This is a genomic window from Mycoplasma sp. SG1, assembly GCF_023612375.1.
Classification (GTDB): domain Bacteria; phylum Bacillota_I; class Bacilli_A; order Mycoplasmatales; family SG1; genus SG1.
In genome coordinates, this window is record NZ_CP076852.1 from 1 (window position 1) to 57,671 (window position 57,671).

The following is a 57,671-nucleotide window of genomic DNA, read 5'->3' on the forward strand; positions in this document are numbered from 1 at the left end:
GAAATTAGTTTTTGTAAATGGCGTAACTCCTAAACGTTTAATAATAATTGTTTCTTTATACCTTAAAATAATTTGTGGAAATGAAGAAATCCCTAACGAAACAATTACTAAAGCGATCGTTCCAGGGGCAACATTTAAAAATGCTAAATTAAGTATTTCATCGTCTGAAGGACCAGGAAATCAAGAAATAATAGAACCGATAATAAATAAAGAAATAAGCGGGAAAATGAAAGCAAAAAATGGTCCTTGAAAACCACGAATAAAGCTTTTCATTAACAGCTTGTAAAGCGCAAAATACTTATTGAGAATAAACATAAATTTATTTTTGTTTTAGTTAATTTTTTTGTTTCGTTTAAAAATTTTTTTAAAAAAAGATAACTCTTTTGAAATTGTATCAGACAATTTACGTTCACTGTCTGCTTTCTCTTTTAATTCACGATTTTTTTTATCTTCAATTTCTGTAATATAAGTAAAGTATTTGTCAATAAAGTTATAAACTGTTTGATACTTCTCTTCTACTTCTTTAACTGTTAAGTCATAAACAATTTTACCATCTTCAATAACCAAAAGACGATCACATAATTCTTCTAACTCTTCCATATTATGTGAAACCATAATTACTGTCCAATTATTTTCAACGATTAAACTTTTAATAAAATTTTTTATTCTTTGTTTTTGTTGAATATCTAGACCTGTACTTAATTCATCTAGAACTAATAATTTAGGATTATGAATAACCGCTAATAAAATATTCAATCGTTGTTGTTGACCACCAGAAAGACGTTTAGCGTATGAATCCATATGTTCCCTTAAATTAAAAGAATCAATTAATTCATTCAAACGATCTTTAATAAATTGGTTTCCTGAATAAACATCACGATAAAAATAAATTAAATCTTTAACTTTTATTCTGTCAGGATAGGTATTATCTTGGAATTGAATTCCTGATAATTGTGAAATCTCTTTTTTAGTATTTCCATAACTTCGGATTATTTTTCCAGATGTTGGATCTTTAATTCCAATAATCATTTCAACTAAAGTTGTTTTTCCTGCTCCATTTTTACCAATAATACCAACTACTTCACCTTTTTTGAGTTTAAAAGAAATATTGTCAACTACTGTCTTATGACCATATTTTTTCGTAAGTTTATCAACTGTTAATAAATATTCTTGAGATTCAATATCTGGATTATTTAAGTTGTTTATTTGTTTCATAATTTTTTCCAAACAGATTATTATTTTTTTAATTGATATTAAATTATAAGAATAAAAGATAAAAAACTTAATTTTATTGTAATAAAATGATTTTATTCTAATTTTTGCTATTATCAAGCATTTCTTTTAATATTTTTGTATTTTTATAAATTATTTGTTCACCAATTTCATAACTAGCAATTTTACTTTGTTCAATGTGGAACTTTATTGGTATGTTTAATTTAATAAAAAGTTCTGGTTTGTCTTTTCATAATTTTTTTAAATTTTTTGCCATTATTTGAATATTAGAAGATGTTTGAACTAACATGTCTTTGTTTATATAATAAGGGTCGCAATAACCAAACCCTAATCCACTTATGACAAATATCGTTGCATAATTTCAATTTATATTTATAGGATTATCACCTCTCCTGTTCATTATTATAAAATTTGAAATTATAGATTTTGAGGAAGTTTTTATACTCATCTCGCAATTATTAACTATTAAATCGATCATGTTTTTTTTATGTCCTGCTAAAATACATTCTAAACCTATTTTTTTAAATAAAACGTAACAAAAAAATTCTACAACTCCGCCAACAATAAATTTATTTTCATTAATTTTACTGTCATAACTTTTATATAAAACTTCAAATAATTGTAAAAACTCATCTACAACTTTTTTATTTTCTGAACTATAAATATAGTCTTTGATTTGTTGAAATATCTTTTGGTGATTTTTGTAATGATTCACTTATTATTACTATTTCTTCGATTAATTTTTCTAATATTTTTACGACAATTGAATTACCAGACAAAGATATTATTTTTTTATCATTGATTTTTTTAGATAATTTTAAATAATCGTCGCTTGAAAAACCCATTAATTTAAGACTTTCAAGGGCACTTAATTGTGAAACTTTTGACCCGTCTGTTATTTTAATGATATTTGAATAAGATATGGTACCACAGTATTTATCTATTTTTCATGCTCTATTATAAGAACCATTTTTGTTGCCTTTTTTATCATATCAACTCATAAAATTGGAGAAATTAAATATCGGTTTTTTCTCTAATAAATATCTTTTTTCAAAATTTTTAATATCTAAATAATCTGTTAATTTACTTTTTAAAACTTCTTGCCCGTAAGTTAAAGTTAATTTGTCTATTATTAATTGATCAAAAGAAAAGACAATAAATAATCTTTCCCTATTTTGGGGAATGTTATAGTTAAGGGCGTTTAAAATTTTATATTTGTAAAAATATCCCATACTACTCATTTCGTTTAAAAATTCTTTTAAAACCTGATTGTGATTATTATTAATTAAAAGATTTTTTACATTTTCAAATATAACTATTTTTGGTTTTAGATAACTTATAATCTCTAAAGATTTTCAAACCAAACTACTCCTTGTATTAGATTCTTTAAAACCGCCTTTGTTTTTTCCTGCATGTGAAAAGTCTTGGCAAGGACTGCCCATAAATAAAAAGTCAACGTTATTTTTATAAAACTTTATTTGTTCTTTTTTGATTGATTTTATATCTCCGAAATTAGTTACTACTTCATCATAAAGAAGGTTATATCCATCAATTGCTTCTTTAAGAATTTCACTAATAAACAACGTTTGATGCGGAATTTTTAAATTAATTAATGCTTTTTTTGGTGCACCTATTCCGCTAAATAATTCAACAATTTTTAATTTTTCTTTAAAAACAGCCATAAAAATTAAATATAAGGATTATTTTTTCTATATTAATTTATCTTTCACTTTTTCAAAATTAAAAAATGGTCCCCAGAGTGGGACTTGAACCCACACGAATTTCTTCAAAAGTTTTTGAGACTTTCACGGCTACATTACGTCATCTGGGGCGCCGACTTTTTATTTTAAAAAAATGGAGCAGATAAAGGGAATCTAACCCTTACTTACAACTTGGAAGGATGTTGTTCTAACATTAAACTATATCTGCATGGTGTCTAAGGTGGGACTTGAACCCACACGGGAAAAATTCCCATAAGATCTTAAGTCTCATATGGCTACCATTACATCACTTAGACTGGTACCCCCAATAGGACTCGAACCTATATTTATTGATTAAAGGTCAACTACTTTAGCCTTTAAGTTATGGGAGCATGGATAGGATGGCTGGAATCGCACCAGCGATCGAAGAATCAAAATCTTCTGCCTTAACTACTTAGCTACACCCTAAGGAAAATGGTGGAAGGGGTAGGATTCGAACCCACGAACCTATTAAGGATCTGATCTACAGTCAGCTGCATTTAACCACTTTGCTACCCTTCCGTGGTGCTAGATATTGGACTCAAACCAATTTCTGATGATTACAAGTCAACTGTTTTGCCCGTTAAACTAATCTAGCATGGTGGAGTGTACAGGACTCGAACCTATCACCTTTTGTGTGTAAAACAAACGCTCTAGCCAGATGAGCTAACACTCCGTTTATAAAATATAACAAAAAAAATCAGAATATATTATATAAAATAATATGAAACTTAATATATAAACTATTCTATAACAATAAATCGATTAAATTTTTATCATTAATATTATAAATATAAAATATAAAAGTTGTACAATATTGATTATTTTTGAATATTTTTTTTGATTATTTTTAACTTATAATAATTTTTTGACTAAAAAAGATAAAAATGATTGAAAGTGAAGGTGATGTATGAGCAAAATAGTTGTAGCAATCGGCGGGAATGCTTTGGGCAATACTCCTAAAGAACAAAAAGAAATAGTTAAAAATACTGCTAAGCATTTGGTTAAATTTATCAAGCAAGGTAATGATTTAGTTATTGTCCATGGAAATGGTTTACAAGTAGGGATGATTAACAATGGTTTTTTTCTAGCCCATAAACACGAATCAACATCCCCAGTTGTCGATTTTCCTGAATGTGGTGCAATGAGTCAAGGTTATATTGGTTATCATTTACAACAAGCAATTAAAAATGAGTTAAAAAAAGAAAAAATTAACAAAGATGTTGTTACTTTAATAACTCAAATTGTGGTTGATAAAAATGATGACGCTTTTAAAAATCCAACAAAACCGATTGGTCGATTTATGAGTGAAGAAGATGCAGAACTGATTGCTAAGAAAAATCATTGAGTAGTTAAAAAAGATTCCGATCGAGGTTGAAGACGCGTTATTGCATCTCCACAACCGATAGACATCATTGAAAAAGAAATTATTAATAAACTAATTGATAATAAAGCGATTGTTATAACAGCTGGAGGGGGCGGAATCCCTGTTATATATGACAAAAATAACGGTTATGCTGGTATTCCTGCTGTTATTGATAAGGATTTTTCTGCTTTTGTTGTAGCAAAAATGGTTAACGCTGAAAGATTGGTTATCCTAACCGCTGTTGATGAAGTTATGTTAAATTATGGTACAGAAAATCAAAAAGGTTTAAAAACAGTAAAAAGTAGTCAAATAAAGGAATTGATTAAGACAAAACAATTTGCATCTGGATCAATGTTACCAAAAGTTTTAGCTGCCCTATCATTTGTTGAAGCAAGTCATAAATCTGCTGTTATTGGAAACTTAAATAAAACCGAAGAAGTTTTAACAGGTAAAAGCGGAACAAAAATAATTTTATAATCTTTTATTTCCTGTTTTGGTGGTTATTTTAGATCAAGAAAATTTTTAAAGTTTTAGTTTTTTTGGTTCTTGTTGGGTTATACAATGAATATTCCCGCCCCCTAATAAAATCTCTCTTGCATAAATTGGTTCAACCTTACGCTTTGGAAAAACTTCTTTGATCGTCTTAATAGCGTTATCATCTCATTTTTTATCATTAAAAATTGGAAGAATAACCGCATTATTAGCAAGATAGAAATTAGCATAACTAGCTGGTAAACGAGTATGAGATTTTCTTAACATACCACCTGATGGATCGATATCACTAACTTCTTTTTCTTTATAAAAGATTGGATCTGGTTGATGAATTTTTGTCACTTTAATTTTTCTGCCCTTGGCATCTTTATTTGATGTTAAAAAATTATAAGCTTCTAAAGAACGTTGATATTGAGGATCTTTTTGATCATCAGTTCAAGTTAAAAGAACATGCCCTGGTTCAATGATTTGGATAACGTTATCAACATGACCACTTGTTTCATCGTTATAAACCCCACGTGGAATCCATAAAACCTTTTCAACACCAAGATAATTTTTTAAATGGTTCGTAATTTCTGCTTTAGTTAAGTCAGGGTTTCGGTTTTTATTCAATAAACATTCTGCTGTTACATAAACAGTTCCATCGCCATCTGAATGAATCGACCCCCCTTCTAAAACTAAAGGGGCATTATAATATTCATAATCTATCAATGAACAAACTTTATGAGCGATGTTATTATCATCATCTCATGGAAAATAAAGGCCTTCATTGATACCCCCTCAAGAATTAAAGATTCAATTAACACCTCTTACTTCTCCTGTTTTTTCATTTCTAACAAAGGTAGGTCCAATATCGCGCATTCAAGCATCATTATTAGACATTTCGATTACTTTAACTTTTTTATCGAGATGAAATCTAGCGTTTTCATATTGCTTGTTTGAAACCAACATAACCACTGTTTCATATTTAGCGATTGTATTAGCAACTTTTGTAAAAACTTTTTGAGCAGGTTTTGCACCATGTCTTCAGTTATCGGTTCTTTCAGGTCATATCATTCAACATCTTTCATGTTCAGCTGTTTCAATCGGCATAGAAAAACCATCTTCTTTAGGATTTGATTTTAGATTGTTGTTCATTCTTTTGTTCTTTTTTGTTGTTTAAAATAATATTATTTGTTGTGTTTGTATTTATATTTGTTGTGTTTACATTTAAATTATGAATATTTTTATCATTTTTACGTTCTTTTGAAGCTCATCAAATTAAAATTTCACCAACTAAAATACAAATAATAGTTCCAATAATTGAAAATAATACAAACGGACCACCAGCGTTAACACCAGACATAGAAATACTTTTATTACCAACAATAATATCTCCAAAAATAAATAAAATAATACTTAAAACTAAAATACTCATTGGAAGTAAAGTTACAGATCATTGAATAAAGCGATTACCAGGAATTTTAAAAGGGCGATCAATATTTGGTTCTTTTTTTCTTAAGATTAAAAATGATGGAAATATGAACAGATACGGCATTAAAAAAATAATAGATGAAAATGAATATAATTGTCAAAAAAGATCAGAAATACTTCTGCCTTTTGAAGTTAATCCTGCGATTATTAATAAAATAGTTGAAATTGCTCCTGTAATGATTGTTGCTCATAATGGAGAATCGTTTCCTAGTTTTGAAGCAAATAATTTTGGAAACTCACCATCATCTGATGCTTCTTGAATTGCTCTATTTGAACCTGCTGTTCATGTAACCATATTCCCAAAAAAAGTTATAACCAAAAAGAAACCAAAAATTTTTGTCAATCACCCAGGAAATACTTTAGCAATTGTTTGAATAATACCATTTGAAATATTTAAATCTTTAACATTTAAAATAATATTAACCGCCACTGTTCCTAAAACATAAGCAACAATAACAGTGACCCCTGCTAATAAAATTGATAATGGAATGTCCCGTTTGGGATTTTTCATATTTTTAACCGTGTTAGAGCCTAATTCAAATCCTGAAAGGTTATAAATAATAACCGGTAGAAAAACAATCCCTGTTGATCATGATGGTAAAATACCATATTTAGGATCATTAAATGGCGTTTGAACTCCTCCCCCTTTTGCTAATCAAACTATCAAAGCAAGAACTAATCCACATGTTACAATAACTTTTGCAAGTGATGATAGGTTTGGAAGTCATTTAGTGTAGTTAATATTCATTAAACCAACCAAAACCGTTATTCATGTAATCAAAACAGCAATCCCAATTTGAATCCAGATAGATAATGGGTGGTTAGGAAAAAAGATTAAAGATATTGAAGATGAAAAAGCAATATAAACAGAAGACATTCATAAACCAACGTTTAATCAATAAAATCAATTAGTCCTAGCTGCTCATTTCGGACTAAAAGCACGTTTAACCCATGTATAGATCCCCCCACCATCACTGTAGGTAGATCCTAATTCGACGGTTAATAAACCGTATGGTAAAAAATAAATAACTGCTAAAATACATCAATAGATGATAGATTGTCATCCGATAGCTGCTGCTGCTGAAAATGAATCTAAAACAAAAACAGCACTGAATGTAAAAGCGATAATATCGAAGAGTTTTAACCCTTTTTTTCTATTTGCCATGTTAATCCCAATCTATTTTTTTTGAACGTTATCGTTTTTAGAATCGTTATTATAAGTGTAACGCTCTTTTCAAGATCGATTAATCGATTTCATAAAACTTTCTATTCTACCGCGATGATAAATTTTAACTGCTTTTGAACTTTCATCAATTCTTGGATATAAATAATAAACTAACAATCCCATTTGAGCAGTTAATCTGTTTTCAGCTTGCTCAAAAACAATTGATTGTTTTGAATCGATAACTTCATCAAAAACTTCAACATTTCTTGATGCAGGTAAACAATGCATAAATAATGCATCACGACCAGCTTTTTGCATTAAACGAGGAGATACTTGATAAGTTGGTTTGAAAGCTTTCACCCTTTCAGTTGCTTCATCTTCTTGATCGACCCATCATCAAAGATCGGTATACACAATGTCTGCCCCTTTTATCTGATCAACATCATTCGTTCATTTAACTGATCCTGAATGAGCTTCTTTAATGTTTTGTTGCGCCATTTTAATCCATTCATCAGGTGATTTATATTTATCTGGGGATATGTGAATAAAATTCATCCCTAATTTTGTAACAATTTGCATTGTTGATGAACAAACATTTGTTCTATCACCAATAAAAACGACTTTAATGGTTGAAAAATCGATTTCGTGATATTTTTTGTTTTTCAATTTAGGAATATATTCAAGCATTGTAAACGCATCACAAATGGCTTGAGTTGGATGATTGTAATCAGATAATCCATTTAAAACCGGAACATCTGAATACTTAACTATATTTGTTATGGTTTTATGTTTCAACGCACGACACATAATGCCATCACAAATATGTGAAAGGACTTTTACAGTATCATAAAGACTTTCTCTTACCCCTAAATGGATTTCGCCTGGTTTTAAATACTGAGCGTGTCCGCCTAATAATGTCATTGCAGCTTCAAAAGAAACCCTTGTTCTTGTTGATGGTTCTTCAAAAATCATAGCTAAAGTTTTATTAGCTAATAGTTTCGGAACCGCTCCATTATACCTAGCCTCTTTTAAAAAGCCCATCAAAGTAAAAATTTCAAAAATTTCTTTTCTAGATAATTCTTGAATGTCAACAAAATGTCTTATTTTGTTCATAATATACAAACCTTTCTAAGCGATTATTCTAAATTTTACAAAAATATAAAAACTGAATAACTTATTAACTTTAATAATTTGTCTTAGTTCTTGCCTTAGTATATATTAAAGCAATAATTAAAAAAAATATTCAATATTTTGCAATAATTAGGCTTATTTTTTACTTTTTAATGGTGAAAATGAATTTTTAACTTCTTGTTTATAGAACTCTACCCCTGGTTGATCAAATGGATTGAGATCAAGTAAATAACAATATGCTGTACAACTAACCATAAAGAAGTGGTATAAGTAACCAAATTCTTTTTCTGTTAAACCGTTATTATTAACTTCAATAATAACAATTCTATTTTCTGAAATATTGAAATGACTTTTTTTAACTGAACGATAAACTACATCTTGAATAAAATTAAATGATTTGTTTTCTAAATAGTTTAGTTGATCATAGTTTTCTAAAAATTTCGGAACATTTAATGTTTTAATATTATTTTTAAAAAATAAAAATGTTTCAAAAAATATTTTGCTTCCTTGTTGTAAAAACTGTCCTAAAGAATGAAGATCTCTGGGAAAAACCAAACCAGCAGGAAAAATGCCTTTTTCTGCTTTACCTTCGCTTTCTGCAAACAGTTGTTTCCATCATTCAGTAAATACATCTAAATGTGGTTCAAACTGAATAAACGCTTCTACTTTTAAATCATTGTTATATAAAATATTTCGAATAACAGCATATTTATAAGCATTATTTTTAATTAAATTTGATGTTTTGCTTAAATCTTGATAAGCATCTATTCCACCTTCAATAAATTTATCGATATTTAAATTCATAAAAGCCATCGGTAAAAGACAAGATGGTGTAAAAACTGAATATCTACCTTGAATGTTTTCAGGTATTTCAAAAAAAGTAAAATGATTAAAATCACTGAAATTTTTTAAAAATCCAACATTTTTACTGCTAATTATTACGATTCTTTTTTGAAAATCTTGTGGGAATTTTTCTAACAATATTTTATATACACAACGAAATGAAAGTAAAGGCTCAAGGGTTGTGCCTGATTTTGAAACCAATATGATCGAAAAGTTAACTGTTTTTAAGTATTCAAGGGTTGAACTAATTTCTTTTGCTGATAAGGTGTCTCCTAAGTAAACGATTTTTTGTTTACTTTTATATTGATCTACTAATGCTGAAATTGTTGCTTTTGCTCCTAAATTAGAACCTCCTACTCCGATTAAAACCAAAACATCTCCTAATTCTTGAAGTCGCTTTGCTGTAGTTTTAATTGATGTAATGATATTTTTATCATAATCCTTACATAATCCATACCATCCAAGATTTTCAGATGTTATATACATTGATTTTAAAATTTTATTATGAATAAAATCTATTTTTTTGCTGTATTTTTTTACTTGTGGTAAATATGCTTGTAAATATTTTAATCCTATTTTAACCATAATTGTTGCTTTCTTAGTTAGTAATTATTTTATCTAGTTGAACGTCATATTTTTCTTGAAATAAAATGGTTGAGAATTGAAAATGATAAGCAACGCCTAAAGTTTTTAAATTTGGATTCTGAATCTTGATTTTTTGTAAGGCTTTATCATAATAACCATGTCCGTAACCAATCCTGTAATTTTTTGAATTAAAAGCGATTAATGGGCAAATAATTAAATCTATTTTTTGAACAGGAAAATCATTTATATCCATCGCTTTTCTTAAAAAAAATATTTGTTTTTTTTGATGAAAAGTATTATATTCAATTTTTTTAAATAATAAAATTGCGGAGTTATTTAGACTGTAACATGCTGGTAAAAGGCAAATTATTTTCAATTTTTTACAATAATCATAAAATAATTTTAAATCAACTTCGTTATTAATTGATCAATAAAAGGCTATCGTTCTGATGTCTGAATTATTTTTTAAATAATCAATTAATTTGTCAAAAATAACAAGATTATAAATCGATAATTGCCATAAAGAATATTCTTTTCGATATGTTAAATATTTACTTCTTATTTCTTTTTTAATCAGATGATTCATTCTTTTTTGAATGTTTGTTTAATAATTGAAGGAATAAATTAGGACCTAAAGTAGCGCAATTTACGCGACTAGGTTGTAAATAAATATTTTCAAAAGCTATCAATTCATCCATTTCTTTTTCATTATAATGTTCGTGTTTTATCATCTGGAAATATTGATTAATCAGATTAATTGCATATTTAACAGGTTTATTTTTTAACATTTCTGCGCAAATGTCAGTTGATGCGGTGCAAATTGCGCATGCTTTACCAGTAAATTTAGCATCAATAATTTTTGTTTTTGTTTCATCAAGTTTTAAAAAAACTGTAATTTCATCAATACAAAAATCGCTGTTGTAATACAAATGTAAAAAATCATTTAAAACGGATTTATCTTTAGTTAAAAATAAATAATTTAAAGGGTTTTTATAATGAGAAACAATTATTTGACGATAGATGAGACTGTTGGGATTATCATTATTATTCATGTTAACTAATTTCTTTAAACCTTTTTTAAATATCTAAATTAATATAAAATCATCCTTGATGCCTTGTTTTAGCATCTTGATCAAAATATCAATATCTTCTTTTATATTATAAACAGCAAACGATATTCTTACCGCTTTTGGTTCAAGAATAAGACATCTTAATAATTTAACGCAATGATCGCCTGCCCTAGTAATTATTTTATGAGACATTAAATAGCTAGCAACGTCTTGACAGAAAAAACCTTTAATATTAAATAAAATTATCCCTGCATTGATAGATTGGTTATAAATAACAATATTATCAATTAATTTTAATTGTTGAATCGCATATTTTGATAATTCTATTTCATGATCTTGAAGGTGTTTTTTACCGACCTTATTAATAAAATCAAGCGCTTTATTTCAACCACAAATTCCAGATAAATTTAAAGTCCCAGGTTCAAGACATAACGGCATCTGTTTATAAACTATTTCAAGGTCATCTTCAACTGCTAAAACAGAATTACCACCACCAAAAACTGGAGTTAAATGATTGAAATCTTCAGATTGGTATAACATTCCAATCCCGGTTGGAGCATACATTTTATGAGCTGAACAGGCAAAAAAACTGATATTAGCTTTTTCAATATCCAAGTCGTTGTATAAACATCCTTGTGCTCCATCAACAATAAAAATTAAATTTTTCTTTTTTATATCTTCTTTTAAAGCATGACCAATTTCTTCAATTGGTAAACTAAAACCAAAAATGTTTGAATGGTGAATTAAAGATAAAACTTTCAGATTCTTAGTTTTTTTAATTTGCTTTAAAATATCATCTAAATCAATATTTTTAAAATCTATATCTAAAAATTGAACTTTTGCTTTAGTTTTTTTAGCTAACTGAAGTAAGGGCATTAAGTTAGAACTGTGTTCATAATAGGTTGTTAAAATAACATCATTTTCATCAAGTAATGGTTCAATTAAATGATAGGCTGTATTTAAAGCCATCGTTGTCCCGCTTGTAAAGACAATTTGTCTGATGTTTTTAATTTTAAAAAAGGCCCCTAATTTAGCTTTTGTATCTCAATAAATATTGAGCAAATTATCAGTTATCTTCGATTCACCACGATAGATATTAACTGTTAATTTAGTATTATAATCATTGACTGCATTAACAACGTCAAGTGGTTTTAAAGAAGTTGCAGCGTTATCTAAATAAACAGTGTTAGGGTTAAAAGAAAAAAATGGAAATAATTTTTTAATTTCTGAAAAATTCATTATAAGTAAAGGAGATTAACTCTTTCTTTCAATATAATTATAAACGTATAGATTATCAAGTTATAAAATGAATATTTTTAGTCTTGATTTTATTAAAATTTTAAAAATTAGAGAAAGAAAAAATTATGGAAGATTGTATTTTTTGTAAAATAGTTGAAGGAAAATCTGCTGGATATAAAATCGCAGAAAATAAGAATTGAATCGCAATATTAGATATCGCTCCAATTACGTTTGGTCATGTTCTTGTAATTAGTAAAAAACATTACAAAAACTACTTAGAAACGCCTATCGATACTTTAAATGATGCTCATCAACTAATTGAAACAATTTGTTTAAAAATTAAAGATAAATTGAATGCTAAAGGATTTAACATTACAACTAATATTAATCGTCAAGCTAATCAGGTTATTTTCCATATGCACTGGCATATTATCCCGCGCTATGACGAGGTTTATCAAATGAAACCAAATCGTTTAACAATAACTGCTAAAGAATTGCAGAAACTTGAAAAAATGTTAAAAATATAGTTTTAAATAAATAAAACTTAGTATTTTATTGTTTACCAAGAACTTCTAACATTTGTGTACTTACAATTGTAGAAAGGGCATTTTTTAATTTTTGGAAAATGATTTGCGTTTGGGTTTTTGTTGGAGAATGAATTGAAAAGTAAACTTTTATTTTAGGTTCAGTTCCAGAAGCTCTAATCGCAATTCAACCAAATTCAAATTTAATTTTTACAAGATTACATTTATACTCTGGTTTTGGATAATTAACAGAAAAATCTTGTTTACTTAAAACCAAGTATTCAGCAATCGTATTAATTCGTCTTTGGGTGAATATTTCCATTACTTTTTCAAAAACTTCACCACTTCGTGGATTATCTAAAGTAAATGAAATATCTTCTTCGTGATAATATCCATATTCTTGATATATTTCTTCTAATACATCTAAAGGCGTTTTGTTTTCTACTACTTTATAGTAATTAGCTAAATCAACAAAGAAAGTTGCTGCTTGCAATCCATCTTTATCATGGACAAAATCGCTAAGTAAATAACCAATTGCTTGTTCAAAACTAAAGAAAAAGTTGTATGTTTTTTTGTTTTGTTCTATTTCGTTGGCCATTCATTTAAAACCAGTTGGAGTTAAAAATGTTTTAACGTCAAATTTTTTACCAATTAAAGATGGTAGTTCTCCAGAAACAAATGTTGTGTATAAAGCTAATTTTGATGGCAATTCATCTCTTTTTTTCAATTGCTGTAATTTATAATAAACCATTAAACTAGCAACTTGGTTCCCATTTAAAATAACGTATTCTTTTTTATTTCAAATCGCAACCCCCATTCTATCAGCATCAGGATCATTCATAACAATAATGTCACAATTCTCTCTGCTTCCTGTGATTTTTGCTAACTGAAAACTTTCAGGAATTTCAGGATTAGCTGTAATAGTATGTGTAAAATTAGGATCTGGCACACATTGTTCAGCGATTGGACAACATCATAACCTAATTCAGTTAAAATTTGGGGAACTAATTTATATGATGTTCCGTGTTGTGATGAAAAAGCTACTTTTAGTTTTTTTTCTAAAGCTGAATTTAAAGCCAATGATTTAACATAATTAACATAATTATGCTCTATTTCATCAGGAACTGTTCTAATCAAATCTTTATTAGGTGATATTTTTAAGTTTAGAACATCTTTATCATTTATTTTTTTAACTTCAGCGTTAATTGCTGTTGTTTCTTTTGGTAAAAGCTGTTCTCCTTCTTGACCGTAAACTTTAAAGCCGTTATATTGTTTTGGGTTATGACTTGCTGTAATAATAATCCCACCTAATGCTCCGATTTCACGAACTGTAAACGACATAAGTGGAGTTGGTTTTAAATCATTATTAGGAGCTAGATAGACAACTAATCCTCGTTCTGAAAAAAGATTAGCTAATTCCATTGTAAATTCTTTACTGTAATGACGATTATCATGAAAGATAACAATACCTTTGCTTTGAAAAAAATTAGTTCAACCACTTTTTTTTAAATAATTAAAATAACCAAGACCTAACTTTCTAATTGTATAAATATTTAATAAACTAGAACCTAATCCAAGTTTAGCTCTAACGCCAGCTGTTCCAAACACAAAAGGAAAATCAAATGCTAAATGAATTTGATTTTCATCCATTGATTTCAATTCTTTCAGTTGATCTGGACTTTTTATATTATCCAGTCATAGTTGATAATTTTCGTTTTTCATTTTTAATGAGTTTTAAAGTATAAAATTTTAATTTAGTTTTAATTTTTAATAATATCTTAAATTTTAATATTAGAAAAACAATTAAAGAAAAAAGAATGATTAGGAAAGACTAAAAAAGAATAAAAGATATAAAAAGATTTTAGATTAAGATTTATTTTTAGTAAACCATTCTTTTATTGCTTCAACCTTGTCTAATTTTTCTCAAGGTAAAATATCTAAATCACTTCTTGCAAAATGACCAAAAACTGATAAATCTCTAAAATGAATATTAGCGGAATTAACAAAATTAATAATGTTAAAAATACTTAAATCAAAGATCTCCTTTACTGCTTTTGAAATATTAATATTATTATAAATATTATTAGGACTGACTTCAATAGAAATATCAGCAAGTTTTGGTAATCCCATGATGTAATGAAGTGAAACTAAGCATTGATTAATATTCAAAGCTGCAACGATATTTTTAGCAATATAACGAGCAAAGTATGCTCCGCTTCGATCTAGTTTTGAAGGATCTTTGCCAGAAAAAGCGCCGCCACCAACTGGTATTCCCCCACCATAACTATCAACTACTATTTTTCTTCCAGTAGCTCCTGTATCAGCAAAAAGTCCACCGATGTGAAAAGAACCAGATGAATTGACAAAAATATTTTTTTTATCTAATAATGAAGAATCGTAAACTATTTTATTTTTAACGCTATCATCTGTTAAAACGTTATTAACAATTTCCTTAACAACTTCATCTTGGAATTGTTGAATGTCAGTTCCTTCTTTATTTTGAATACTTAAAATAATTTTTTGAAGATGAAAATGAATTTGGTTATTTTTTTCAAAATAATAACCAATCACTTGTGATTTCATATCCAAGTAGCAAGTTTTATAAAGATATGAATCTTTTAAAGCTTGTTTTTTAGCAGCCGTACGTAAAAGAAGGTGTGCTAAATAGGCATGAGTTGGAAAATAGTCTACTCCAAATGATGTAGCATAACCAAAACTATATCCTTGATCACCTGCTCCTGTTACTTTGCTATCCAATGAAACGTGGTTATTTTCAGGTGATGTTATGGTATTAAAAATCTCTTGTGATTGAAAATTAAAATCAACAACAATTTTTTTTTCAGTAATAGATTGATAGTTAGAATCGCGTTGTGTTAATTCTTTAAAAAAAGCAAAAACTACTGCTTTTATATCTTTATTTATTTCTTTTAGTTTATCATCATGTATTTTAGTTGCGACATTAATTTCACCTAAAATAGTGATTTCATTAAAGCCACAAATAACTTCACAGGCAATTTTAGCATTTTTCCCATAATCAAGTCTTAAATGGTCAACTACTAAATCTGCGATTTGATCAGCTAACTTGTCAGGATGCCCATAACCAACCGATTCAGCGCTGTATACAACACTGTCTAGATTTAAATCTTTAATAACCTTTAACATAGTGTTTTTATTATAACTCTAAAAAATTTGACAATAAAGATTTATAAATTGAATTGAAATCTATACTCCGTCATCTTCATAAACTGATGAATGAGACATTTTTTTCTCTAAATATTCTACTTCTGGGATGATTTTTTCTTTTCTTGCTAAAACAGCAGCAGCTTTTTCAGGTCATTTTAAATATTTTGAAAGGAAGTAAGTTAAAGTAGAAGCGATAATTAAAAAGATAAAAAATCCAATTTGGAATACATAACCTTCGTTATGTGCTCAATCTGTAGACATGTTAACGATGTTGGCAATAACATATCAAGAAAGAAACACCACCATAACAATAATTGCTAAAACAAAATAAATAACTTCTCACGTTTTCATTTTTAAAAGTGGTTGCTCGCCGTTTTTTGGTTTAAATTTCGCTAATTTAATTGAAGCAGCAATTGTTAATGAATACTGAACAAAGGCAGTAATAGTATAAACTTGCAACATCGCTGACATGTTATCACCATATGATTTTGGTCCAAATATAGCTATTAATATATAGGCAAGAACTAAGATTGAAGTGAAAATGAAGTCAAGTCAGAAAGCGTTTTTAAATTGATCGTATTTGTTTGTTTTTGCTAAACCTAAAGGTAATAGTCCATCAACAGCTAAAGGAGCAATAAATCTTGTATTTACTCATCCATATTGTAAACGACCAGATAATTTATTAGCAACTTGTGAAACAATAAAGATTGAAGTAATTACGATTGCTAAAACTCCAGCACTACCGAATAATTTTTTAACTATTAAATTAATCATATTTACAGATGAGTCTGTGCTAGGAGCAAGAGCGCTCCCAAGCGCACCTAAAATAATGTAATAAAAAACTAAATAAAAAATTGTAGCAGCGCCTAAAATAATTAATAAACCTTTGGGAACATTTTTTTCTGGATTTTCAACATCATCAGATATAGCAGCGATCCCTTCAATTCCACCAAAGGCAAAAAAGAAAGCGGATGTTCCAATTACAATATCTGTAAGATTTCTATTCCCTTTCGGAACAAGATAACCATTATTAAAAATATTATGTATAAAATTACCATCTGTATTAAAATCAATAACAAAAATAGCAAGCGCTAAAATGATAGAAAATATCAGAACTCCTCATTTTAAAAATCATAAAATGATTAAAGTAATCTTAGTTGATGTTATCCCAAAATATAAAACAGAAGAAACTAAAATATATAAAATACCTGCAATTAAAAAAGTTCACTTTGTAAAAGAGTGTGGGATAAAATTACCAACTGTTTGTTGTGTAGCTCAAACGATTCCTGAAATAACACCAAGTGATACAGCGGGTGCTTGCGCATATTGAAATCATCCTGTTAAATTGGCTCAAAAAGGTCCGAAGGCTTTCTTAACATATAGGTAAGAACCACCATAACCTTTTATTTTATTTGATAGTTTAGCGAACGCTAACCCAACAGCAAAAGCGATGGCAGCACAGAAAAAGACCATAAACGGAAATCAATTTCCAACACTTCCATATGCTTGACTTAACGCTATTAGAAAAGCGTAACCAACCATCATATTAAAACCAAAAATTAACAGAACTTTTAAGGGTTGTTTTTTTGACATTAGTATATTGTTTAAAACTGAATATTAACCTTCCTTTTTTAAAATGATTAATGAATTAATCAAAATGGTAAAAAATATGGTTAATAAGAGTTTTTGCTTTGTATTCCTTTCTTTAAAATGAAAATTTAAAACCTAGATGTTTTTTAATTTTTAACTATTTTTTAATCTTTTATTATAACTATTTTTTTTTCAATTATTTTGAAAACAATAACAGTAATGATCTTAATAAAGAATTTTTGGATCAGCTTGTGATTTTCAGTTTAGTCAATCGCCAACAAAATATAAACCAAAACCAACAACTCCTGAAATGAAAAAAAGAAATAGTTGATAAATATGATCATGAAAATCATTAATTAAGTTATTAAAAACATAAAAAAGAAGAAGAAAGACCAAAAAGAAAGAAAGAAATAAGTATCAATACCGCTCTGTTTTTTTTAATTTGAGGACTTGATCTTTTTGTGATGAAAGTTTAAAAGCAGCTAATAAGGTAAAAATATATTGAATAAAAATAATCAGTGAATAAATATCAACCGTTGATATTAAAAGTGTTTTTAAATTAGGGTTAACAAAAATAAAAATTAAATAAACGATAACTAAACTAACTGTAATTCCAGAGTCAAGAAATAAAGCATTTTTAAATTGATGATTTTTATCTTTTTTAGCAAATCGGATCGGTAAAAAACCATCAGCAGCTAATGGTGCTATTGACCTTGTATTTATTCAACCAATTTGAATGCGACTAATAAATCTCATCGCAATTTGAGCAATGATCGTAAAAAAAGCAACAATCGAAGCAGCTAAGGTTAAACCACCATTTTGGTTAAACAATTGATAAAAAATTAAATTAATCGGATTGTTATAAACCCCTGTTCCGCTATCAACCAAACTATTAGGTCCAGATGCCCCTAAAGTTCCTAAAAATAAAATAAAAACAAGAAGATAAAAAATAACAATCGTAATGACAATTCCTAAAATTATTTTCGGCATTTTATGATGTTTTTTATCATCAATATCTTTTGTGATTGCTCCGATCCCTTCAATCCCGCCAAAAGCAAAGAAAAAAACAATTAAGGTGTTAACAGCTGTTCCAAAATCTAAATTTTTGGGCGTGTAACCGTTATAGAAAATGTTCGATATAAATTTATTGGGATAAATAAAAAAATAAACAAGAGTGAAAATGATTGCTAAGATGATAACCGCTCATTTTAAAATTCAAGTTATTTTTAAAGTTCAAGAAGTTGATGCTAATCCAAAATATAAAACAATAATTGTGATAAAGAAAATGACAAAAGCAAATATAAATAGATATACTTCAAATTTCTTAAAAAAATCATAATCAGGATTTGTTGTAAAACCATGTCAGCCAGCAAAAGTTCAAACAATCGAAGCGATGATAGCAGAAGCAGATAATGGTGCTTGAATGTATTGAAATCATCCTGCAAGATAACCTGGAAATCTTCCAAATGCTTTCTTAACATATAAATAAGAACCACCATATCCAACAATTTTGACTGATAAACGAGCAAAAGCTAAACCAACAGTGAAAGCGATTATAGACGTAAGCGCTAACATTAAAATAAAATAATTTCCAACATTTGAAAAACTATAACCTAAACTAAAGAAAAATCCATAACCAAAAATATAATTTAGTCCAAACATGAACATCATTGCAGGAGAATATTTTTTAATCGGTTTAGGGTTTGTTGATGAACTATTGGCAGTTTTATTTTTCGAAATTGGCATTAAATTTAAATAATAATGTAATTTAATAGAAAATCATTATACACTTAAATAAGATTAATAATTTTGATTTAATTAATATTTTTATTTTTAAATAAAAAAAACCCCAAAATTGGGGTTTCAAATAAATTTTATATGTTAATTTGTTTAAATTAATTGCTTCATTGGAAAGCTTTGGTATCATCTTTTAAATTGTCGGTTGATTTGTGGTATCCGAAAATCATAGGTTAACTTATATTTAGTGTCTGTATTATGTATAACATATTTGTTAAACTTACCTTGAACTACATTTATACTTCCAGCAAATTGAAATGTGTAAATTGTTTCGAATAAATTTTGTAGATGTTTTTTCTTGTGTAACTATAAAATCATTAGATTGCACTTCAAAGTTTTTTGATGGATCGAATCCTGAAATTTTATTTGATGAATTCTCAATTCAAGAATATACATCGCTAGTTATGTCAGCTAAAATATCTTTAACTTGAAATTTAGGATTGTCTATAGGTGTGATTGGTGTTCGTGGTTTAGGTGTAACCGGAACTGGCGTATTCCCGCCGCTTTGTTTATGTTGATGACCTGAATTATTACATCCAGCAAATAATAATGGCAGGATTAATAATGGTAAGAATTTAATTTGTTTTTTCATCGGTTGTGTTTGTTTTTACATCGGTTGTGTATGGTATATTTTTAAATGTTTTTTTGTTTTTAAAAGTTTGTGGTTTTTATGAATTATCCAAATCATTAAAAAATATTGTTAATTTTTTGCAGAAAAAAATTAGCAATTAAAAATATTTTACACTATTTATATAAATTATTTATTTTTTTACTTTATTTTTAAAAAATTAAAATAGGTCATATTTTTAACTTTTTTTAATTTATAAACGAAATAATAAAATTATAAAAAAATAAGAAAATGATATAAAAAATAAAGTTAACCTATTGAATAAATTAATCTCTTAATTAAAAAAAACTGTTATCAGATCCAAAGTATATAAAAACTAGCAACATTTAATCGCAAGTAATATATTAATTCTAGATGTTGTTTAGTTTTTAAAATAAAGTTCAACGATATTCCAAAATATTTTACAGTTTTTTTAAAATTTGTAAAAAATTGATTGAATTTTTTTTGCTTTTTAAGTAAAAAAATTAAAAATGACTACCTAAAAAGATGATATAAAAATTAATATTTAATTTAAATTTCTTAAAATTTTATTTTTAAAAAAAGAAAATACTAACTATGTTATTTTAAATATTTACTGAACCTAAAGATGCTATTTGTAATCATACAAATAGATCATATGAATTACCTCAATTTGTAGCACATTTTGTCATTCATTGAAAATAAATATTATGATTATCTCTTCAAATATATAAATCAAAATCAAAATAATTTCATTCTGATTTTGAAATAACAACCGTTGTCCAAAGCATTTTTGAACTTGGAATTCTTTCTAAAGGGATTGGTTTTTTATCATACTTAGCTACATCTGAAGTTTCTGAATTATTTACTCTTATTTCAGAAAATGATGAATCAAATGAAAGAACTTTGAATTTTTTAACTACTTGATCTCAAGTTCCATATTTATCTCAATTTTCAAATAAAATATGATCATCTGATTTATCACTAAACTTACTATAGTATCCATCGTATTTAAAGTTATATCCAATATTGTAACTATTTTCAAGGTTAGCTTGATATAAATTAAATTGTTGAAGAGTTATATTAAGCGATTGATAACGGTAAGCATCATATCCTGGTGGTGTTGTAATTCCATCTTCTTTATAATACCATTGATAGAAAATGTCCTTTGCATCATGTCACATGTAGAAATAAACTTTGTTATAACCACCCATTTTTTGGTTTTCTAAATCCAAAGAAAAAAATGGTTTTAAACCATGAATCGGTTTATAGGCTGGAATATCACTTACTTTATAAAATTTGTTTAAATTATTTGATTGAGAATCCCCTTCATTAGGTTTTGAACCTGATTTAATTGATATGATTGACTTATCACCGAAATTAAAATATTGATATTTCTTTGTAAATTTATCTCAGTTGGATGCATACTTGTTCCATCCATTATATGAATAAACTTGGGAATGATCTTTAATTCCTGTTGTTGGAAAATCTTTCAGATCATAAACATGATCTCATTTGTAATCAGAAAGATATTCAACGACCTTTGAATCGTTGTTGTCAGAATCTTTTTTATTGACAAAACCAGCAGATGATAATGAGCTGATAGCAGTTAATGCTAATAAAGTATGTTTTAACATATTAATAGACATCTCCTTCAAATAATAATATATATCTTATTATTACAAATTAAGCAAATGTTTTCAAGATGTTTTTAATTAAATTCTTTGTTCTTGCTGATAATAAAAAGCACCCTAAAAATTAGGGTGCTTTTATTTTTGGTAAAGATAAATATCTTAAATCTTAACTTCGTTATTTATTCTTTTTTGTGTTTAAAAAAACTAATAAATTTCTTCTTAATCTGATTAAATTTGGCTTTAATTTTGTTTTCTTGTTTTGATTGTTCAATATCAATAACTAAATCTGCTTTTTGAATATTTTGCGGTTTTATATCGTTTGGTTTTGGATTTTCAATTGTATTAATAACCGCTTTTTTAATATTTTTTAAATGATTTTCTTTTGTATCGTCTGAAATTCTATCAATGATGTCTTCAAGATTATAGTTTCTATCTCTTGTTTTTTTTCAATGTTCATAAGAAATGTCAGCTTCTTCAAGATCAGGGTCATGAACTTTGTGAGCTTGTTTTCTTCAATTTAATCAATCTCCAATTGGATACAATGATAAACCAACAATTCCAGCAATTACAAATAAAATAATTTGATAAATATTTTGCATTGTATGTTGAACAATAGCATTTGTAACGTTATTAACTAAATAATAACCTAAAAGGAAGAAAAGAAAGATGCCACCAAAGAAATACATATATCTTTCTCATTTTTTGACCGTCAAAAAACCAACTTTTGGTGAAGCTAATTTCCATGCTGCAAACATCGTTAGTCCATACTGGACAAATACGACCAATGAATATAAATCAAGCGAACCAGATAATACATCCATCCCAGCCCCTGATTTGAAAAATGGCACTGAAAGAAAAATTGAAAAGTAAATTAAAACTAAAACGATACTGATAATTGAATCAAGGAATAAAGCGTTTTTAAATTGATGATATCTATTTCTTTTTGCAAATCTAATTGGTAAAAAACCATCGGCAGCTAAAGGAGCGATTAATCTTGTGTTTACTCATCCGTTTTGAATTCTACTTGTCAATTTATTAGCAATTTGTCCAACAACAGCAAGAAGACCTAAAAGCATTGCTACAACCCCTCAATTTAGTTTTGTTTGAAAAAGGTTTTTAAAAATCATATTAATTGGATTAACATCAGAACCAGAAGCTAAACCATTTTGTGCCCCTAATGCTCCAAGAAATAATAAAAATGCAAAAACATAGAAAATAGTTGTAAAAATGATAATACCTAATAAAATTTTAGGCATATTTTTATGTGGGTTTTCAACATCATTAGCAACCGCTGCAATACCCTCAAAACCACCATAGGCAAAAAAGAAGGTGATTAATGAATCAACAGCTTGCCCCATATTTAAATTTTTCGGCGTATAACCATTATTGAAAATATTCGAGAAGAAACCTCCATCACCTGAATTTGATCAAAACATTCTTGAAAAGCAAAGAACAAGTGAAAAAATAATTACGCCCCATTTTAAGGCTCATAAGAATCATAAAGAATAAGTTGTTGGCGCCAATCCAAAATAAAGAATAACAATAATGATAATAACAGATAGAATAGCAAAAGCAATAATTCAAAACTGATAGTTGTCATAAAAATTACCACTCGTACTAAAACCTGTCCAACTTTTAAAAGCTCAAGCAATCGCTGAAACGGTTGTTACGCAAACAAAAGGTCCTTGAATATATTGATATCATCCAGCAATATATCCCGTGAAGTTACCAAATGCCCTTCTAACATAAATATATGAACCACCAAATCCACCAAATTTTAAAGTTAATCTTGAAAATGAAAGACCAACCATAAAAGAAATTAATGATCCTGCTACTAATATTAAAATGAAGTAGTTTCCAACAGCTGCGAAACTGCTTGGTAAAGCGAATAGGAAAGAGAATCCAACCAAAAAGTTGAATCCAAAGATGAACATCGCTCTTTTAGTATATTTTTGAATTTGTCCTGACATATAAATGCATTGTTTTTTAATAGGCAACCCTATTTACTTTTATTGAATATTTATTTAATAATATCTTATTTTGATAATAATTAAAACATTATATAAAAAATAAAAAATAGTTTTTGTTTTTTTAATTATTAGTATAAGCGATTTTTCCCCTAACAATTGTTTTTAAAATATCCAAATTATCTTTATCTAAAACGATTAAATCAGCTCATTTTCCTGTTTCAATCGAACCAGTTTTATCAAACATTTGGATAATTTTAGCAGGATTGTATGAAATCATTTCGATCATATCTTGAATAGAACATTTAAAACCTTTTAAACCTGTTTTAAAACAATGAATCATCGAAGCAGCAGAACCTGCTAGAACTTCAGGATTTGAAGCAAGATACATCGCGCCATTTTTTTTATATGTTTTTAAATTGCCTAATGTGTAATCGCCATCAGGGGAACCATTACCTTTTGTCGCATCTGTTATAACACAGATTTTTTCTTTCCCTTTGATTTTATAAGTTAACTCTAAAACTAATGGATTAACATGAAAACCATCAGTAATTATTTCTGTAATTATGTTATCACTGCTTAAACACCCATTCACAACCCCAGGATGGCGGTGATGAAACGGAGACATACCATTAAAAAGATGTGTGGCTAAGGTTAAATTACCAGTTTTTGCTAATTCTAAAACATGTTGTGCCGTATCATTTGAATGTGCTACTGTAGCGATGATGTTGTTAGATTTTAAAAACTCTAGATCTTTAGGTGAAAGGTATTCAGTTGCAACCCCTAAAATTTTAATCAGGTTATTTGAAATTTTTTGATATTCAAGAATTTCAGATTCAGAAAAAGGTCTGATTAGTTTTTCCTCATGTGCTCCTTTGGTAATCGGATTGATATAAGGACCTTCTAAATAAATACCATTAAAAAAAGTTTGTCCATCATTTATATCTTGGTTGTTGAAAAAATTTAATGATTTCTTAAGAATGCTTTTAATTTTAGCATCATCGCTTGTAACAATTGTTACCAAACAAGATGTTACACCATCTTTTGGTAAATTTTTCATCATAACTGGTAAAGCTTTAAGATCGTTGTCGGTTAAATCATATCCAAAACTTCCGTTTGTATGAACTTCAATAAAGCCGGGTATTAATAAATTTCCTTCTAAATCAATAACATTATTTTGATGTGAAGCAGATTTATATTTACCTTCATGAATTTCAGCAATTTTATTATCAAGGATCTTTATCCAGCCATTTTCAATAATTTTGTGAAATGTATAAATTTTACAATTATGTAAGATCATATCCTAAATTTTTTGTTAATTTCAAAAAAAATTAATTATTTATATTTAGTTATAACAAATATTTTAAGATGACTTTATCTAAAAAAGTGTTTTTGTAAAAAAAAACCATTTTTATTAAATCCTAAAAAAGTATTTAGTTCTAATAAAAATGGTGACTAGGAAAGGAATCGAACCTCTGCACATAGAGCTTCAGTCTACTGCTCTACCACTGAGCTACCAAGTCTGGCGGTCTAAACGGGACTTGCACCCGTAGTCTCCTCTGTGACAGAGAGGTGTGTTAACTATTACACTATTAAACCTGGTCACAGAGGAAAGGAATCGAACCTTTCTACCTTTGGATTATGAGCCCAATGAGCAACCAATGCTCCTCTCTGCTATATAAAGTATACACAAAAAAATTAAGATATATACATCGAAAAAATGGCGGAGAGGGTGGGATTCGAACCCACGCAAACATTTCTGCTCCTCTCGGTTTTCAAGACCGGCCCCTTATAACCACTTGGGTACCTCTCCTTTGGTGGATCCTACAGGAATCGAACCTATGTCAATTGGTTATGAGCCAAGCGCTTTAACCACTAAGCTAAGGATCCTAATAAAAATGGTGGCGGGAGAGAGATTTGCACTCTCAACCTCTTGGGTATGATTCAAGCGCTCTAAACTCTTGGAGCTACCCCGCCTGGTGGAACTAATCGGAGTCGAACCGATGTCTTTTGAATGCAAATCAAGTGCTCTCCCACTTAAGCTATAGCCCCAGAATGGTCAGAAAGACTGGACTCGCACCAGCAACCCCTTGGTCCCAAACCAAGTACTCTACATTGAGCTACTTCCTGAAAATAAATAAAATTAAAAGAAAATGGCGCACCTAAAAGGACTCGAACCCTTATCTTCTGATCCGTAGTCAAATGTTCTATCCAATTAAACTATAGGCACACTGGAGGCACTGGTCAGAATCGAACTGACAATAAAAGTTTTGCAGACTCCTGCCTTAACCATTTGGCTACAGTACCAGATAACATTTAATCTAACCGATTAATATTATAAATTAAAAAAAATAAATAAGATATATTAATTATTAAAAGTCTTAAAAAAATTTAAGATTTTAACAGAAGATTGTAATAGTTAGCTATCTCATTGTTTAAATTATAATCTAAAACTTCGGCATTTAAATTAAACATTTGAGGTTTTCAAACATTATTAATTCAACCATTAATATTAGGTTGTGGATTATTGAATGAAGAGTCAAGTCAAAACAGTGATCTAAAGTAGGCAGGTTCAGTTTGTTGGTACTGTTTTCTGAAATGTTCAAAAATTTGGTTATTGGGAATTGAAAAGCTGTAATTATCGGTACTATCAACCCCTGAATTATAAGAAAGAAGATAAGAAATTAAATTTTCAGCTAATGCTTTTTTTTGTTGTGACAAGTTTTTATTGATAACAAAACCATCAGCATTAACCGTTTGTGATTTATCATCATTAATTGGAACGTTGTTAGATGAGTTAAGAAAAGTGGGTAAATAAGCATTTTGTGATTGATATTTATCAGTAATATCTCTTACCTTTATGCTTTCTGCAAACGATGAATTATAAGTTAAAGCATAATCAAATTTTTCATTATTTAAATAAGTATCGATATCATCAGAATGAATCGAAACAGTTCCTTGACTAAAGGGTCCTTTTATAACATCATAAACATCTTTCACACAACTAGGAGATGAAAAATTAATAAATGATAGATCTTTGATGTTGCTAAAGCAGTCATTGTAATAGGACTTATATTGATCTTTTTTTAAATAAATAATCACTTTACCTAAAGTAAAAACTATTCTAGGATCATCTTGTATAATAACATTTTTACCATTTTCAATAGCGTTTCATAATTGAAGTCATGGATTTAAATTATTATGCTCGCTTTTTTTTGATATGATTTGGGTGTTTTGAATAAAGGCAGGGAAAAAATAACCTTGATTATCGTTTATATTCTTTGAAGTTAAATGATCGCCTGAATTGTCGATTGGAATTCTATTGTAAACATCGTTAACCATTTCAAACATTGTTGTGCTATCATTTGAAGGGTTATTTTTATTTATCAATTGTTCAATGTATTGTGAGTTAAGGGGTTGAATTAAATCGCTTGCTTTTAAATAAGAAACAAAATAATCAGATGGCATCATGACATCAAAAGATGCGGTGTTAAGTTTATTTGAAAGTTCCTCGTTTGAAGAATAAGTAATCAATTGAACATTCCATCCTGTTTTATCTTCTCATTTTCTAATCGAACTATCAGTAAAATATTCAGATCAAACTGCTAATGATATGACTTTCTGATTTGAAACAAAATAATAAATTAATAAACCAACCCCACCCAATGATAAAGATGATAATCCAAAAACAGATAAAACTTTCCGTGAAAGTAGTTTATTTTTGATCAAAAATGTTTTTGGTCTTTTAGGTTTTTTTTCAACAACTTGATTATCGCTTTTTAAAATCGGTTTTGAAGTTATTTTAAATCATTTCAAAAAGTAGTTTTTAACTTTTAAAAATTTACTATTATCAGCGGTTAAGTTGTTGAGTGCTAATTTAGTTTTTCTTGATTTGATTTTTGTTAAAGATTGGAAAACGATAAAAAGAACTACTAAAAATAAAATTAATAAAACTCCGAAAGCGTTAACAAATGGTTGGAAATGACGCATTGTATAAATATAAACAGAATAATTTTGTAAAGAGCCTGATGTGAAATAAGAAATAATAAAATCATCGATGCTCATCGCAAAAGCAATCGCTGCCCCTGCGTATATACCATTTTTAATTAACGGAATGATAACTTTTTTGATGGTATAAAACGGCGTTGCGCCTAGGTCAAGACTTGCATCTAAGTAATGCTTATTAACTGATTTTAATTTCGCTAAAACTGTAATCGTTACATACGGAACTGAAAAACTAATATGAGCAGCTAATAATGTTAAAAAACCAAACGAAAAAGCTAACGAAATAAAGAGAATCATTAACGATGCTCCGATAATAATATCAGCATTAATTAAGGGAATATTATTAAAGAATTGAATAACTGCTTGTGATTTTTTTGACAGTCTTTGAAAACTAATCGCAGCTAAAGTACCTATAACAGTTGAAATAAAAGTCGAAAGTAAGGAAATAAGAATTGAAACTAAGATAGCTTTTAAAAATAAAGATTGTTTAAATAAATCACCATAGTATTTAAAACCAAAACTAAAACCACTAAAACTTCAAGTTTGCCCTGAGTTGTTAAATGAAAAAATAAAAACAACTAATAAAGGCAAATAAAGAAACAAAATCATTATTAAAAGAAATGCAGTTGAAAATCAAGAAGATTTTTTCAATTTTTTTAATTTTTTCATAATATTACTTTAACGGCTTTTTTCGATGTCAAACTTTAGTTTGCAGGAACTTAGAAATTAATTTAAAAATATACAATGAAAAGTAAATAACAACTAAAACAATCAAAGATATAGCAGCAGCAAAACTAAAATTATTGCTTCTAAAAAAGAAGTTTTCAATGACATTTGAAATTAAAACATGCTTTCCGCCCCCTAAAAAATGCGGAATTACCAACGAAGTTGCTGTTGATATAAAAACTAAAATAAAACCAGCAAAAATACCATTAATCGAAAGCGGAATGATTATTTTTCGAATTGTTGCTCAATTACTTGCGCCAAGATCTGAACTAGCATTAATATAATCTTTATCAATTGAATTTAAAGAATTGTAAACATTAATGATTAGAAAAGGAACAAAAGCATTAACTGCTCCAATAACGATCCCACCCCAAGTTCCGACTAAGTCAAAATTAGCATTTGAGATTAAATGAAAAAAAGATGTTAGACCATATGTTCTTATTAACAAATTGATTCAAATTGGAAAAATAAATAAGGCCCATAAAAATTGTTTTCTTAATTGATGTTTAACTTTATAGGCTAAAATATAAGCTACTGGATAACCGATGATAAGACAAATAATTGATGTAATAAATGCAACTAAAATTGTATATAAAAGAACTAAACCAAGGTCTTGATTGTTAAAAAAATTAATAAACTGTTGAAAACTAATTTTTAAAAAACCTTGATGACTGTATGAAATAATCGCATAAATAATCGTGATTAAAAACGGTAACAAAATTAATAAACCCAAAACTATCATATATGGAGTTATTAATAAAACTAAACTGTTAATGTTTTTCAAACTGCGCGTAAGAAGTAAAAATAATTTTTTCATGTTATTCTCCTTCTTTTCACATGACATGAATAGCATCTTCATCTCATTGAATTGCTACTCTTTTACCAATAATAAAATTGATTGTTGTGTCAACTAAATAAATCCGATCACTACCATCTGCTTTAAAGACAACCTCTCAATGAACCCCTTGAAAACTTTTTGAAATAATCACACCATTGAAAAAGCCTTTATTTTCAAAACAAATTTTAATATCTTCAGGTCTTAAAACAATATCAACTGGTTCATTTTCACCAAAATCAATATCTAAACAATAAAATTCTTTATCATCTCATTTAACAAAATTGTTTTTAACAAAAATACCATCTTTAATAATGTTTGATTTACCAATGAAGGTAGCAGTTCAAAGATCATCTGGTTCATTATAAATTTCGATAGGATCTCCGATTTGTTTAATCTGGCCTTGGTTAATTAAAATAATTCGATCGCTTATTAATAAAGCTTCGTTTTGATCATGAGTTACTAAAATAAATGTAATCCCAACCTCTTTTTGAATTCTTTTTAACTCCACTTGCATAACTTTACGATGCAATGGATCAAGGGCTGATAAGGCTTCATCTAATAAAAGAATTTTTGGTTTATTAATTAAGGCACGCGCAATTGCAACTCTTTGCTGTTGTCCACCTGATAAGGTATCAACAGAAGCATGTTTAAAATCAACTAATTTAACTAATTTAAGAAGTTTGTCAACTTCTTTATCAATTACTTCTTTTGATCATTTTTTTATTCTAGGTCCATATGCTATGTTTTCATAAACATCCATATGTGGAAATAAAGCGAAATTTTGAAAAATAATGTTAAAGCTCCGCTTATACGGCGGTTCTTTATTAATTAATTTATTTTCAAAAAAAATTTCCCCAGAGTTCATTGGTTCTAGCCCTGCAAGAATTTTTAAAATAGTAGATTTCCCAGATCCAGATGGACCAAGAATGGATACAAATTCACCACTTTTTATATTAAAATTAAGCCCTTTTAAAATAATCTTATTATCATATTCTTTAGAAAGATTTCGAACTTCTAAATATGATGAAAGAACAGAACTTTTCTTTTTTAAAGCTTGAATTATTGGCTTTTTCTTTTTTTTTACTTCTGAAATAACACTTGTCACCTATCACTCCCCCTTCATTACATTATTTAAAAGGAAAAATACTATTTTGTAATTTATAGAATACAATTATACAAATAATTTATTTTTTGTTAATAAAAAATAAAGTGTAAAAAATCTTTTAAATCGACTCGTCAATCATTTTTGCTATATGATGGTCATTCGTTTTTTTAAAAATTGTTTTCACGTAAGGCAAAACAACTGGATTGTAATTAGCAGTTGTAAAACTATTTTTAAAAATTTGAAACATCGAAACATCATTTCCGTTGTCGCCTGCCACTAAAACTTCATCATTTTTTAAGTTTAAATACTTACAAAGTTTAAGAACAGCATTGCCTTTGTTAACATTTGTTGTTGTTATTTCAAAAACAAGATTATTGCTCATTATAAAGAGTTCTAAATTAATATTATTTTCATTTAATCAAGATTTAAAACTTTTGATTTGTTCTTCATTGTTAAAAATAACCAATAATTTAAAAAAAGGAATAGAAAGTTTTTCTAAGTCTGCTTTATTAATCATTTTAGGCGACATATGATATGGAGAAAAACAATGATAATTAATATGTAAATTTATTTCTTCGTCATATTTTGAAACTTTGTTGTGATACATTATTTGATTATGACCATCGAAAAAGAAAAGAAAAATAGTTGGAAAAGATGATAAATATTCTCAAATTTTTAAATATTCTTCTTTATTAAAAGGTGCTGAAAAAATAAACTTCTCTTTCTTAAAATCATATATTTGCGCACCATTATTTGATATTAAAAAACCAGCATTTTTATCTAAAGAAAGTTCTTTTACAAAATTAACTGAATTTTCAAAAGCTCTTCCGGTTGCTATCGTTATTATCTTATTTTCTTTCTGTCATTTAGTACAAGTTTTAATGTTTTCAGTAGAAAGCAATGAATTAGAATTCAACAAAGTTCCATCTAAATCAAAAACGCATAATTTAATGTTTTTTTTCATTTTTAAGTATTTAAAATATGATTGTTAATAACATCAGCAACAGCTGATTGACCTGCAGATTTAGTTGAAACAACATCCGCAATTTCTTTAATTTTTTTAACTGCGTTTCTTGGACAAGCCTTAAAACCAGAATAAATTAAAAGATCATAATCATTTTCGCTATCACCGATGGCTGCAACTTGTGTTAAAGGTAAAATATTTTTAGTTTGACATAGAAACTCAACGGCAGTTTTCTTTGAAACGCCTTTTGGTGTCACTTCAATAATTCTTTTTTGAAAAACAAATTGATAATCTAAATTAAGCGATTCAGTCAAGTTTTTAATTATTTGAATTGATTTTTTAGAAAATCCACAAAATAAGTTTTTAGAAAAAATAGACAGCTTAAAACACTTCGTATCATCATTAAACTCTGTTATATTAAATTTAATCAAATCATGAAAATAATATTTCTTAATTCTTTTCTTCAAAAAACTGCATGATATATTAGACAATGATTTATTTTTAATGCCAATAACAAATAAAAATTTATTTTGGTATAAAACTTGAATAAACTTTTTTAAAATGTTGATTTTTTTGAAAGGTTTTTCAAGCAAATAAACATTGTTTTTACAATCATAAACTAAAGCTCCGTTATAAGCAACTCAATAGTTATTAAATTTGGGTTGAAATAGATTTAAACTATTTGCAAAAAAAACAGTGGAAGCTTCGTTTCTACCAGTGGTTATAAGAATGCTTGTCCCACTTTTCATTAAATTATTACAAGCGTACTTGTTTTTAATACTAATCTTTAATTTACGATTTAGTAATGTTCCATCTAAATCAATGCAAAAGAATTTATAGACCATTTTATTAAGATTTTATAATTAAAAACTATTGATAATTTTTAATGTATGCTTCTAACATTTCCTTAGTCTTAAAACCTTCTGTTCTAAAAATTTCTTTTTTGTTTTTAAAAAATATAAGAGCAGGGATAGAAGATACTTTTCAAATTTGATTAGCAAAAGCACGATCACTGTCAACATTAAATTTATAAATTTTTGTTGATTGTGTTTTATTTAATTCATCAACAACTTGCGATAACATACGACATGGCCCGCATCATTCTGCAAAAAAATCAACAATAAATAGTTCATCTGTTGATTGAAGTATTTTTTCAAATTCTTTTTTTGTTATTATTATTGTATTCCCCATTTTATTTCTTATTACTTAATATTATTTATATTCTTTTTATATTTAATTAGCCTTAAAAATTAAATTATAGTTTATTCCGTTATTCCATTTTTAAAAAATAATAAAACTTTTAAATTTTTTTAAAAATGGTGCAGATGATGGGACTCTAACCCATACGGAATAATTCCATTAGATCCTAAGTCTAACGCGTCTATACAATTTCGCCACATCCGCAATTATTAGTGTAAATTTTTCTTTTTTAAAAAAATATCACCTTTAAAATTATATAAACTTTATCTATAAAATGTTAAATTTTTGAGTAAAAAATATCAAATTAAAATTAATTTGTAATTAAATTTTGACTTTCTTCAATCATTATTTTTACCCCAGAAGAAGTACCAATTCTTGAAACACCTTTACTTATATATGCTTTTGCAAGTGGATAGTCTCTAATTCCACCAGATGCTTTAATTTTAGTGAATGATCCAGCTATTGCTTTTTTCATTACTTCAACCGCTTCAAAAGTTGCACCGTGTTTGCTAAAACCTGTTGAAGTTTTTACAAAGTCATAATGTAACTTTGCTGCTAATTTAGATACTTCAAAAATTTCATCATCGGTTAAAAGACATGTTTCAAGAATTAATTTTATTACTTTACCTTGTGAAAATTTTCTTAGTTCATATAATTCTTGTTCAACTAGTTCATAGTGGTTTGATTTTATTCATGAAATGTTAACAACAACATCTATTTCATCAGCACCATCTTTTATAACTTCCTTTGTTTCAAAAATTTTTGAAGAAGTTGAAGAATTACCTAATGGAAAAGCGACAACAGCAGCAATTTTGATATTTGTTCCTTGTAAAAATTTTTTAGCATATTTAACAAAACATCCAGGAACACAAACAGCATAAAATTGATAAACTCTTGCCTGCTCACATAAAGTGGCAACTTCATGCAATGTTAAGTCTGCTTTTAGCGCTGTATGATCAATATATTGGTTAATTTTTATTTTTTTATCCATAATTTTTTATTGTAATTTTTTACATATTTCTATTTATTAAATTCTTGATTTTTATAAGTTTCTAATAAGTTAGAAATTAAAGAAACAACCGTTAAAGGCCCAACTCCTCCAGGCACAGGTGTTATCATTCTTACCTTTTTGGAAACAAAATTAAAATCAACATCTCCATAAACTTTATCATTTATTATTGATGTTCCGATGTCAATAACGATGGCATCATTGTTAACCATATACTCTTGAATCAAATTTATTTTACCAACACAACTTATAACAATATCAGCTTTTTTAGTAAAAACTGAAATATCAGAAGTAAATTTATTACATGTTGTTACGGTTGCACGAGAATTTAATAACATGTTAGTTAATGCTCTTCCAGTTATTAGTCCATCACCAACAATTGTGATATTCTTGCTTTTTGGATCAATTCCATATTCATTAAATAAAAGAAATATAGCAGACACGATTGCAGGTTGAAAAACTGGCTCAAACTTTTCAGAATTTAACAATCCATAATTATATGGATTTAATCCATCAATATCTTTTTTCTTAGAAATTGATGATAAAATTCTTTTTAATGAATAAGTTTTTGGAATTGGAAGTTGAATAATTAATCCATGAATTGAATCATTTTGATTAATTTCTTTGATTTTTTCAACTATCACATTTTCAAACGTTGTCTCAGGAAACTGATAAGTTAATACATTAATCCCGATGTTTTTACATGTTTTGATTTTTATTTTAATAAACTTATGACTAGCAATATCTTCGCCAATTCAAATAATAGCAAGGGTTGGTCTTTGATAACCTGAATGAACCCACTTTGAAATTAAATTTTGATAGTTATGAAGTTTTTGTTTTGCTAATTTTTCGCCATTAAGTAAGATCATGTAATAAAATTAATCCCTAATATTCTAAATAATTATATTTCTTTTATTTCCTTTTACTTTATAAATAAATTAGAAAGTCCTTAAATTTTCTTATTTAAAGATTGTTATTTTGATAAAATAGTAAGTAAAGAATAAAATAAAAAATAAAAAATAAAAAATAAAAAATGTCAAAAATAATTGATATAAAAGGTCGACAGGTTTTAGATTCTAGAGGAACTCCGACCGTTGAAGTTGAAATATTAACAGAAATGATGATCAGTGCTACTGCAATAGTTCCATCTGGGGCATCAACTGGAGAAAAAGAAGCTTATGAATTAAGAGATAATGATCCAAAATACTTTAATGGAAAAAGTGTTTTAAAGGCTGTAGAAAATGTTAATACAATCATTAAAAAGGCTATTCTTGAAAATGAAATATATTCTGAAAATCAAGAAGAACTTGATAATTTATTAATAAAATTGGACGGAACAAAAAATAAAAGCAAATTAGGAGCGAATGCAATTTTAGCGGTTTCTATGGCTGCAGCTAAAGTTTCAGCGATGGAACAAAGTACTCCTTTATATAAATATCTAGGTGGGGTTGGAAGCAATGTATTACCAATTCCATTTTTAAACGTTATCAATGGTGGTGCTCATGCTGATAATATTATAGATTTTCAAGAATTTATGATTGTTCCAACTGGGGCTAAATGCTTTTCTCATGCTATGGAAATGGCATACAATGTTTACAATAATATTAAGAAAATTTTAAAAAACAAAGGATTATCTACTAATGTTGGAGATGAAGGGGGTTTTGCTCCAAATCTAGAAAGTATTGAACATGTCTTAGATATTTTGGTTGAAGCTATCAAAATGAGTGGCTATAACCCAAAACAATTCGGAAAAAATGCAGTTGCAATAGCTTTGGATGTTGCTGCTAGTGAATTGAATATAAAATCAGGTCCTGATACAGGTAAATACTTAATGAAAAAGCTTTCTAAAAAACACAACAAAAACATCATCAAAACAAGCGATGAAATGATCGCTTTTTATGAAACTCTGATCAATAAATACCCTGTTGTTTCAATTGAAGATGGCCTTGGAGAACATGATTGGGCTGGATTTGAAAAATTAAACAAAGCGATAGGTAATAAAGTTCAAATTGTTGGTGATGATTTGTTTGTAACAAACCCTAAATTAATTGTTAAAGGAATTGAAAATAAAGCGGCTAATTCTGTTTTAATAAAAATTAATCAAATTGGAACAATAACAGAAACTATCCAAGCAATTAACTTAGCTAAAAAATACAATATGTCTGCAATGATTAGTCATAGATCTGGAGAAACAGAAGACACATTTATCGCAGATTTAGCAGTTGCATTTAATACTGGTCAAATAAAAACTGGTGCTATGAGCAGAAGTGAAAGAATTGCTAAATTTAATCGCCTTCTAAGAATCGAAGAATCTTTAGATAAATCAGCTCATTACTTAGGTTTGTGTGGTTGTGCTTTTTACAATTTAAAAGATAAAGACTTAAAATAAATAAATTATTTTAATTTAAAGTTATAAAATAAATTAACATCTTTTTTAACATTATGTTTATCATAATCTTTTAAGAATGTTAGTTTAATTAACGTTTTAATTTCTTTGTCATTAACAGATTTATACTTAAAATTAAGCTCAAAATTGTAACCTCATTTTTTTAATTTATTTTCAAAAAAATTATTAACTAATTGTTTGTAACTATCTTTGTTTATTAACAACTCGTTATTTTGATCAATTATTAAGTTTTTTACTAAGGTAGAACTTAACGATTGATCTTTATATCAATACTTGGGATCAAAAAATTTTTTTTCCTCAGCAGAAAAAGCGACATCATTATTATTATTATCAGAGGATGAATTGTTTCAAAAATAAAGCTTAAATAATAAACCCCCCACAAACACTCCAATAAAAATAATAAACAATAAAATTTTTATTATTATATTCTTTCTAAAATTTTTAAAGTCCATTGATTATCAAGTAGAATGATTTATTGTTGTAAGTGAATTCTGGTCATTTTTACTATCATACATTTTTAAAGTGTTTAAATCGTATATTACTTTAAAGTTGATGATTTTATTTACCTCAAGATTTATAATCAATTGGGCGGGGGCATCATCGTTATAAATATTAAGCGGAAGTCCATGATATGCTTTATCGTTGCTTGGAGCGGTTTTATAAAATTGATTCTGCGATGGATCATAATAAAAGTAGTCATTAATTGAAAAAAGATGCTTATAACATCCATCTTTTGAATCTTGAGTAATTTTTATAACTGGTAGATTTTTTGGATCTGAAAAATAATGGTGAATAGAACCTTCAGTGATTGAAACAGATTTAATCTCTATTCCGACATATTTTTTTGATTTAATTGTTAAAAAGTTATTATTTAAAGTAACAGTATGGTCGTTTGCTAGTTTGGTAATAAACTCTAAATTGATATCTTTTGACTCTTGTTCTTTTGACTCATTGTAATTAATTTGCAAGGTGCTATTAAGCTGTAGATTGCCTCCAGTTGAATTATTTATAAAAACATCGCCATAATTATTTGATTTTTCTAAAACCAAATGTCATTTTGTCAGATTATAGTGTCAAAATTTTGACGCATCTAATATATCTGGAAAAAATGGATCTAAATAAAAAGTAATGTAGTTTATATTTTGAAATTCTGTTTTTGGAACTATTAGTGTAAAGTAATCTTCGGATGCAATTGGTGTTTGTTTTTCTTTTTTTACAGGTAAAAATAATTTACCGTTGATCGAATATAAAAGTTCATATTTTAAAAGTTCATTTTGCTGTTTAGGAATATCGTTGTAATAATAAACTTTGATTTGATAATTAAGATCGGGGTTTTCTTTAAAAATTGCTTTAGTAAAATGAAATTTACATCAATCAATTTGGATGAAATCAATTTTTGATTCATTATCTACGTATTCAAATTGATCCTCTCTGTGTTCGGTGTTGTCTTTCTCTGCAGGATGATAAATATAGTCTTGGATGAAAATACAAAATCCAAAAGCGAATAAAATAAATAAAAAGAATAAAAATAGAATAAAATATGTTAACTTGGACATAAGAATTAAGGATGTGTTATTGTGTTTGTTTTGTATCTAAAAAGTTCATATATATGAAAAAAATGCATAAAAAAATACAATATAAATTGCATTTATTGGAAAAAATAATTTTTTAAATATAAAAAACTTTATTTTATTTTATTTAAAAGTGAATTAAAAAGTAAATCTTTTTTTTTAGGATTTGTCTCTAATTTTGAATGAATGTAATAATCTTTGTCATTAATTTCTAAATCAAAAATATGTGACTTTAGTTGTTTAAATTTTAATTTCTGGTTAATTTTATCAAATTTTGTAAAAATTATAAAATGTGGAAAAGATTTAAAATCTTTGTAAATTGCAATATCATTTTCCGTTAATTTTCACCTTAAATCAAAAAGAAAAATGACTAATTTAATTTTTTCTGTTTTGGTTTGAAATAAATGTGATATTGCTGTTTGAGCGCGTTTTTGTTGTACAAAACTCATCTTTGAAAAACCATAACCAGGTGTATCAATTAAATAACCGTTAAAATTATTTAATTGAAAAGTAAAATAATTTAAAAGTTGTGTTCTTCCTGGCGTTTTTGAGATATATGCTAGGCGTTTATTATTTGAAATTCAGTTAATAAACGAACTTTTACCAACATTTGATTTCCCAATTAAAATTATTAATTCAGAATCAATGTTTAAACTTTGTGGTGATGAAGAAAAAAACTTAAGTGATACTTGCAAAATTATTCCCTTAAAGCGAAACAATTTCCATGAACTAAATCATCGCTTTTTATTGTATTTATGTCAATAACATCATCTTTAATTGGTTTATTTTCAAAGAGATAGTCATACAATTCAGAATAATGAGAAATAGGGATGATTTTTAAATCTTTTAATACCTCTTTTGGAACATCAACTAAGTTTTTAACATTTTCCTTTGGAATAAAGATAGTTGTTATTTTTGAACGAGCGGCTGAAATTAATTTTTCTTTTAATCCGCCAATTGCTAAAACTTTACCTGTCAAAGTTATTTCTCCAGTCATAGCTATGTATTTACTTACAGCAATATTTTTCAGCATACTAATAATAGCAGAAGTTAATGTAATACCAGCGCTTGGTCCATCTTTTGATACAGCCCCTTCAGGAACGTGAATGTGAATGTCTTTTTTATCAAAACCCTTGATCGGAATATTAAATCTTTTTGCCTTGGATTTAATATAGTCTAAAGCGATTGATGCTGATTCTTTCATAACATCCCCTAGTTGCCCTGTTAAAACAAGATTGCTTTTTCCATCAAAACTTGTTACCTCAATTGGTAAAATATCTCCTCCAAATTGAGTTCATGCCAAGCCAGTAACAACACCAGGGATATTTTTTGCTTCGCGTTTTGTGTAATTATAAATTTCATATCCTAGAAATTCCTTAACTACTTGTTTTGTTACCTGCATTTTTTTAATTTTATTTTGTAAAATTAAAAGAACAACTTTTCTAGCTATTTTTAAAAGCAGTCTTTCTAATTGTCTTACGCCAGCTTCTTTTGTATAGTAATTGATGATATATAAAATAGCCTCTTTCGTAAAACTTAACTCGCTTGATGTTAATCCCGATGCTAATAATACTTTTTTAATTAAATAATATTTTGTAATTTGAAGCTTTTCTAGTTCTGTATAAGATGATAAACTAATAATCTCCATTCTATCAAGGAGCGGATAAGGTATGTCTTCAACATAATTAGCGGATGCTATAAACATAACATGACTTAAATCATATGTTTCTTCAAGATAGTGATCTGAAAAAGATTTATTTTGTTCAGGATCAAGAACTTCAAGCATTGCACTTGATGGGTCTCCCCTAAAATCTGAATTCATTTTATCAATTTCATCAAGCAAAATAACTGGATTTATAACTTCAGCTTTTCTCATTGTTTGGATAATTTTTCCAGGCATAGCCCCAATGTATGTTCTACGATGACCTCTTATTTCAGCCTCATCTCTAACCCCACCTAATGATATTTTAAAAAATTTACGATCAATAGATTCAGCAATTGATTTAGCCAATGATGTTTTCCAACCCCTGGAGGCCCAACTAAACAAATAATATCACCAAAACCGGTTTTATTAGTTTTTTCTAATTGTATTTTTACAGCTATATATTCAACAATTCTTTCTTTTAATTTTTTTAAACCATAATGGTTTGATTCAAGAATTTTTCAAACTTTATCTAAATCTTTTGATTCTTTACGAACCTGCCATCATGGTAATTTTATTAATCAATCAATGTATGAATAAATAACATTACTTTCAGCTGAAGCTTGAGGAATAATTTCGTATTTTTTTAATTCTTCTAAAATTTTAGCTTTGATATTTTCAGGATATGGTTCTGTTTGAACTTTATTTCGAATCTCATTAATATCTGTGTCTTTGCCAGAAAGTTCGCCAAGTTCTTCTTTTATAACTTTTAATTTTTCTCTTAAAAGATATTCTTTTTGCGTTTCATCAATTTTTGAACGGATTTTTTTTGAAATTCTTTTTTCAATATCTTTTGAAGATTTTTGTCGTTTTAATTCATCAATTAAAATTTCCAAACGTCTTTTAACGTTAGAATCTTTTAAAATTTGTTGTTTTATTTTTGAAGAAATCGGTAAATAATGAGCAATACCATCGCAAATCAAAGATATATTTTTATCATTATCATAAGCATCAGATGAGCTCATGAAATTACTTGGAATTAAATTTTTGGTAATGATTTGTTCATCAAGTAAAGTGATGATTTGATTCAACAAACTTTTTTTATCAACCAAACTAGATGGTTCCTCTTTTGGTAATTTGTATGTTGAATAAAATATACCGTTTTTAATAGATATATCCTCTTTTGAAATTTGAGTCCGACTAATACCTTTGATCATGATTTTTTTAGAACCATGAATCATTATATTTTCTGCTATTGGCGATATATGGGCTAAAACTCCATATTCGTAAATATCATCAACTGCCGGAGAATCTATTTCTTGATCTTTTTGTGAAATAATAATACAATCTCCATTATAATTTTCAAAAATAACTTGAATCGTTTGAATACTTATATCCCTGGCAAAATCAATTTCAAGTGAATATCCAGGAAAAATAAATAATTCTCTAGTAATTAAAATCGGTAAGTATGACTTTTTATTTATTTTTGATTTAGAAATTTTTGAAGGTGTTTTTTTATTATTTATTTCTTGTTCCATTTGCTATGATTTGTTGTTTATTTTCCATCTTATCTATAATCTAAACTTTTTAATTTCTTATGATTATTAAAACAAAATCTTATCTATATTTTTATTTAGAAAAATATTATATAAAATTACAAAATTTTAAGTTATTTGTAACTTTCTTATTAATCTACAAAAAATAGAATTATTTAAATATTTTAAACAATTTAATTTATTAAAAAAATAACTATTTATTTTTAAAATTTTCTCCCATATCAGAAACTAGTAGTTTCCAAACTTTATCATTAGTTAATCTAAAACGAATGTCTTCTATATTTTTTATTTGATTTTTAACTTCTTCGATTGACTTTTGACTTTGTTGTGCAACTAATTTAAAGAAATCTTCAATTTCTTGATCTGTTGTTGTTAAATTATATTTTTTAGAAATATCCTTGAAAATAAAACCTAAAACAAGACGTGCTTCTGCATCTTTTTTAAATTGAGCTAATAAATGATCTTCTTTTTGATTTAATGTTTTTAAGTAATCGCTTCGATTAATATTATGTTTTTTTAAACTTTCATCAAAAACAGTAACTATTTGTTGATACTCTTCGTTAAGCATCATTTCTGGTATTTTTACTTCAGAAATTTTCATTAACTCTGAAATAATTTTTTCATTAAAGTCATCTGAACTTTTTTTTTCGTATTTTGATTGAAGCTCATTCTTAATACTTTCTTTTAAATGATCAACCGTTTCTACTCCGTTAATTTTCAAATTTTTAACAAATGTATCATCTAATGTTGGCGTGCTTTTAGCTTTAACTTCATGAACGGTAACTTTAAATATAGCATCTTTCCCTGCTATATTTTTAGCATCATAATCATCAGGAAATCTTACTTTAATATCTTTAATATCACCGGCTTTTAAACCAACTAATTGATCTTCAAAACCTTGAATAAATTGATTTGAACCTAATTCAAGCGAATAATTTTTTCCAGAACCGCCAGCGAATGATTTATCATTAATTTTCCCAGCATAAGAAATAACAACCATATCGCCAATTTTTGCTGGTTTATCTTCAACTAATTTAAAAATAGAATTTCTTTTAAGAAGACTATCTATATTACTATTAATTTCTTTATCTGTTACCTTGTAATCATTGAACTTAACTTTTATTTTTTTTCAATCACCTAATTTTACAACAGGACTCATTGAGAATAGAAAACTAACTTGACATGAATCTTTGCTAATAACATCATATTTAGTTTGAATTTTATTAAAATTATGAGGTTTAACTTTATATTTTACTAAATTTTCACGTGCATGATAATAAGATTTATGAGCAAAGATTGAAGCTGCTTCTTGCAATATATTTGCTTCTGGTATTTTTTTATTTAAAACGCTGTCAGGTATATGTTCTGATCTAAACCCTGGAATTTTTAAATTCTTAGAAAGTTTTTTCTTTGCGTCTTTAATGTATTGTTGTCAATCGCTTCCTTCCGATGAAAACGTATATTCACCGGTTAATGTAGTTATGTTTTCTTTTTCTGTGAATCTCATATATAGTAATTTTAACTGTTAAACTATCTTAATTTATTTTATATTTGTATTAATATTATGTAATTATTACATTATATTATTTTATATTATTTTATGGATGTTTGATTATTTTTTTATTGATTTATTCATATTTATTTAAAATAAAAAAGTAATATTTAATTAATATTAGGCAAAAATTGAAGCTAAATTAAATCAATAAAAAAATAATAAAATGGCACCCACGATAGGACTCGAACCTACAACAGAATGCTTAGAAAGCATTTGCTCTATCCTATTGAGCTACGTGGGCGCTTATATTATAAATAAATTAAGGAAAAAGATATAAAAAGATGCTTTATAAAAAAATGTCTTTTAATTTTTTATAAATCAGATCTTTAGTATCATTTTTATTTGCTAAAATTTTTAATTTATTGGGAACTAAAGAAAATGAAATTTTTGATTTAGCTGTTGGACTAAATTTATAATTTTGATCAAAACCATCACAGACAATCTTTAAATTTTCTTCGTTTTGCGAAGAAAATTTAAATGAAACAACATCTTTTTCTGTTAAAATAATAGGAGATTGTAACGATCTTTGCCGTTTGTTGTTAATTGGAGCAAGTTCAGTTAATAAGTAAAGATGGGGGTTGTTAAAAATAATTGGTCCTAAAATTGATTTATTAAAACCTGTCGATCCTAGATTAGAAGAAAGAACTAGTCCAGAACCAAAATGAGTGAATAAATGAATATCGTTTATGAAAACATCAAAGACATTTGTTTTAACAAGATTGCAAATCTTAATTTCATTAATAGCGTAATAATTAACATCATTTATTGTTAATTTTAAAACTGGTTCATTTATTTCAGAAAAATTATTATTTTTAAAATCTTTGAATAAAAGGTCAAGTTTATCAGCGTTGTATGTTGACAAACGCCCAATCAAGCTGGTTTGAATTGGCAAAAATTTTAAATTCTTAATATTAAATTTAAAAAGATTTTGAAATGCGTACAAAAGAACACCATCTCCACCGATAGTGACTACTAAATCTAATTTATTTAAATTTGAAATATCAGTAACAGATAAAGATTGATGACCGTGATTTTTTAAAAATAAAGCGATTTCTTCGCCCACTTTATGAGTTTGATTTGAAAGGTTATCTAAAATAACAAAATTCATCGAAATAACGAATTGTTAATCTTTACGGAGAAAAATTTCTATCTGTTCTTTTTTAAACCCTACTTGGATACGATGTTTTGATTGTTGGATGATAATAGGTCGTTTTAGAACTGTTGGGTTTTCTTTTATAAATTCAATAATTTGATCAACCCTTGAATTATAAATTTTATGACGGTTATTTTTTAATTCTTTACTTCGGTTAGAAATTATTTCCTCAAAACCTGAATGAGAATATTTAATAATTTCTTTGATCTCATCTGTTTCAAAATTATGTTTTAAAATGTTTTTTTCAGTAAAACCAATCGAATTTGATTTAAACCATGATTGAACTTTTTTACATGAACTACAACTAGGAGATGTATAGATAATAAAATCATTAGTTACTGAATTATTAATGAAATTGCTGTTACACAAATCTTGTTTAGGTTTTTGTGTAGATGGATTTGATTTTGTTATCTTTTTAATTTTGTTCACGACTTTTTTCATATAAAACCCTTATAATTTCAATATTAATATTTTTAATTCTTAACAATATAAAAAAAATAAAAACCAACCGTTTATTTATATTTACTGAAGTTTACAATATTATATAAAAATATTTCATTTTATGGAGTTTTACTATAAATATTAGTCTGAACTTTTTTTAGAAAACTTCTTAGGAGTTAAGTCCTCTTTTTCAATTGGTAATGGAAATAATAATTTACGGTTTGTGGCTGTATATTTACATTCAGGATAATTGCTACAAGCGATAAAATCTCCAAATTTACTATTTCTAATAACTAGTTTTCCTGTATCACAACTAGGACATGGAATATTTAAAGAAATAGAATTTATATAATCCATTTTTTTAAAACATGCTTGGATTTGATCTTCAAAATCTTTAAAAAATTTTTCCAAAAACTGTTTATAATCAAGCTTTTCTTGACTGATTTTATCTAATGTTTCTTCAAGGTTACTACTAAATTTATAGTTAATAAATTGAGAAAAATATTTTTCAATATTTTCATCAGTTAAAATACCTCGATAAGATGGAATCAATTTACCTTGTTGTTTTGCGATGTAATTAGATTGCTTTGTTTTAAAGATCGCATCATTATATGTAGATGGTCTTCCAATCCCTAATTTTTCTAATTTATCAATAATTGAAGACTCTGTTAAAAGCGGTGGAGGTGAGGTTTCTTCTTCTTTTCAGTTAACATTAAGAACTTGGTAATTCTCTCCTTTAACAAAATGAGTTATTAATTTTTGATTTAAAGTTTTTTGTTCTTCAATTTTTGTTTTTTTACTGATTATTTCAAATCCTAAAAATTGATTCATTTCGATTTTTTTAGAAAAAAGAAAATTATTATTTTCAAATATAAAATCATAAACTTTATATTTAGATTGAGTCATGTACATCATTAAACAATTGTTATAAATTAATTGATAAACATTAAATTGTTCAGGTGTTAAAAATTGTTTAATTGTGTTTGGAGAATATTCTAAGTTTGTAATTCTAATTGCTTCATGAGCATCTTGAATGTTAAGAGCTTTTTTGGTGTCTGTAAATGAAACATTATTAAGATAATCTTGACCAAAATCGTTTTTGATTTTATTAAGAATCTTTATTTGAAAATCTTCATTTATTCTTTGTGAGTCAGTTCTTGGATAAGAAATAAGTCCGACATTGTTTTCTTCGATTTTAACCCCTTCATAAAGCGATTGTAAAATAAAATTAATTTTTTGAATAGAATAACCAAAATTAGCAATTCCAGCTTTTAAAATGGTTGCGGTTATAAAAGGTTTGGGCGGATTTTTAATCTTATTTGTAACTTTTACATCAAAAAGATTAGCTGAATTGTTTAGTTGCTTTTTAGTTTCTAAAAATATCTCTTTATTTGTAAAATTTTTATATTTATTATTTTTATCTCCAATCAAAAATACTTCAAAATCGTGCTCTAAAAGTAAAGAAAGAGTTCAAAATTTTTCTTTATTAAAATTTTGGTTTTCTTTAAAGCGTTCAACAATCATTTTTAAAACGATTGACTGGACTCTACCTGCTGATCGTGAATTAATTTTAACCGATAGCAATCTACTTAATCTAAAACCGATAATTCTATCTAACATTCTTCTAGTCAGTTGTGAATTAATCATTGGTTGTGAAAAAACGGTTGGATTTTTGATAGCATGAATGATTGCATCAGGAGTTATTTCATTAAAAACAATCCGAAAAAAAATAATTTTTTTATTCTTTAACTTTGAAGATATAGCATTATGAAGATTATATGCAATCGTTTCACCCTCTCTATCAGCATCAGTGGCAAAATAAATAACATCAGCTTTTTGAGCAAGGGCAACAATTTGTGTAACAATTTTTTTATGTTTTGGTTCAATTTCTCACTGCGGTTCAAAAGTATTTAAATCGATCCCAAGATTAAGTTTTCCTTTTTTTTGAAGTTGATAAATGTGGCCTTTTGAACTGATAACTTCAAATTTATCATCTTTGAATGCTTTATCGACAAATTTCTGAATCGTAACTGCTTTACTTGGAGATTCTGTAATTAATAACTTCATGCTAATATCAACTTAAAAAAATAATCTTAAAAATATATATTGAATTACTATTATAAAATAAAATTAAATTAAAATTTCTTTAGCATAATCATGTTCAATTAAATAATTACAACCTGATTTTTCATCGCTGTGATCGTAAAAACAAAAAATATCACGATCATTGTTAAAGGCATGAAAAGCTGTGTTTAATGTTCCGCTTTGCGGACCTGCTTCAATGATGAAAACTGATTTAGATAAACCAGCGATAATTCTATTTCTTGCTTTAAATTGATGTTTTTTGATTCCAACAAAGTATGGGTACTCTGTTAATAATAAATGCTCTTTTTTAATTTTATTGATTAAATATTTATTTTGACGAGGATATAAATAATTGAATCCAAAACCCAAAACTCCAACTGTTTTTAAATTTAAATTCATGGCTGATTCATGCGCAAAGCGATCAATTCCATTTGCACAACCTGAAACAATAACGGGTTTTTTATAAGTGTTTTTTAATTTTGAAACAATAAAATTGGTCCTAATATATCCGATCGGTGAATAATTTCTTTTTCCAATGACAGAAAAAATAAAAAAATTATTAAAAATATTAATATCGCCTAAGTAATATAACACTCAAGGTGGTTGCTCAATGTGCTTTAAATAAAATGGATAATTTTTATCATAAATTGTAACAAAACGCGTTCCAATTATTTTGATAATTTGTTCATATTTTAAATTCATTTTAGGTATATTTCCTAAAAATAAATTTTTCTTAATTAAAAAATAATCGCCGTTATGTTCAATCGACAAAAGTAATAATTCTTGGCGTTTTTTGCTTAAATTTTCTTCTTCTTTTGAAATGTCGAAACTGTCATCAATATTTTGTAAACTAAAATTTTGAACCGTTTTGCTTTCTTCTATTTTCATATAAAACTCTGAAGTAATCTCTTGTTAGTTAAAACATTGTGCTTTAAATAAAATAAATAATTAGTTCATTCCTTATAAAATTATATTCAAATTATGCGTTCTATTCAAAAAATGCATTCATTTATAAATAATAATAGGCAAAAATAAAAGAATTAAATCAATCATTCTTTGAAAATTTTAACATAAGCAAGTTTTAAAAATTGCGAACAACCAAGATAAGCAAAGACAACAGCAATAAGAAATCCATAATAAAAAGCAGGGAGTTGAACCATTGAAAAAGCGGTTCTTGTGAAATCAATATTTGGTAAAATAAGGGCAACGATGACAACGATACTTGTTGATAAAAATAAATATTTTGATGCTCTTGACTGTAAAAAAGGAATTTTTTTCGTTCTAACAGAATGAATAATTAACACTTGAGTAATAACTCCGATCAAGAATCAACCAGTACTGAATGCATTACCAGAATCTAAATTATTATATTTTAAAACATATCAAAGGAAAACGAAGGTAATAATATCAAACAAACTACTTAAAATAGCATTTGAAAAAATAAATCAGACAATATTTTTATTTTTTCATTGCGTTTGCGTTCGAATATCTTGATCATCAACGTTATCTCAAGGAATTAAAATTTGCGAAAAGTCATACAATAAATTTTGGAATAAAATTTGAATTGGAATCATTGGCACAAATGGTAATCAAACTGAAGCGATTAAAACTGAAAAAATATTTCCAACATTCGAAAACATCGTGATTTTTAAATATTTGGTTGTATTAACAAATGTTTTTCTGCCAACAACGATCCCATCTTTAATAACATTTAAATTTTTATTTAACAAAATAATATCAGAACTTTGTTTTGCAATATCAGATGCATTATTAACTGAAATACCGACATCTGCAAATTTTAATGATGGACTGTCATTTATCCCGTCCCCTAAAAAACCAACGACATGTTTTTGTTCTTTTAAAATCCGTATAATCCGTAATTTTTGTAATGGTTCAAGTTTTGCAAATAAATTACATATTTTCAAAGCTTCCCCTATTTCTATATCAGACATTTTTTCGATTTCTGATCCAACAATAATTTTTTCAGTATCAAGGTCGATATGCTTACAAATTGTTCTTGTTATCTCAGGACTGTCCCCTGTTAAAACTTTAACTGCAACCCCATAGTTAATAATTTTCTTAATTGCAGATATTGCTGATTTTTTTGGTTTATCTAAGAATTGTAAAAATCCAACAAAAATTAAATCTTCTTCATCCCGCTCATGATAAACGGTGTTTTCAGTATCAATTTTTTTATAAGCAACTGCCAATGTTCTTATTCCTGCTTCATTCAGTTTTTTAGCTTTTTTATGAATTTTATCAAGGATAGAACTATCGATTGGAATTGGATTTTTTTTATCATCGTTATGGTAATACTTTGAATGATCTAAAACTTCTTCAAGTGAACCTTTCATTAAAAGAAGGTGATCATTTTCTTTTTTTGGTTTTAAAATAATAGTTAAACGTCTTCTTGCAAAACTAAAAGGAATTTCATCTATTTTAATGTAATCTGATGCAAAAATATTAACTCCTTGGCTGTTAACATATTCAATGATTGAACGATCAATCGTACTTTTAACTCCGGTTTGAAAATAACTATTTAAATAACCAAGCTTTAACGTAAAGTCGCTATTAGCACCAAAAATATCAATTGATTTTAATAAACTAATATTATCATGGGTTAATGTGCCTGTTTTATCAACACACAAAACATCAATCGCTCCAAGGTTTTGAACAGAACTTAAATTCTGGGTAATAATTTGTTTTTTTGATAACAAAACCGCCCCCCTGGACATATTAGCGGTTACAATTAAAGGTAACAGTTCAGGTGTGATTCCAACTGCAACTGAAATAGCAAATAAAAAAGCATTATTTCATGTATGAGGATGTAATAGACCATAAACTAATAAAACAGACGGCATCGCGATTAACATAAATGTAACTAACATTAATGAAATTTTACGAATCGTTTTATCAAAATTTGTTAATGGATTTTTTGATTGTAATGATACTGCTAATTGTCCTAAATAAGTACTTTTTCCGGTTCCAATGACAATTCCAATTGCTGATCCACTTGTTACAGTTGACCCCATATAACAAATGTTTTGTAAATCTAAGGGGTTAATTTTTTTGCTTTTAATTTTTCATTTAGTATTAGTGGAAATATTAATATCAGGAAGTGGAAATGAATGTTTTTCAACTGGTTCAGATTCTCCTGTTAAACTTGATTGACTGACATATAAATCTTTTGATGCAATTATTCTTAAATCGCCTGGAATCATATCACCAGCTGATAAATAAACAATGTCGCCAGGAACAATATCTGAAAATTTAATTTCTTTCGTATTTCTTGCGACTAAGTTATAGTTAACAAGATCTATTTTTAATGGTTTGTTTGGATCATAACGAAATACAGAAGCAGTAACATTTATTAAAGATCGTAGTTTATTAACAGCTGTTTGAGATTTTAATTCTTGGAAAAAATTAATTGAAACACTTATTAAAATCATTAATGCAACTATAATCGCTCCAATTAATGATGAAAGACCCGCACCTTGAACTGCTCATGTATAAAAGTTATAACTTGAAATACAGGCTAAAACAATAACAAAAGGATTAAAAATACAACTTAAAATTTTTTTTAATCAACTAAACTTATTTGATTTAAGTTCATTTTTTCCAAAAGTTTCAAGTTTTTGTTCAACTGCATCTTCAGATAAACCATACTCAGAAGAATTTAAATATTCATAGCAGCTTTCAGAATCATATAATGAGTATTTTCTCATTTCCTGAAAGTTTAAACTAACTAATTTTCTTTTCGTAAATTTTTTAAACATGATAAACTAATAACCTCATTTTACGATCAAAAAGAACAATTTTTCTTAAAATGGAGAAAATGTTTAAATTTTTTTATATCTGTTTATATTTTAAAAGAAATTTAAAAAAAACTAAGTTTTAAGATAATTTTTTAATTTTAAATGATTTACGATGATGCGAACAATAACCATTCTTTTTTATTTGCTCAATATGATATTTTGTTCCGTATCCTTTGTTTTGCGAAAAATTATATTCTGGAAAATCTTTGCTAATTTCTGTCATCATTCGATCTCGACTAACTTTGGCTAGAATACTAGCTGCAGCAATATGAAAACTTTTTTGATCACCTTTTTTCAAATTAAAAATCGGGATATTGTCAAAATGATTATAGACTGGTGAAAAATCTGCTAAAAAATAAATATTATCAACTTTTGCTTGAAAATAATTAAATAATTCTGCTATTTCTTCTTTAATGGCTTGATTTAAACCCATTTGATCAATTTTATTATTTTGAACTTGAACAGTTTTGTATAAAATATCTTGCTTTAAAATCTCTTCTTCTAATCTTGAACGTTGTTGTTTAGTTAAAAGTTTTGAATCATTAACCAATGAGTGAAAATAATCTGATAAAAAACAAACCCCAGTTATAAAAATTGGTCCAGCAAGAGCCCCTTTTCCTGCCTCATCTATCCCAACTAAATATTTAACTTGATATTTTTCTTTAAATTCTTGATCAAAAATTAATAATTTAGAATCATTATTCACATTAAGAAAGATTTATATAACGATTTTTATAAATAAATATTTTTTCTCTTAAAAATTGAATACATAAATCAGCACATCATTCAAGATTTTTTAAACATCCCATAACAGTTGTTAATTGAATAATTTCATCCTTACTTGCGCCTTGTAATTTTTTATTTAAATTTATTAATAATGAATTACAATTATTGTTAATTAAATTTTCAGTTTGAATAATCCTTGATAAACTTTCTTCGTTATATTTTTTAATAAACTCAATACTTTCTTTAATTTGGAAAATTAATTTATTAATTAGTTTGACTAAAAATTCATTAAAGTAATTAAAACTCTTGTAATAGTATTTAATAAATCTTTTTCCGATATCTAAAATTAAATTTGAAATCCGATAACAATCACGAAAAATATTGATATAAGCAATCATTTTTCTTAAATCCTTAGCAATCGGTGATTCTTTGGTGATTAATCAAATAATATCAGAAATAATAGTATCGTACTTATCTGAAATTAAAACATATTCATCAACGTGTTTTTCTGCTCTTTCATGATCATTGTCGATGATAATAATTGTTAATTTTTCAATATAACTAAGAACATCGGTCATGTAGTTGATCAAAGCTTTTTTAATAAATTTAATTTCTCTATCGATTGTTCTTGTCATAATAAATGGTTTTTATAATTATATCTTATCAACTAATTTGTCATATCTTCCAGTAATATATTTCTCTGTTAATCAATGTTTTGGTCTTGAAAATAAATTTTTTGTATAGTCAACTTCAATTAACTTACCATCAAGAATAAAAACTGTTTTATCAGATATTTTTTTAGCTTGATTCATTGAGTGGGTAACTAAAATGATTGTATAATTTTTTTTCAACTTCAAACATAATTCTTCAATTTTACTTGTAGCGATTGGATCAAGTGAACTTGTTGGTTCGTCCATTAAAATGACTTCAGGTTTTAAAGCTAAAGCCCTTGCTATACATAAACGTTGTTGTTGTCCACCTGATAATTGATGAGCGGGTTTTTTTAAACTGTCTTTAACTTCATCTCATAAAGCTGCTTGTTGTAATGCTTCTTTAACGATTTGTTCTATCACTTGTCTATTTTTGATACCGTGGATTCTTGGACCAAAAGCAACGTTTTCAAAAATAGAAATTGGAAAAGTGGTTGGTTTTTGAAAAATCATACCAATTTTATAACGTAAATTCATTGGATTATAATCAAAAACAGATTTACCATCAAACAAAATATCACCTTCAATTTTAAAACTTTTGCTAATTTCATGCATTCGGTTAATTGACCTTAAAATGGTTGATTTCCCGCAACCAGAAGGACCAATGATTGAAAGAATTTTATTTTTTTCAACATTAAAACTAACGTTATCAATTAATTTTTTATTTTCAAAAATTACATTAAGTCGATCAACTTTAATTTTCAAAAAATCATCATCTTGATAAGTTGAAGTTTGCTTAGATTGACTATCAATTTCCTTAATATTCGTCATTTATTTAGTTTCTGTTGATTTTATTTTACAATTTTTCGAATTTTTAAATTTAATTTTCGATAATAAAAATCGATAACTTTTATTAATTCAATGGCGTTTTGGTTTTATCCCTGAACTAACATTCATTTTGTTGATAATTTGTTTAGCGGTGAAATTTAATACAATAATAATTAAAAGAATAATAATGATCATTGCGTAAGCAAAATGAACAGCATACGGATCTCTTGACTCTTGAAACAAAAGATAGACGGCCGCTGTTAATGTTCTTCCTTGATCAAAAATATTGTGCGGTAAAAAATATGCTCCTCCCATTGTTAATAGCAAAGGAGCTGATTCTCCAATAATTCTGTTAACAGTTAAAATGATAGTTGAAATAATACCGTTTTTTGCTAACGGAATAATCATTTTAAAATTAATCTGAGAAGAAGTAGCACCTAAAGCATAACAATTATAAATTGTATCTTTTGAAACTGTATTAAAACTTTCAAGAAATCCAAATGTCATTGTTGGTAAAACAACAAAACAAAGCGTAAATGCCCCTGCTATAATTGAAAAACCAACATAACCTAAACGAAGCGTTTCAACAAATAAACTTAACCCAACCAAACCAATAACCAGTGATGGAATTGAATTAAGTAACATCATTAAGAAATTTAAAATTTTTTTAACAATTGATTTGTGGGGGGAGTTTAAATATATGGCAGCAAATAAAGATACAGGGAAAGCAATAATAATTGTAAATACAATAATTAATAAAGTTGAAACAACAAAAGGGGCGACTCCAGAATGCTTAAGATCGCTAGGATTATAATCTTTCCAAAGAAAATTTCACTTAATATAAGGTAAACCTTGGACTAAAATATAAATAATAATCGTTAAAATAACTAAAGATAAAATTAAAAAAGGGATAAATAAGAATAGTCAATATGATGTGCTTTTCAATCCTCTTCTGGTTAAAAAATTATCTTGGAAAAAGTTTTTAACTGAAGATCTAGATACTTTAAATCTTAAGTTGTTTTTAAAAGATGAAAATAATTTTTGAAAGTTTTTTTTCATTTTAGAAAATTAATGATGTTGATGAGAGAATTTCAAACTTTTTTTCTGAATAAAAATAACAGAAAAATTTAAAATACCAACGACTAAAATTAAAATAAAAGCAAAAGTGTATAAAACGGTTTTGTGTTGGCCAAGTGCTTCTAAAATATCATTAAAAATTTTATTCGTAATTGTTGAACCTGAACCACCTAAAAATTGCGATCAAAATTTATCCCAATTAGGCATACCAACCGCCCCACCTATAACCATACTAACAGCCATAGTTTCTCCAACGGCTCTTCCGATACCCATTAAAAATCCTGAATAAATTCCTGGTTTAATCATCAAAAAAACAATTTTATAATTAACTTCTATTTTACTTGCTCCTAAAGCATAAGCTGAATCCTTATAAACTTGTGGAATTGCGCTTAAAGATATGATAATAAAAGTTGAAATAATCGGAGTTATCATAATCGCTAAAACAAGTCCTGCAGTAAACAAAGAAAGATTAAATATTGGAACTAAAATTGTTAAACCTAAAAGACCAAAAACAATTGATGGTATCCCTGATAAAAATTGGATAATTGAAAATAAAATCGTCTTAATTGGTTTTGAACAATAATCATAAATAAAAAGTGAAAACCCAATCGAAAGCGGTAAGGCAACAAGAACAGCAATAATAGTTGTTGTAATCGTTCCAATTAAAAACGGCAAGATTCCAAAATGATTAGTTGAAGGATCTCAATTTGAAGAAAAAATTGAACCAAAGCCATTAACCCCATAAACAAAAATAAAAATTATTATCCCAATAACGATAGCTAATGACAAAAAAATAAAAAATCAAACTAATGTTTTAAAGATATGATTAATAACTTTAAGATATTGGTGATATCTATCAAAGCTTGAGGGAATAATTAATGGAGTGAGTTTTGATGGAGGTGTTTTCATAAAATTAATTATTTCATCAATAAGGTTGAATTTGCTTATTATAATCAGATACTTCTATAAATGTTTTCATATATCGATCAAATGAAAGATAACTATCACCGATTTTATTGACTATGACTATTTCATTAGAATGTCCGCCACATTTTTGATCACTACAATATATATTAATATATTTTTGATCATCTACAATCGATTTACCTTTCGGTCCAAGAATCCAGTTTAAAAAATCAAATAAATATTTTTTCTTAGCATCTTCTAAACTGATGATTAAATTTAAAGGGTGCCAAAATAAATAATAGTTTGGATCGTTTGGATGTAAAACACCATTCTTAAATATATCATCTGAAACATTTTTGCTATTTGGATCGATTACATCTGTTGATTGAGTATTGTATTTTATTTTTGGCAAATCAATAAAATTGTAATTGGATTTGATAATATTAATATAACTTAAAGGTAAATAGGCAATCGAACCCTTCATCATTGATAAAATAGAAAGACTTAGTCCGTTTGAATTTGAAATTGAAAGATTTTTTGAATCTGGAAGTTTCATATCTGGATGACCGTAAGCTTTCATCGCATTATAAAAACTATCTCTTGTCCCGCTTCCGTTCTCTCTTGAAATTAAATAGACAGGAACAGGATTACAATCTGGGAAAACATCTTTTCAAGTTTTAGCTTTTCCAGAAAATAATTTGTATAGAACGTCGATTGTGAAAACATCATTTGGAGAAATATTTACTCCTTTTGCGTTAACACCAAAGATAATCCCGTCATATGCAATTGGAAAAGTAGAAAGTTGATTGTTTTTTCAAGTTGATGTCTTATACTCGACATCTTCAGGATTTCTTGAAGCATTCCCGATGTTTGTCAATTTATTCATTATGAAATTGATTCCAACTGTACTTCCCCCGCCTGAAACACCAATTTTTGTTTCATTAGTGTCATTAAAATATTTATATCCAAGATTTTCTAATAACGGTAAAACTGTTGTGCTCCCGTTAGCAAAAATAACATTACCGCTTGGAAATACCATGGTTAATAAAAAAGCTAAAAAAACGATAAAAAGAAAAAATAAATAAAGGAGTGATTTTTTTTGATTTTTAAAATATTTTAAAAATTTGGTCGACATTTTAGTATTTAGGATTTATTAAATAAAATGTTTACTTGATTATTTAACTTTTTTGAAGAAATGAAAAATTTAATATTATATAAAGTTAATAAATATAGTGTTATGTTTAACCCTTTGCCAAGATTCTTTAATAAAAAAAGAATATCAAGCGAATCTATATTTTTTTGATTTATTGTTTTTAAAATTTTATCATTTATTGGTTGATTATTGTCTTTAATTGTAACAAAATTATAGTTATTATTATTACCTAAAGTTATTTTTATTTCTAAATCATCAAAATTATCCATCGAATGAATAATGCTGTTAAAAACTATATTATTTAAGCATAACCAAAAAACTTCATAATGTATTCAAACTTTAATATTTTTGCTCTTATTATAATTAATAAATTTTATTTTAATATTTTTAAAAATAGATTTTATGATTTTAAGATAATCTCTAATAACTAAATTAAGATCTATTTCTTTATTTATCTCAAATTTTTTGATATCGCTTTCCTTTAAAGATATTAATTCTAAAGTTTTTAAAAAGTTTTTTATTTTTGTAACATGATATTCTGTTTTCTTTTTATTGGACGTTAAAATCATATTTTGAAGTGAAGAATTAATTTCATGATTAATAAAGTTAATTATGTTACGAAACAGGAACGAAAAACTCTGATCAATTTCTGAATTTTTAATTGGTTTTCAAACTACATAATAACATTTATATTTATTTATAAATACTTCTTCAAAATAAATTCTAAATAATCTATTTTTGATTAATAAATTGTTTTTTGTTTTATGTGAAAAAAAATTATTAAAATAAGTAACTAGTTGTTTATCTTGTAATAATGATAACTGATTTTGATAAAACTTTTTGTTCTTAAAGATGATTGAGTCTTTAAAAATAATTGTTATTATATGATTTGAATTCAGATTAATCCAAAATAATTTTAATATCATCAAAAGATCAAGATACGATAAATGTTCTTTTGTTAAGTTGAAAAAATAAACTTCCAACATAATAAAAAACAAAAAAGAAATGATGATTATAAAAGTTAGAAAAAAATGAAATTTACCTATATTTAAAAATAAAATTATTAAAAACGAAAATATCAATAATTTTAAAATAAGTTTGGAATTAAATGAAAAATATTTGGACATTGATATAAATATTATTTTTTATCATTAATTATTAATTGATATCCTTTTTTATAAACACTTGAAATAGAAATTAAGTCATTAAAATTAATAATTTTTTTCTTAATTTGGGATATCATAACATCTAAACTTCTTGAAGTATTTACATACTCTTCATCAAATAATGATGCTAAGTATTTTCGTGATAATATTTGGTTTTGGTTTTCAATTAAAGATAAAAATAATCTGTATTCTTTTTTTGTAAAATTGATCTTTTTTCCTTCGATGATAAAATGATGATTCAAATCATCGCTTTTAATTGATATATTTGTTGTTAGTTGTTGGTTTTTAAATTCTTTATAAAAACGTAAAAGGCGATATTTAAGTGCTGTTCAAGAAATTGGTTTTCTAAAAAAATCATAAACTTCAAGTTTAAGACTTTTTTCTTCAACTTTTTCGTTTAGAAAAAAAGCGGTTATAAAAATAATTTTGCTATCTATTTTATTTTTTTTTAATCATTTATAAAACTGAAAACCGCTTTCATAACTTAAATTAACATCAATAATAATTAAGTCAAAGTAGTTTGCTCTACATAAACTGATTGCGTTTTCAATCGTACTTGAAAAAGAAAAATTAAAATGTTGGTGCTTTTGTGATTTTTGTTTAATTTCAGATAAGAAATAATAATCATCATCAAGAAATAAAACTGAAAGTTTGTCCATTGTATTTTTGAAAAAATTAACTTAAATTTAAAAACTTAATATATCTATTTTTTTATATATCGGTCTATTATTATAAAGAATAATTAAAAATTAGTTATAGAAATAATATTTAAATTTGTGTTTCTGTTCTGAAGATAAATCTTTTGAAGTTGGATGAGTTATGTATTTATAAAAACTATCAGAAATGCCAGGATTGCTTTCGAAACAAAGGTTAACGCTGTTGTAATAGCAGTTATTAATAAAAATTCTAAAACGATTTAAAAAGTATATATTGCTTAAAATTTTTTTACTAACAAATTTATCGATAAAAATGTATTTGGGTTTTGTTACTAAAATTAAATTTAATTGTTCGCGATTAAAAATATTAGCATAAAAAGAAAATAAAATATTTTTTTCTTTAAAGAATTCAACTATTTTAAATAATTTATAATGGTTTGTAAAAAATAAGTTATTTATAAAGAAGCAAACATAATTGGTTAAATTATTCGCTTTTAACATATCGCTTATTACGGTTAAATTATCAAATAATATTTCAAAAGAAATGCTGATGAAATAAGTTAAAGATGGTTTTTTTTTCGATTTTGCGCTTTTAGCAAGATGCTCTTTTTGAACAATAATATTTTTATTTATTTCAGAAAAAATATATTTAATAACCTGCAATAAATATGATGTTTGTTCGGCTGGAATATTAAAGAAAAATTTTTCTGCTGTTTTGTTTCAAAAATTAATTGCTCAGAAATTGGTTTCTGGTTGGTCAAAAATATCTATTAAATAACCTAATGGATTATTTATTTTTCTTTTTTCTTTATAAATTGGT

51 protein-coding genes and 20 tRNA genes (1 of these 71 running past the window's edge) are annotated in these 57,671 nt (G+C 26.7%); 3 read left to right on the plus strand and 68 right to left on the minus strand.

What is annotated here, in order from left to right; genetic code table 4:
- The 12 genes from JRW51_RS00005 to JRW51_RS00060 all read right to left on the minus strand — a co-directional run.
- The coding region (locus tag JRW51_RS00005) for a hypothetical protein (protein ID WP_250328655.1) at positions 1–273 on the minus strand (273 nt) is incomplete at its 3' end.
- Positions 274–330: 57 nt separating this feature from the next.
- Entirely contained in the window at positions 331–1,215 is an 885-nt protein-coding gene (locus JRW51_RS00010) for an ABC transporter ATP-binding protein (RefSeq protein WP_250328656.1), read from the minus strand.
- Between the two features lie 97 nt (positions 1,216–1,312).
- Positions 1,313–1,948 (minus strand): hypothetical protein, encoded by a 636-nt coding sequence (locus JRW51_RS00015; RefSeq protein WP_250328657.1) that lies wholly within the window; start codon positions 1,946–1,948, stop codon positions 1,313–1,315.
- Positions 1,890–2,915 carry a DNA cytosine methyltransferase gene (locus JRW51_RS00020; protein ID WP_250328658.1) on the minus strand — a complete coding sequence of 342 codons (1,026 nt, stop codon included), beginning with the start codon at positions 2,913–2,915 and terminating at the stop codon, positions 1,890–1,892. Before JRW51_RS00020 ends, JRW51_RS00015 begins: the two co-directional genes overlap by 59 nt.
- Before the next feature lie 66 nt (positions 2,916–2,981).
- Positions 2,982–3,064 (minus strand) — tRNA-Leu (locus tag JRW51_RS00025).
- 24 nt (positions 3,065–3,088) lie between these two features.
- Positions 3,089–3,162: transfer RNA gene (locus JRW51_RS00030), tRNA-Gly, on the minus strand.
- A gap of 1 nt (position 3,163) precedes the next feature.
- A tRNA-Leu gene (locus JRW51_RS00035) sits at positions 3,164–3,250 on the minus strand.
- Positions 3,251–3,325: transfer RNA gene (locus JRW51_RS00040), tRNA-Lys, on the minus strand.
- A 1-nt stretch (position 3,326) separates the two neighbouring features.
- Positions 3,327–3,401 (minus strand) — tRNA-Gln (locus JRW51_RS00045).
- A gap of 7 nt (positions 3,402–3,408) precedes the next feature.
- Positions 3,409–3,494 (minus strand) — tRNA-Tyr (locus tag JRW51_RS00050).
- Position 3,495: 1 nt separating this feature from the next.
- Positions 3,496–3,570 (minus strand) — tRNA-Thr (locus JRW51_RS00055).
- A gap of 1 nt (position 3,571) precedes the next feature.
- Positions 3,572–3,648: transfer RNA gene (locus tag JRW51_RS00060), tRNA-Val, on the minus strand.
- A gap of 234 nt (positions 3,649–3,882) precedes the next feature.
- Here JRW51_RS00060 and arcC point away from each other — a divergent pair.
- Positions 3,883–4,815, plus strand: coding sequence for a carbamate kinase (gene arcC, locus JRW51_RS00065; RefSeq protein ID WP_250328659.1), 933 nt, complete (start codon positions 3,883–3,885; stop codon positions 4,813–4,815).
- 45 nt (positions 4,816–4,860) lie between these two features.
- On the opposite strand, the gene aguA is transcribed toward arcC, so the two are convergent.
- The 7 genes from aguA to JRW51_RS00100 form a co-directional block, all read right to left on the minus strand.
- Complete coding sequence (gene aguA / locus JRW51_RS00070) at positions 4,861–5,967, minus strand: agmatine deiminase (protein ID WP_250328660.1); 1,107 nt, start codon at positions 5,965–5,967, stop codon at positions 4,861–4,863.
- Positions 5,939–7,468, minus strand: a complete 1,530-nt coding sequence (locus JRW51_RS00075) for an APC family permease (RefSeq protein ID WP_250328661.1) — start codon at positions 7,466–7,468, stop codon at positions 5,939–5,941. The genes aguA and JRW51_RS00075 overlap by 29 nt, the downstream gene beginning before the upstream one ends.
- Before the next feature lie 12 nt (positions 7,469–7,480).
- The gene (gene argF, locus JRW51_RS00080) at positions 7,481–8,581 is read right to left on the minus strand and encodes an ornithine carbamoyltransferase (protein ID WP_250328662.1); all 1,101 of its coding nucleotides are present in this window, start codon (positions 8,579–8,581) and stop codon (positions 7,481–7,483) included.
- Between the two features lie 153 nt (positions 8,582–8,734).
- Positions 8,735–10,027, minus strand: a complete 1,293-nt coding sequence (locus tag JRW51_RS00085; protein ID WP_250328663.1) for a hypothetical protein — start codon at positions 10,025–10,027, stop codon at positions 8,735–8,737.
- A 13-nt stretch (positions 10,028–10,040) separates the two neighbouring features.
- On the minus strand, positions 10,041–10,613 hold the full coding sequence (locus JRW51_RS00090) for a 5-formyltetrahydrofolate cyclo-ligase (protein ID WP_250328664.1): 573 nt from the start codon (positions 10,611–10,613) through the stop codon (positions 10,041–10,043).
- Positions 10,597–11,079, minus strand: coding sequence for an iron-sulfur cluster assembly scaffold protein (locus JRW51_RS00095; RefSeq protein ID WP_250328665.1), 483 nt, complete (start codon positions 11,077–11,079; stop codon positions 10,597–10,599). The genes JRW51_RS00090 and JRW51_RS00095 overlap by 17 nt, the downstream gene beginning before the upstream one ends.
- A gap of 33 nt (positions 11,080–11,112) precedes the next feature.
- Positions 11,113–12,336: an aminotransferase class V-fold PLP-dependent enzyme gene (locus JRW51_RS00100; RefSeq protein ID WP_250328666.1), complete on the minus strand. Its 1,224-nt coding sequence runs from the start codon at positions 12,334–12,336 to the stop codon at positions 11,113–11,115.
- 125 nt (positions 12,337–12,461) lie between these two features.
- Here JRW51_RS00100 and JRW51_RS00105 point away from each other — a divergent pair, with 125 nt between their 5' ends.
- Positions 12,462–12,863 carry an HIT family protein gene (locus tag JRW51_RS00105; RefSeq protein ID WP_250328667.1) on the plus strand — a complete coding sequence of 134 codons (402 nt, stop codon included), beginning with the start codon at positions 12,462–12,464 and terminating at the stop codon, positions 12,861–12,863.
- Positions 12,864–12,888: 25 nt separating this feature from the next.
- On the opposite strand, the gene JRW51_RS00110 is transcribed toward JRW51_RS00105, so the two are convergent.
- The 28 genes from JRW51_RS00110 to JRW51_RS00245 form a co-directional block, all read right to left on the minus strand.
- On the minus strand, positions 12,889–13,809 hold the full coding sequence (locus JRW51_RS00110) for a hypothetical protein (protein WP_250328668.1): 921 nt from the start codon (positions 13,807–13,809) through the stop codon (positions 12,889–12,891).
- Positions 13,743–14,582 (minus strand): hypothetical protein, encoded by an 840-nt coding sequence (locus JRW51_RS00115; protein WP_250328669.1) that lies wholly within the window; start codon positions 14,580–14,582, stop codon positions 13,743–13,745. Before JRW51_RS00115 ends, JRW51_RS00110 begins: the two co-directional genes overlap by 67 nt.
- A gap of 144 nt (positions 14,583–14,726) precedes the next feature.
- Positions 14,727–16,022 (minus strand): methionine adenosyltransferase domain-containing protein, encoded by a 1,296-nt coding sequence (locus JRW51_RS00120; RefSeq protein WP_250328670.1) that lies wholly within the window; start codon positions 16,020–16,022, stop codon positions 14,727–14,729.
- 60 nt (positions 16,023–16,082) lie between these two features.
- Positions 16,083–17,636, minus strand: coding sequence for an APC family permease (locus JRW51_RS00125; protein WP_250328671.1), 1,554 nt, complete (start codon positions 17,634–17,636; stop codon positions 16,083–16,085).
- Positions 17,637–17,858: 222 nt separating this feature from the next.
- Positions 17,859–19,379, minus strand: a complete 1,521-nt coding sequence (locus tag JRW51_RS00130) for an APC family permease (RefSeq protein WP_250328672.1) — start codon at positions 19,377–19,379, stop codon at positions 17,859–17,861.
- A gap of 271 nt (positions 19,380–19,650) precedes the next feature.
- The gene (locus tag JRW51_RS00135; RefSeq protein WP_250328673.1) at positions 19,651–20,022 is read right to left on the minus strand and encodes a hypothetical protein; all 372 of its coding nucleotides are present in this window, start codon (positions 20,020–20,022) and stop codon (positions 19,651–19,653) included.
- Between the two features lie 599 nt (positions 20,023–20,621).
- Positions 20,622–21,653 carry a hypothetical protein gene (locus JRW51_RS00140; RefSeq protein ID WP_250328674.1) on the minus strand — a complete coding sequence of 344 codons (1,032 nt, stop codon included), beginning with the start codon at positions 21,651–21,653 and terminating at the stop codon, positions 20,622–20,624.
- 176 nt (positions 21,654–21,829) lie between these two features.
- Positions 21,830–23,620 carry an APC family permease gene (locus JRW51_RS00145; protein WP_250328675.1) on the minus strand — a complete coding sequence of 597 codons (1,791 nt, stop codon included), beginning with the start codon at positions 23,618–23,620 and terminating at the stop codon, positions 21,830–21,832.
- 121 nt (positions 23,621–23,741) lie between these two features.
- Positions 23,742–24,917, minus strand: a complete 1,176-nt coding sequence (gene nagA / locus JRW51_RS00150; protein WP_250328676.1) for an N-acetylglucosamine-6-phosphate deacetylase — start codon at positions 24,915–24,917, stop codon at positions 23,742–23,744.
- A gap of 149 nt (positions 24,918–25,066) precedes the next feature.
- Positions 25,067–25,140: transfer RNA gene (locus tag JRW51_RS00155), tRNA-Phe, on the minus strand.
- Positions 25,141–25,216, minus strand: a tRNA-Asp gene (locus JRW51_RS00160).
- A 4-nt stretch (positions 25,217–25,220) separates the two neighbouring features.
- Positions 25,221–25,292 (minus strand) — tRNA-Met (locus JRW51_RS00165).
- A 46-nt stretch (positions 25,293–25,338) separates the two neighbouring features.
- A tRNA-Ser gene (locus tag JRW51_RS00170) sits at positions 25,339–25,430 on the minus strand.
- Positions 25,431–25,432: 2 nt separating this feature from the next.
- Positions 25,433–25,507 (minus strand) — tRNA-Ile (locus JRW51_RS00175).
- Positions 25,508–25,516: 9 nt separating this feature from the next.
- Positions 25,517–25,594, minus strand: a tRNA-Met gene (locus JRW51_RS00180).
- Positions 25,595–25,669 (minus strand) — tRNA-Ala (locus tag JRW51_RS00185).
- Between the two features lie 4 nt (positions 25,670–25,673).
- A tRNA-Pro gene (locus JRW51_RS00190) sits at positions 25,674–25,747 on the minus strand.
- 24 nt (positions 25,748–25,771) lie between these two features.
- Positions 25,772–25,847: transfer RNA gene (locus JRW51_RS00195), tRNA-Arg, on the minus strand.
- A gap of 2 nt (positions 25,848–25,849) precedes the next feature.
- Positions 25,850–25,924, minus strand: a tRNA-Cys gene (locus JRW51_RS00200).
- Positions 25,925–26,008: 84 nt separating this feature from the next.
- Positions 26,009–28,291 carry an ABC transporter permease subunit gene (locus JRW51_RS00205; protein ID WP_250328677.1) on the minus strand — a complete coding sequence of 761 codons (2,283 nt, stop codon included), beginning with the start codon at positions 28,289–28,291 and terminating at the stop codon, positions 26,009–26,011.
- 4 nt (positions 28,292–28,295) lie between these two features.
- Positions 28,296–29,165, minus strand: a complete 870-nt coding sequence (locus tag JRW51_RS00210; protein ID WP_250328678.1) for an ABC transporter permease — start codon at positions 29,163–29,165, stop codon at positions 28,296–28,298.
- Position 29,166: 1 nt separating this feature from the next.
- Positions 29,167–30,204, minus strand: a complete 1,038-nt coding sequence (locus tag JRW51_RS00215) for an ABC transporter ATP-binding protein (protein ID WP_416234522.1) — start codon at positions 30,202–30,204, stop codon at positions 29,167–29,169.
- 205 nt (positions 30,205–30,409) lie between these two features.
- Positions 30,410–31,255: an HAD family hydrolase gene (locus JRW51_RS00220; RefSeq protein ID WP_250328680.1), complete on the minus strand. Its 846-nt coding sequence runs from the start codon at positions 31,253–31,255 to the stop codon at positions 30,410–30,412.
- A gap of 2 nt (positions 31,256–31,257) precedes the next feature.
- Positions 31,258–32,100 (minus strand): HAD-IIB family hydrolase, encoded by an 843-nt coding sequence (locus tag JRW51_RS00225; RefSeq protein WP_250328681.1) that lies wholly within the window; start codon positions 32,098–32,100, stop codon positions 31,258–31,260.
- A gap of 25 nt (positions 32,101–32,125) precedes the next feature.
- Positions 32,126–32,446 carry a thioredoxin family protein gene (locus JRW51_RS00230; protein WP_250328682.1) on the minus strand — a complete coding sequence of 107 codons (321 nt, stop codon included), beginning with the start codon at positions 32,444–32,446 and terminating at the stop codon, positions 32,126–32,128.
- A 126-nt stretch (positions 32,447–32,572) separates the two neighbouring features.
- Positions 32,573–32,659, minus strand: a tRNA-Leu gene (locus tag JRW51_RS00235).
- Positions 32,660–32,765: 106 nt separating this feature from the next.
- Positions 32,766–33,446, minus strand: coding sequence for a deoxyribose-phosphate aldolase (gene deoC / locus JRW51_RS00240; RefSeq protein WP_250328683.1), 681 nt, complete (start codon positions 33,444–33,446; stop codon positions 32,766–32,768).
- Between the two features lie 29 nt (positions 33,447–33,475).
- Positions 33,476–34,333: a bifunctional 5,10-methylenetetrahydrofolate dehydrogenase/5,10-methenyltetrahydrofolate cyclohydrolase gene (locus JRW51_RS00245; protein WP_250328684.1), complete on the minus strand. Its 858-nt coding sequence runs from the start codon at positions 34,331–34,333 to the stop codon at positions 33,476–33,478.
- 164 nt (positions 34,334–34,497) lie between these two features.
- Between JRW51_RS00245 and eno the strand changes: the two genes are divergently transcribed.
- Positions 34,498–35,853: a phosphopyruvate hydratase gene (gene eno, locus JRW51_RS00250; protein WP_250328685.1), complete on the plus strand. Its 1,356-nt coding sequence runs from the start codon at positions 34,498–34,500 to the stop codon at positions 35,851–35,853.
- Positions 35,854–35,858: 5 nt separating this feature from the next.
- Here the strand turns inward: eno and JRW51_RS00255 are convergent, their stop codons facing one another.
- The 21 genes from JRW51_RS00255 to JRW51_RS00355 all read right to left on the minus strand — a co-directional run.
- On the minus strand, positions 35,859–36,323 hold the full coding sequence (locus JRW51_RS00255) for a hypothetical protein (protein ID WP_250328686.1): 465 nt from the start codon (positions 36,321–36,323) through the stop codon (positions 35,859–35,861).
- Positions 36,324–36,326: 3 nt separating this feature from the next.
- A complete protein-coding gene (locus tag JRW51_RS00260) occupies positions 36,327–37,427 on the minus strand; it encodes a hypothetical protein (RefSeq protein ID WP_250328687.1) in 1,101 nt (366 codons plus the stop codon).
- Positions 37,428–37,555: 128 nt separating this feature from the next.
- Positions 37,556–38,137 carry a ribosome biogenesis GTP-binding protein YihA/YsxC gene (gene yihA, locus JRW51_RS00265; RefSeq protein ID WP_250328688.1) on the minus strand — a complete coding sequence of 194 codons (582 nt, stop codon included), beginning with the start codon at positions 38,135–38,137 and terminating at the stop codon, positions 37,556–37,558.
- A gap of 2 nt (positions 38,138–38,139) precedes the next feature.
- Entirely contained in the window at positions 38,140–39,453 is a 1,314-nt protein-coding gene (lon, locus tag JRW51_RS00270) for an endopeptidase La (RefSeq protein ID WP_250328689.1), read from the minus strand.
- Positions 39,399–40,622 carry an LON peptidase substrate-binding domain-containing protein gene (locus JRW51_RS00275; protein ID WP_250328690.1) on the minus strand — a complete coding sequence of 408 codons (1,224 nt, stop codon included), beginning with the start codon at positions 40,620–40,622 and terminating at the stop codon, positions 39,399–39,401. The genes lon and JRW51_RS00275 overlap by 55 nt, the downstream gene beginning before the upstream one ends.
- Before the next feature lie 211 nt (positions 40,623–40,833).
- Positions 40,834–42,147 (minus strand): trigger factor, encoded by a 1,314-nt coding sequence (tig, locus tag JRW51_RS00280; protein ID WP_250328691.1) that lies wholly within the window; start codon positions 42,145–42,147, stop codon positions 40,834–40,836.
- A 212-nt stretch (positions 42,148–42,359) separates the two neighbouring features.
- Positions 42,360–42,436: transfer RNA gene (locus JRW51_RS00285), tRNA-Arg, on the minus strand.
- 45 nt (positions 42,437–42,481) lie between these two features.
- Positions 42,482–43,303 (minus strand): hypothetical protein, encoded by an 822-nt coding sequence (locus JRW51_RS00290; RefSeq protein ID WP_250328692.1) that lies wholly within the window; start codon positions 43,301–43,303, stop codon positions 42,482–42,484.
- 15 nt (positions 43,304–43,318) lie between these two features.
- Positions 43,319–43,789: a Spx/MgsR family RNA polymerase-binding regulatory protein gene (locus JRW51_RS00295; protein ID WP_250328693.1), complete on the minus strand. Its 471-nt coding sequence runs from the start codon at positions 43,787–43,789 to the stop codon at positions 43,319–43,321.
- A gap of 141 nt (positions 43,790–43,930) precedes the next feature.
- Positions 43,931–45,856, minus strand: coding sequence for a type I DNA topoisomerase (gene topA, locus JRW51_RS00300; protein ID WP_250328694.1), 1,926 nt, complete (start codon positions 45,854–45,856; stop codon positions 43,931–43,933).
- 63 nt (positions 45,857–45,919) lie between these two features.
- Positions 45,920–46,762, minus strand: coding sequence for a DNA-processing protein DprA (locus JRW51_RS00305; RefSeq protein ID WP_250328695.1), 843 nt, complete (start codon positions 46,760–46,762; stop codon positions 45,920–45,922).
- A 152-nt stretch (positions 46,763–46,914) separates the two neighbouring features.
- The gene (gene mgtA / locus JRW51_RS00310; protein ID WP_250328696.1) at positions 46,915–49,599 is read right to left on the minus strand and encodes a magnesium-translocating P-type ATPase; all 2,685 of its coding nucleotides are present in this window, start codon (positions 49,597–49,599) and stop codon (positions 46,915–46,917) included.
- Positions 49,600–49,768: 169 nt separating this feature from the next.
- Positions 49,769–50,395, minus strand: coding sequence for a ribonuclease HII (locus JRW51_RS00315; protein WP_250328697.1), 627 nt, complete (start codon positions 50,393–50,395; stop codon positions 49,769–49,771).
- Between the two features lies 1 nt (position 50,396).
- Positions 50,397–51,050 (minus strand): PhoU domain-containing protein, encoded by a 654-nt coding sequence (locus JRW51_RS00320; protein ID WP_250328698.1) that lies wholly within the window; start codon positions 51,048–51,050, stop codon positions 50,397–50,399.
- 18 nt (positions 51,051–51,068) lie between these two features.
- Positions 51,069–51,896, minus strand: a complete 828-nt coding sequence (pstB, locus tag JRW51_RS00325) for a phosphate ABC transporter ATP-binding protein PstB (protein WP_250328699.1) — start codon at positions 51,894–51,896, stop codon at positions 51,069–51,071.
- Complete coding sequence (locus JRW51_RS00330; RefSeq protein WP_250328700.1) at positions 51,897–52,952, minus strand: PstA family ABC transporter permease; 1,056 nt, start codon at positions 52,950–52,952, stop codon at positions 51,897–51,899. It abuts the gene before it with no gap.
- 9 nt (positions 52,953–52,961) lie between these two features.
- Entirely contained in the window at positions 52,962–53,879 is a 918-nt protein-coding gene (locus JRW51_RS00335) for a PstC family ABC transporter permease (RefSeq protein WP_250328701.1), read from the minus strand.
- Between the two features lie 4 nt (positions 53,880–53,883).
- Positions 53,884–55,011, minus strand: coding sequence for a substrate-binding domain-containing protein (locus tag JRW51_RS00340; RefSeq protein WP_250328702.1), 1,128 nt, complete (start codon positions 55,009–55,011; stop codon positions 53,884–53,886).
- Positions 55,012–55,019: 8 nt separating this feature from the next.
- Positions 55,020–56,015, minus strand: coding sequence for a hypothetical protein (locus tag JRW51_RS00345; RefSeq protein ID WP_250328703.1), 996 nt, complete (start codon positions 56,013–56,015; stop codon positions 55,020–55,022).
- A gap of 152 nt (positions 56,016–56,167) precedes the next feature.
- The gene (locus JRW51_RS00350) at positions 56,168–56,854 is read right to left on the minus strand and encodes a response regulator transcription factor (RefSeq protein ID WP_250328704.1); all 687 of its coding nucleotides are present in this window, start codon (positions 56,852–56,854) and stop codon (positions 56,168–56,170) included.
- A 90-nt stretch (positions 56,855–56,944) separates the two neighbouring features.
- A protein-coding gene (locus tag JRW51_RS00355) for a hypothetical protein (protein WP_250328705.1) crosses the window boundary here: on the minus strand, positions 56,945–57,671 show its end. 1,067 nt of this gene lie beyond the right edge of the window; only the last 727 of its 1,794 coding nucleotides appear in the window; the start codon falls outside the window, past its right edge; its stop codon occupies positions 56,945–56,947.